Here is a 43,091-nt window from a genome sequence, read left to right on the forward strand (position 1 = left end):
AAGAACCAATAGATTGGGCTATTTTATACCAAACACTTCTATAAAATAGTCTAAAAATGTAAGGCTATTTTTTTTCAAGATTTTATAAAAAAATCATTTCATAGCTGGGCTACGTAATTATTTTTTTGTGAAATATTTGGAGAAAAAGAGCTAGCAGATTGGGCAATTTTATATGAGTGTTTGGTATTATATGTATATTTGGTATAAATCTTACACTCCAAAAAAACCATTTACAATACCAACTTGATTAAATCCTCAAAAAAAACAAACTTTGATTGCTTGCTATTTTGTAGCTATGGCTGTTTATATTATATTTGCAAATCAAAATTAAAAAATCATGTTTAGTAATTTAAGCGAAAAATTAGATAAAGCCTTTCACGTATTGAAAGGACACGGAAAAATAACCGAAATCAACGTAGCCGAAACCCTCAAAGAAGTAAGAAGAGCCCTGCTGGATGCGGATGTTAATTTTAAAATAGCCAAAGATTTTACTACAAAAGTAAAAGACAAAGCCATTGGTCAAAACGTATTAACAACCCTACAACCAGGACAATTATTAGTCAAATTAGTCAAAGACGAATTGACAGAATTAATGGGTGGCGATGTAGCTGGTATCAACCTTTCGGGCAATCCTAGCATTATTTTGATGTCTGGATTACAAGGATCTGGTAAAACAACTTTTTCAGGAAAATTAGCCCATTACCTCAAAACCAAAAAACACAAAAAACCACTTTTAGTAGCTTGCGATATTTACAGACCCGCAGCTATCAACCAACTACACGTAGTGGGAAAACAAATAGATGTTGAAGTATATTCTGAAATTGGAAACCAAAACCCTGTAGAAATTTCGCAAAATGCTATTAAATATGCAAAAGAAAAAGGGTTCAACGTAGTCATTATAGATACCGCAGGCCGTTTAGCAGTTGATGAGGAAATGATGACCGAAATAGCCAATGTTCATCAAGCCATCAAACCAAATGAAACCTTGTTTGTGGTAGATTCCATGACGGGTCAAGATGCCGTAAACACCGCAAAAGCCTTTAACGACAGATTGAATTTTGACGGAGTTATTCTTACAAAATTAGATGGAGATACCCGTGGTGGTGCGGCTTTGTCTATCAAAACTGTTGTCAATAAACCCATCAAATTTATAGGAACAGGCGAAAAAATGGATGCCTTGGATGTATTTTATCCAGAACGTATGGCCGAACGTATCCTTGGAATGGGCGACGTGGTATCGTTAGTAGAAAGAGCACAAGAACAATTTAACGAAGAAGAAGCCCGTAAAATTCAGAAAAAAATTGCCAAAAACGAATTTGGTTTTGACGATTTTTTAACCCAAATTCAACAAGTGAAAAAAATGGGTAATATGAAAGATTTGATAGGCATGATACCAGGAGCATCAAAAGCCATGAAAGACATAGAAATTGAAGACGATGCCTTCAAACATATCGAAGCCATTATCCATTCCATGACACCAATCGAACGCAAAAAACCAGCCATAATTGATGTTAAAAGAAAAACAAGAATAGCAAAAGGATCGGGTCGCAAAATAGAAGAAGTAAATCAATTGATGAAACAATTTGACCAAATGAGCAAAATGATGAAAATGATGCAAGGACCAGGAGGCAAAAATTTAATGAAAATGATGGGCAACATGAAAGGCGGAGGAGCCATGCCAAGATAAATAATATAAACACAATGGTTGAAAAAGACTAATTAAATTTTTTTCAACCTTGTTTCATTTTAAACTAATAAAATACATACAAAACACTGACATGCTGTTTGAAGAGTATCAATATTTAGGCACAAAGCATACTTTATTGTCTTGGATTAATCAGTTTATTACTAAAATTATAAACGCTGCAATTGATGCCTTTGCTGGATCGCAATCTGTTGGGTATTTATTGAAACAACAAGGATGCAAAGTAATTACTAACGATTTTTTAAATTTTAATAATCAAATTGGTAAAGCTTTAATTGAGAACAAGTCCACCAAATTAGACAAAACAGATTTAGATATTCTTTTTCACCCTTCAAAAAACAAAAACGAATTTGAATTATTTGAAAGTACATTTACCAATGTATTTTTTTAAAAAGAGGAGGCACAATTTTTAGATAATTTCAGAGCAAATATTCCATTATTAGAAAATGAGTTGAAACAAGCGCTTGCTTTTACGGTTATCAATTGAAGCATGACCCGAAAAATTATCATGGCATTTTGGTCATACACAAGCTTTGGTTTATGCAAAGGACCCAGAAAGAATCAAACGTAATAGGAGTTTAATTAGACCCGTGAAAGAAATTTTTGAAAATTTACTTCCAAAATACATCGAAGAATTGGAAAAATTAATTTCAAAGTATAGAAATATAACAATTGAAGCAAAAACATATCAAACGGTAGAGGTGGAAAAGGAAGCATTTCGTTTCAAGTAATTATAAAGAATTAGTAAATAAAGGCCTTTAATTATTGGAACAAATTACATAAAAATGAAGAACTCGAAGCGTTTAGTAATGATAGTGTACGGATATTATATTTGTTACAAAATAACAAAATCAACACCAATAACAACAATTAAATAATAAATTTGAATCATTTATTTACATACTAAAACCTAAAATAACATGCAACTATTAGACGGGAAAAAAATATCAAACGACATCAAAAATGAAATCAAAGCCGAGGTTGATTTGATGAAAAAAAACAACGAAAAAGTGCCACATTTGGCAGCTATAATCGTAGGAAACGACGGAGCAAGTCTAACTTATGTGGGCAGCAAAGTAAAGGCTTGCGAAAAGGTGGGTTTTGACTCTACTTTGATCAACATGCCCAATACCACATCAGAAATTGAGTTGTTGAAAAAAATTAAGGAACTCAATCAAGACGATCATATTGATGGATTTATTGTACAACTGCCTTTGCCAGAACAAATTGACACTCAAAAAGTGCTTATGGCCATAGATCCTAGCAAAGATGTTGATGGTTTTCATCCTGAAAATTTCGGAAAAATGGCTTTAGATATGACTACATTTATTCCTGCCACACCATTTGGTATCATGGAATTGCTCGAAAGATATAAAGTAGAAACCAAAGGAAAGCACACCGTAGTTATTGGACGAAGCCATATTGTGGGCAGACCCATGAGTATTTTGATGGGACGAAAAGGTTTTCCTGGCAATTCGACTGTAACTTTGACTCATAGTTATACCAAAAATATCGAAGAAATTACCATTCAGGCAGACATTATTATTACGGCTTTGGGTGTTCCTAATTATCTGAAAGCCAATATGGTAAAAGATGGTGTTGTAGTAATAGACGTTGGCATTACAAGAGTTGAAGACCCCAATTCAGAAAAGGGATATGTTATTACAGGCGATGTAGATTTTGAAGAAGTAAGCAAAAAAGCTTCGTTTATTACCCCTGTACCAGGCGGTGTAGGCCCTATGACAATAGCCATGCTACTAAAAAACACGCTTTTGGCACGTGATTTAAGAAAGTTAGCCAAAAATTGAACTATATAAACCGCTAGAGTAAATATCAAAAAAACAGTTCATTGAAATAATAATGCAACTGTTTTTTTTATAGAAAATACATCACTATTAATATAAATTTCTTAATTTTACTTCATTTTTATAAGCTTTTTACTTTTTAATGATTTTGCTTTTTTTATTCTGATTTAAAAGGATTAAAACAAAGAATAAAGGAAAAAAGTAAAAAAACCTATGCCTTTTTTTACGGTACTATACAAACCAACTCCTATCAAGAAGCCAATTAATATAGCATTGGTAATTTGAGTAGATTTCATTTTTTTAAAAGCCTTTAGTAATTCAGCGTCATTTAATGCTGATAAATTATCCTCTTGCATCTGTCTATTTTATAATATTTGTAAATAAAAAAAGAATATTCGTAATATATATAAATCTAAAAAACCAATACTTTGTATAATCAAAGTATTGGTTTTTAATTTTTAACATGCTATAAAATTCAAAAATATTAACTTTCTAAACTATCTTTCATGTTTTGTATGTAAGCAGCTTTCTGAATTTTCATTCTATTGGTTACAGATGGTTTAATAAAAGCTTGACGTGCTCTTAATTGACGAACAGTTCCTGTTTTATCAAATTTTCTTTTGTAACGTTTCAACGCTCTATCTATATTTTCTCCGTCTTTAATTGGTATAATTAACATAATTTTGACACCTCCTCTCGTTAAGGTTGCAAAACTACAACTTTATTTCTAATAAAAAAAATAAATCTTTGATTAAGCAATTTAAAATATAATTATCGTATTTAGTAAGTAAAAAAAAACAATTTATAAATATAAAATGCTTTTTATAATAAAATAATAAAATTAATCTTATTTATTTAACACACTTACAACATAATAATTATTTTTTATTTTATAGTTGTTAATGTCAAAATACTGGCTTCATTACTTATTGTTTCAATAAATTTTTAGCTATAACCACTTTTTGAATTTCCGTAGTACCTTCGCCAATGGTACAAAGTTTTGCATCGCGATAAAATTTTTCGACAGGAAAATCTTTTGTATAACCATATCCGCCATGAATTTGAATGGCTTCAGAGGCTACTTTACAACAAACTTCGGAAGCATACATTTTGGCCATGGCCCCCATAGTGGTTACAGGTAAATGATTTTCTTTCAAATAAGCAGCCTTGTGTAATAACAATTCCGATGCTTCAATTTCTGTTGCCATGTCGGCCAATTTAAAAGAAATTCCTTGAAAATCCGAAATTGGTTTTCCAAATTGATGCCGCTCTTTTGAATATTTCAAAGCTGCTTCATAAGCACCTTTTGCTATTCCAAGTGATAGAGCACCAATAGAAATGCGGCCTCCATCAAGTATTTTCATAGCCTGAATAAACCCCTGCCCTACTTCGCCTAGCCTATTGGCATCTGGCACTTCACATTGGTCAAAAATCAGCTCGGCTGTTTCCGAGGCACGCATGCCTAGTTTATTTTCTTTTTTACCAGATGTAAACCCTTTCATGCCTTTTTCTAATACAAAAGCCGTCATTCCTTTGGAGTCGCCTTTCTCGCCCGTTCGGGCAATTACTACTGCAATATCACCAGAAATAGCATGGGTTATAAAATTTTTGGCTCCATTCAATATCCAATGATCGCCAGATTTGATGGCTGTCGTATTCATCCCTCCTGCATCAGACCCCGTGTTGTGTTCCGTGAGTCCCCACGCTCCAATACTTGCTCCTGAAGCCAAACTTGGTATCCATTTTTGCTTTTGTTCGTCGCTGCCAAATGTAAGGATATGATTGGTACACAACGAATTATGTGCCGCAACAGACAAACCTATTGAAGAATCGACTTTTGAAATTTCCTCAATAATTGTAATATATTCATGATAGCCTAAGCCAGAACCACCTAAAGATTCGGGTACCAATACGCCCATAAAACCCATTTCTCCTAATTTTTTAAACAAATCTAAAGGAAAAAACTGCAATTCGTCCCATTCCATCATAAAAGGACGGATGTTTTTTTCGGCAAAATCTTTAATAGATTGTGCAATCATTTGTTGTGTTTCGTTGTAACTAAAGTCCATATTGATGATAATTTTTTAGAATTCCAAATATACAGCAATTATTTTTAATTTATCAACAGAAATTCCATTTATTTTTGACAAATCGTCAATATTTTTAAAATCACCGTTCATGGTTCTATACTTCACGATGTCTTTTGATATGGAATAGTTGAAATATGGGAACTGTGATAATTCTTTTACAGATGCCATATTGATATTTATTTTAATGGCACTTGTTGTTGTAGTTATTTTAAATTGTTGTTTCATTTTTTGAACTACTTCAGGCGATATTCCCCAAATGTATGATAGTTGTTCCATAGATACAAAACAGCCAAATTTGGCTTTTTCATTCAAAATCCTATCTGAAATGGCATCTCCAATGCCGTAAACTTCCATCAAATCAGCCTTTGTAGCCCCATTCAAATCCTTGATTACAACATTTACATCCTTATTTTTGGAATATTTTGTTTGATCAAAGTTTTTTGATGTTGATTGATTTACCCAATCTGGAAATTTAAAATACGGTTTCATTTGGTTCAATACAGCATCCGAAACCTTTGTAACTTGCTGAAATTCTGCGGCTGAATTGACAAATTTGTTTTGTTTTCTAAAGGCAAATAGCCGATCTATTTCGGTAGTGGTCATGCCAAATTTGTATCCTTTATAATCTGTTAAAAAATTAGGATTAAACGGATAAATGATCACTTTGGTTTTAAAATCGGTACCTCCATTGGGTAAAGCTTCTAACTTGACAGAAAGCCAATGGGCATCTTGTGGTGGAGCGGGTTGAGTCCACCAAAAATGATAAGAAAAATACAATATCTGCAATAAAATAATCAACAAAAATAAGCCAAATAGCCCTTTTCGTTCACCGTTTGTAAAAACTAATAATTTTTGTACTTCTTGTGTATTCATACCTTTTATCTTACAAATCAAAAACAGAAGTTCGTTTGGCTTTTATCATATCTTTCAATTTGATCCAAAAAGCCAATGTCAAATACATTCCAAATCCAAGTCCAATGGTTACAAATGAAATGTAGATAAAAAACAACCGAACATTTGAAGCTCGCATACCTAATTTGTCTGCCAATCTGGAAGATACATGAAAACCATATCGTTCCAAGAAATATTTTAATTGATTGATCATTTTTATTTATTTTTTAATATTGTAGTCCCAATGGCACAATCCAAACATTTTTTTGACTCGCAATAGGCATTCTTCAATTGTAAAAGCGATTGTGACTCGAAAGCATTTTGAGCATCGATACCAAAGGATTTGAACTTGGTTATTTTTGCATTTTTTTCGGGTGAAATTTGCATCAATAACCCAATCAATTTTTCAGAAATTTCTTTGCCAATGCTTTTAAAATAGGCAAACTGAATAGGTACTAAAGTATTGATTATCAACAAATCTATGAATGATTTGGTTAAACTTTTATTTTTGAAAACACTTGACTTGTCAAATTGATAATGTGTTTTCCAATAGTCAGAAACCGACACTTGAAACAACTCATAAATCGTTTCTAAATCTAAAGTATCAATTATTTTTGAAAACAAATTTTGTTGTTTGTGATATACATTTGCCCATTGAGATATTCTAATTGTAGGGAAATTATCTGGTCTGTGTTTAAAAAATTGTAATGGAGCCACTATTTGTTGTTCTAATTGGTATTTGTGAAGCAAATAAAAATATCGAAATTTCATATCTTTAAAATATACATCTTCTTTATCAGCATCTAATAGTCCGGAAGTTCCAAACAACAAAGCCTCAATATTTTCTACTTCAAACGACTCTTTTCTTATAATCTGAAAAGGTATTGCTTGTGCCATCTGTTGAAAAGTGTCACCGTTTGTATTGAGTCCAAAATTTTTGGCCAACATGTGAAACAAGACCGTCTCCCAGTCGTTATTCCATTTAGTTGCTAGCTCTAAAATGGGTTTTGATTTGCGTTCCAAGCGTTCATAAAACAAGCGTTCGAGCCAATTTTTAAACATAAATTCATCAATATGTTGCAAATGATTTTCGCAAAAAATCCAAGTTTTAGGCGAAATCAAAGCCTGGTATTGATGTATTAAATCTGAAGAAACATAATTTTTAAGTTCCAAAACAGGTATTTCTGAGTTGTCTTTACGGTATATTTCGGTATCGTGTTCCCAAACAACATGTAGGATTATATTTTGATAAACTTCATTATCTTCATGATGATGCACATACCAATCCGATGATTTAAGATGTATTTCAATGTTGCCTGCCCATTTTTGCTGCCCTATAATCATTTGGGCATTAAAAAAATCAGGGCCAGCCAATTGCAAATACTGACCAACATTTACAATAACAACCTCCTCTCCAGTAGTAGTTTGGAGATGGGTAAAATTAAATTTCTTAAACTTCCATATATAATGTAAAAAGTCTTCTTTCATCAAAACAATAATAGGAAGTGCAATTTATAAAATATTTTTTATACAAAAAAATATTTTATAAAATAAAAAACAGCTGTTAGTTTTACATAAAAAACACACAGCTGTTAATTTTAAATAAATAAAATATTATTTTATTGATGCTATCAAATCAGATTTTGTAATAATATGATGGTTACCATTAGCTAAATCTACTAAAACCGCTTGATTTTCTTTATTAAAAAGTTTTGAAACCTCTTCAAGAGTTGTAGTCAATGTTACAATCGGGTAAGGTTTGCCCATAATATCTTTGATGGGTTTATCGGCCACATTTTTATCTAAAATAAAACTCTGAAACAAATCAGATTCATCAATTGAACCTACAAATCCGGTAGTGTCTATAACAGGAATTTGTGAAATTTTGTGCTTTCGCATTCTATCAATAGCATGCGAAACGAGCTCTTCTGTACGAGCAATTACTAGTGGCGATTGGATATTGTTTTTGATAATATCGGCAGCTTTTGAAACGTCTTCGTCCAAAAATCCCCGTTCTCTCATCCAATCGTCATTAAACATTTTGCCAACATATCGGCTGCCACTATCATGAAAAAGAACAACTACTACGTCGTTGGGTTTAAAATGTTCCTTTAATTGTAAAACCCCTTTGATGGCAGAACCAGCAGAATTACCTACAAATATACCTTCTTCCAATGATATTTTTCTTGTATAAACGGCTGCATCTTTATCCGTTACTTTTGTAAATCCATCAATCAATGAAAAATCGACATTTTTTGGCAAAATATCTTCTCCAATACCTTCTGTTATGTAAGAATAAATTTCATTTTCGTCAAAAATTCCTGTTTCGTGGTATTTTTTAAATACAGATCCATACGTATCTACTCCCCAAATTTTGATATTTGGATTTTTTTCTTTTAAATATTTGGCCACCCCCGAAATGGTGCCGCCCGTACCTACACCAACCACAAAGTGTGTAATTTTTCCATTGGTTTGTTCCCATATTTCAGGGCCTGTTTGTTCATAATGAGCTAGTGCATTTGATGGATTGTCGTATTGATTGACATACCAAGAGTTAGGAATTTCAGTTCCCAAACGTTTGGATACAGAATAATATGATCGGGGGTCTGTGGGTTCTACATCTGTAGGGCAAACAATTACCTTTGCACCAACTGCTCTAAGAATATCCACTTTTTCTTTAGACTGTTTGTCTGTAATTACACAAATTAATTTATACCCTTTTACAATAGCTGCCAATGCCAATCCCATGCCAGTATTGCCCGATGTGCCTTCAATTATTGTACCTCCAGGTCGAAGTCGGCCGTCGGCTTCGGCATCTTCAACCATTTTTACGGCCATTCTATCTTTTATGGAATTTCCTGGATTAAATGTTTCCACTTTTGCCAATACAAGTGCGTCTATGTCTTTGGTAATTTTGTTTAACCGCACTAGTGGAGTATTGCCAATGGTTTCGAGTATGTTTTTTGCGTAGTTCATTTTATATTTTTTATATTAAAAAAAGTAACTTTTTATTGAAAGAAATTCCATACTAATCCAAATCGTACCATAAAATCACGGTAAGGATAGTTTGGAGCTGTTAGATAATTGTAACCAGAAAAACTAGCATTAAAATGTTCGGCTATCAAAAATATTCTGGTTTGCCTGATACGGCCATTGATAAAAAAATCTAAATTTGGATAGCCTCCAATTTTTGTTTGTTTTTGTACAAAAAACTCAGACACAACAGGGTTGTAATCGTTGGCATAGTATTTTGAAAAATAATTAACGGTAACTCCTGTTTGCAAAAACAAAGCTTTTTTGAAATAATAATCTGAAAAATACAAAGAATTTCTTGTGATTATTGAAGGTAAATTTAAAATTTTCTGATCTTGATTCACTTCCTGAAACATAATGGTATTGTCCAAAGCCCATTTTTTGTATTTCAATTCACGGCTTAATTTTAAAGAATAATATTGGATGGTGCCTTGAAATTGTTTTGGCGATATAATTTGAGAACTAATGCTATCGTTGCTAAAATACAAATGATCGTTCAAAATACTGGCTTGCATTTGGGCATCAACCCATTTTGTTTTTGCCAAAAGGCTTATATTTTTGGTTTTTTCATTTTGAAATTGATTTGACCAATTGTATCTCAAATAACTACTTTGAAATAAATTATAAGTATTATCAGGTATTTTATTCGTATTCTGAATTTTTACAGCCAAATAATTTTGATCTTTTAGTTGATATTGTAATTGCCCTTCTGTATTAGAAGTCCTTTGTTGCGACAAATCGTTAGAAAACTTAAAGTAGCCACTCCATTGGTTTTTTTGGTAGGAATATTGCCCGCCAATACTGTTGATTTTATGTTTTAAAACGCTGCTAATTGTATTTCCATTAATTATAAGGATTTTATTATAATATGAATTATCTCTGAAATCATCAATAAACACATTTATTTTACCTATTTTATTTGATTCAAATACTAATCCAACTTGGTTGTACAGTTTATTATAATTGGTATCGTCGTTGATATTGTGAGACAAATAAGAAGTCCCAAATCGATTGACACTGCTGTTTCCAATAGTACTAGGGACTGTAACCTGATTGTAATTGTAAAATTTATTTTCGTAATTGACTTGATGATGCAATGCTAATGTAATATCTTTTTGATTTACCAAATTGAATGTATGGTCTAGAAAAAATCTTTTGCCTTTCAAAATTGTTTTGGCATTGGTTAGATAGACATTAAGTCGGGCTCTGTTTTTGAAATCATCACTTCCAGATGTAAAATCGGTAAGTGTTGTTATACCGCCATTTTCGCCATTCGTAAAATCCTGTCCCGTAAAATGAGCATGGGCCACATAGCGGTTATTTTTGGTTTTATAACTTGTTGTAAATACAAAATTCCCCGTACTAGATAGCTGATTGATGTATTTGCCCAAAGACCGTAAACCCTTGAAACCAACAGAAAAATTGAGCCTTTCGGAAGTATTTATGGCTATCAACGCCTCTACCGTTTGACCTTGTTCCATCACGGTTTTAAAATACAAATCAGTGAGTGGGGTAGCAACAGAATAGTATTTGACCTTTTGAGCGGATACAAAATTAAATTGTTTAGCATTAAACCCTATTTCTGGCAATACAGATGTGGGTGCCGCATTGAATGTGAGTGAATTATAAGTTTGTCCTTCGTTTGCAAATGGCAATAATCCGAAAATATCTTTTCTTAAAAAATTAAATTTATACAAACTTTTAATTGTCAATGACGTGTCTAAATAAGTAGTGTCTTTTTGAAGGGAAATTATTCTATATTGATCTATTTTGGCCTTTGGCTTATCTTTATCATGATTGATTATCAATGATTTACGACTACCAGAAGGGGATTTTTCATTTAAATCTGTTTGGGAAAAAATCCAAATTGGAAATAATAAAAAAACGATGATTAAGATTTTTTTCATTTAAAATTTATAAAATTATTGCGTCAAAAGTACTATTTTTCAAATGGAGCTTTGTTAAACAAATGTTATTTTGTGTCTTGAAAATTATTCTCCTTTTAACTTATAAGTCATCGAATAGCTATTCCGCAAGATATTAAAAAAGCAAAGATAAAGGATTCGATAGATATTATAAAAAAAACACCCTAATAAATTAGAGTGTTTTTTTTTGGTTTTGATGAATATTGTTTAATTTTTGATTAATTTTTGATTAATTTTTGAGAAAAATTAAAATCGTTCCCCGAAATTTTCAATACATATACTCCTGATTGAAAAGCGCTTAAATTTATGGTTTTTTCGTTATTAAAATCTTCATTAATTTGATTTAAAATTACCCTTCCGTTAATATCAACTATTTGAATATTGATTTTACCTACAAATTTAGGGATTTTCAAATTATAAATACCATTTGATGGATTAGGATAAACCTCAAAAAGTTTGCTATCAAAAGTATTGTTGGACAAACTAGTGGTTGTAATTTGAAAATTGTCGATAATTACACCGTCTTCCTCCACCGCTGGATCGGATTGAAAAACAAATCTAAATACTATATTAGTATTGGCAGCTAAAGCATTCAAGTTATAACTGTATTCTTTTTTTGTACCGTTTGTTGTGCTTCCATTTGCTAAATTGGCTTCACCTGTCCATTCGCCACCAACACAATTATCACATAACGCATTGCTGTTGTACCAATTGGCATCATTTACAGTTCCAAGCAAGTTCCATGTGGTGCCATTTGTTGAATATTCCATATATAAAATATCAAATTCGTTTTCCAAATCAAAAGCCATATCAAACTTTAAAATTGGATTTGACATTTGACTCAAATCATAGCAATGAGATACCAAATACGATTTGGTTTCAGCTGGATAAGTACCCGTTAATGATGTGGCATATACTTGAGAACCCGCAATGGTATTGGTAAGTGTTGTTTTAGAAGAAGTTCCACGTTGCCACAATACTCCCGAAGTACCATCGTTGTAGGCTATAAGATTGTCTGAAGCCGCTTCAAAAGTATTGATACTATTGGTTGCTGCTGCCGTATTTTTGAAAAAAGGTATTGCAATAGTGTTATTCGCTACATTCAAATCTCCTGTAAGATTTCCTGTAATATTTAATACATGTGCACCATAAGGAACGGCACTCAAATTAATTGAAATTGGCACCGAACTTGCTGTACAAGCAGCCATATTTCCTGTCCAAGAAACATTAGTATTCGTACCGCCATCAATATTGTAGGCTAAAGTGGTTGCATTAATGTTATTCAACCCGTGGTTTTCTATTGGAACTGTAATAGCAAACGTTGTATTACTACAGCTTAAAGTTGTGGTAGTAGTAGGTTTTTTTACGGCTAAATCTGTAGTATAACTTACATAACTTGAGCCAACATTAACAGAAAACCAAGCATTAGTAACCGATTCAGCTTCGGCACTTGTTGCACAATACAATTCGTTTACTACATTAAGTGTTGCTTCTCGAACATCAAAATAGGTAGCATTGGGTGTCAAATAATCTCTTTCTGCAAAATAAGCAATCTTGGCTGCTTTTTGAATACCAATTCCTGTTACCGAATAAGTATCAGGTATAGGAGCATTATTAGTGCCAGAGCCACCTGCTGACAAAATATAAAACCATCTGTTCAACACTCCACTATTGGTATGTACCCCACAATGATCGTTATTAGAATTTGGCGAACAAGTGCCTTCATCGGCAGTTTCAACCCAATTGGTCCCCATAAAAGTATCTGGATCCCCTTTAGACAAAGGATTGTTCATCGATCTAAAGCCACCGCCACCAAGATCTTCGCCAACTTGCCAAACTGCAACTACGGGAGTTCCAGTAAACGACCCTGTGCGACCAAAATGCTCAATGCAAGCCCCCCATATATCAGAATATCCTTCGTTTATTGCTCCAGATTGATTTTGATAAGCCAAATTTGCTGTATGTGTACAAACTGCATGTCCAATTTCATGACCACATACATCAATAGTTGTAAGTGGTTTTGCATTGCCATCGCCATACGTCATAAAAGATCCATTCCAAAAAGCGTTGTTATAATTGGTTGTAGATTGTCTGTAATGCACATAACTTTTTATTTGAGCATTATTGTTGTCAAAACTATTTCTATTAAAAATTGTTTTCCAAAAATCATAAGTCATTGCTGCACCCCAATGGGCATCCAAAGCCGCATTGTCCCAAAAGGTATTAGCATGTTCTGCGGTAGTCCAATTATTATCATTATCTTTAAAATGAACATTTTGATACGTTCCTGCCAAACGTTCACAATTGTAGGTTACAATACCATTGCCCCGTGTTGCATCAGCTAAAACATATTTATTTAAACTAGCATTAAAAGTAGTTTCAATAGATCTTGTACCGCTGTATTTTGTATTTGCAGTTCCTAAAATTAAATTGCTCATTTGATTGATTTCTGTAACTTCATTTTCAATCTTCTTTATAGTATTGGCATGTTTAATAATAGGGTTTTTATATAAAATATTCCCGTTATGAGCATCAATATATACCTCTTCTCGAGCAATTGGGTCGATGGAATAGAGGTCAAATTTGTAAGCTAGCCTTACTTCATTTTGCAATACTAATGGAAAAATGAGTAACTCCCCTTTCGGTTTTGAGTAAGCAACCAAATTGGCCTGTTCAGCATCTTCCCATAAGTATTTTTTAGCTTTTTGATTTTTTAAAACCAAATCAAAAGCTTCAATAGCTGTCAAAGTTGGAACAAGGTTCAATTGTTTTGGGTTATACAATTCACCATTTATCATAGACACAAATCCTTTAGAATTGATATGTGTGATTACTGTACCAAACTCTACTTTTAGATTTTGGTAAAACTGTTGTTTTCGTTGATGTACTGTTCCTTTGTCATCTTTATTTTCTTGTATCGATTTAAAATGCCCTTTTTTGTCCAAATCATAAAGTTGCATAAATCTACTTTCTGCCTCTCGAACTGTTGTATTTTGATCAAATTTTAAACTTTTTTGATACGTTTTATCAGGCACATACTTTGTATTTTGAGCAAAACTCAAAGTGGAACAAAGTATCATAATAATACATAAGGTACTTTTTTGAAATTTCATAAATAAGTGGTTTTTAAATTTTTTATTAAGAATGTTTTAGTTTTTTAGGTAAATTGGGATTTTATAATTTGAAACAAATATATAAAAAAACACTCAAAAAGTAGAGTGTTTTTAAAAATTTTAATTAGTTAAATTTTAAATCAATTTTTTATAATTTTAGTAGCATAATTTATTTTTTCTCCCATGATTTTCAATATATAAATACCTGATTGTAAGCTACTAATGTTCAATTCTTTTTCATTATTAAAATCTTCAGTGGTGTTCAAAACTATTCTACCATTAATATCTACTACTTGAGTAGTAATTTTTCCGACAAAATTATTTATTCTCAAATTGTAAACTCCATTTGATGGGTTAGGATACACTTCAAATAACGAATTTTGATCAAAATTTGTTGTTCCTAAGGTACAATTAGGTCCTGCAGGAGGTGTAGTAAAATCAGCTACTTGGTCGTTACCTACATTAGTATCGCCAGCACTAGCATTGACACCTAACCCTCTTCGTGCAAAAACTTCCCAAATCATACAATAATCTACTCCACCAGTGATGGCTTGATCTGCTGCAATTATTGCATTTCTTGAATCGACAAATGACGGACTACATGGTTGCAATTTTAAAGCATCCAAAACAATTCTCATCAATTTATTATTACCGCCAGTACCCGTATATTTATTGTCATTATATCCATATTTGTTAATATATGCCCATGTCAAATCCCATAATACTGTTGTCCAAACAGAACCAGTTCCATGAATTTCTGTCTGTTCTAGACCATTCGTGTCCATATATTGATAACTATTGGTTGTGTTATAAGTCATTGGATTAACAGTCATATCTGTTGTATAAGGATAATCTCTAATTCCATCACCCGTTACAGGTTCTGAATAAACAAATGTTCCTATTCCGTGAGGTGTTGTACTAACATCACCTGGTTTTAATTGAAGCATTAAGGCAAACCAATCAGACCAACCTTCTCCAGCCTGATCTGTATTTTGGAGGCAACTTGAATTGTTTTTTCCACCAGTTAAACGTGTTGAAATGCCATGCCCATACTCATGTGCTATAACACCATTATCAAAATCACCATCTGTATTTACAAAAGGGGTGTAATTAGCTGGTAATTGCAGTTTTACGTTTACAGTACCTAAAGCCATTTTTGCAAAAATTAAATCACCAACTGCTTTGGTTACTGCAATAGCTGGAATAGTAATTGTAGCATCGGCGCCAGACATTCCAATTGGGTACGTTGCATCAACATTATCAACAATAATAACGGCAATGGCACCTGCATTTTGAGCATTCTTCACTTTTTCAGTAAAAGCACAAGGTGTTCCTCCGTTTGCTGCAGATGTAGAACGTCTAATGATGGCAATATGTCCATTAATGGCGGCAGCATTTACAGCAGCTCCACAGCCATCTGCATTATCTGTTTGACCCACATCTGGGGTACCATCATCATATTTTACGAGATCCGATTGTATAAAATTTGGTGCCAACGGCAAATCCACATGTCCAGGCGAAAACGAGTTTTGCTTAGCATAATAGTCTCCTGCAATTACACTTGGTGCTGTTACAATTAATGGTTTCAATTGTGGTGCAACAGACCATAAGAACATTTGCATTCTTGGTTTTTGTCCATCTATTGGAGTAGAAAAATTTGCATTGTTTAAAGATGGTGTCGGTGTTATGGTCGAGCCATCTTGAGCATCTCCATACACAAAATCAGCAGATCCTGTTGCTCCTGTATAATTAGTTTGTTGAAAATTGCCACTCGCTTCATCAAAACCGTAGTGTTGCCAAACATCATGAGATATATTATTCATATAAAATAAGTTTGTACAAGCTGCTTTTACTGAATTGTTGGCCGCAACGCTGGTACCAGAATATGGAAAATCAAATACCAAAGAGGCTCCTCCGTCTGGACTATATCCATTTGCGGTAATGGTTGTAGAACCAACAGTTGGGTTAGTACCACTATAATCTGTTCGAGCCCAAACGTTGTTGCCTCGTGTAATAGTATATTTCAATGAAGCAGTGGTACCTGCTAATGTATTGGTATCATGCCAACCTTTTGGCGAAGCTGTTGCATCCTCTGGATTGGTAACCAATTGAAATGGTGAATGAGATGGACTTTCGTAATTAAAAGGGATTACTCTATATGACCCACCCAAAACATTAGTAGCGTTTAAAATGCTATTATTTTTTTTATGAAAATTCAAATCAAAAGGATTTTTTTCAATTGAACTTTCGTGGCATGAATTTGTTTTGTCAAAATGACAAGAAATTACAATATCATTTTTCTCTAAAACCTGACCATTTGTAGCGTCTATTCTAACGCTCCAACCATGGTCGTGTTTTGGTGTATAAAATGTAAAATCCCAAGCCAATTTTAAATTCTGCTTGGTTTGTTGAAAAACCAAATTGGCCAATACGGGTTCCTCAATACCTATGCCGTTTGAAAGAGTTGCCTTATGATTGGAACCAGACTCTAAAACAAGAAATGGTTCGTGGTTTGTAATCCCCGCATCAATATAAGCTTTGTTCAATGCTGTTTGCATGGAAATAAGTGGTGTAGTAGTATTGATTTTTTCTGAAACATGAGAAACAAATCTATTGCCTACATAAATAACATCGCCATTTTTAATAGCAAAATTAGACAAACCTCTAAAAATTTCAATACCTTGATAGCGTTGTAATACATAGTAAATATCTACATTAGAAGCTGTTGAATTTGAAGTACTTTCAACAACCCAATCAGATACATCAGCTTTTGTAAGATCGAATTTTTGATGGTTTTCGTTTAAATAAGATTGAATTTTTTCAGTATTTGACTGAGCAAAACTTAAAAACGAACTTAAAACAAACAATAACGTAATTTTTTTCATTTTTATTTTTTTTGGGTTAGTTAATAGTAAAAATAGTATTTTTCAACAACTATATAAATTATTGTTACAAATATAATTATATTTTTTAAATTACTTAAAAAAAACTTAAAAAAAAAAGACCTTCAATAATTGAAGGTCTTTTTGGTAGAACCAATTCACTATTACTGTAAATAAAAAGGAGTTTTTGAATTTACAGTGAATAAATCACTTTGTAATACTGTTGGTACGTTTGTTGAATTTGAAGAATATTCACTTGTTGGATATATTAAACGATTTGGTCGCTTCGTCTGAGAAACACCCTGTGGTACTGGAAATTTAGGGTAACCTGTACGTAGATGATCAAAATAAGGTTCAATACCTGTCCATTGCGATAATGCTAACCATTTCTGAGTCATAATTGCATTAATTTTATCAGTACTTCCAGACCATCCTAAGCCTTGTTTTGAATTAGTAGTTGCAATATAAGATGCTGCATTCAAAGCAGATAATGTAAAGTCACCAAATCCAGTACTATAAAAATTAAAAGAAGCTGTAATACCTTGATTAAACAGTGTTTGAGCATTGCCTGCTATATAACCTCTTTGAACAGCTTCTGCTTGAAGGAAATACGATTCAGCTGCTAACATAGCATAAGCATTTCTACCTGTTCCATTTGCATACCAATCACTTGTAGCAGCACCCCAATATCCATGTACAAAATTATGTAACCTAGATTTTGCAACTGAAGTTTCTGTTCCTTGTATAGCACCAGAAACAACACCACCAACTAATGAAAACATTCTTGGACGTCTAGGATCTACTACTCCTGTTGTAACTAAATCAGTTGAAGAAAGTGTACCGTTTAATACTTTTGCAATAAAATCACCAGCTGCATTTGCTCTATTTGATGAAGTCCAAGCAGTTTGTGCTACATTCGTACCATATACTCTAAATAACGGATTAGATTGAGCAGAAGTTGCACCTGTAAAACCTGGATTAAATGTTACATCTGAATCAATAAAATTCAACTCTAAAGCTGCAAATCTAGAATTTCTCAGAGCTATTAAAGTTGCATCTGTTGTATTTGAAAGTTTTAACAACATTCTTAATTCTATTGTATTGGCATATTTAATCCATTTATTCATATCACCATTAAACACAATATCTTCTCCTTGAGGAACAATTGCATCTGCGGTAGCATTATTTATCTGTGTTCTAGCATTATCTAATAATAATAATAAATTTTTAAAGATTACTTTATCATCATCATAAGCTGGTTGACTAATTGCCGTATTAAAAGCTTGAGAATATGGAGCATCACCATACAAGTTAATTATTTTCTCCATTCCTTGAACTTTCATTATTTTAGCTATAGCTACATGATTAGAAAAATTAGGATAAGCATTTTCAACATCAATAATATCTTGCATATTATCTGTATAAAGATATGTATCTTCCCATAAAAAGTCATAAGAACCAGAAGTATAATTAAAATTATATGCAACATCTGATGATGTAAAACCTGAATTCAATCCATACGTATAACTCATTTTGTTACCGTACGAATTCATTGAAATGACCTCCGTATTAAGTAAATTCAATTGAGCAGCAGCTAATCGTTGTGCTGGATTAATTTTATCAATCAAAGGATTGTTTGAAAAATCCTTATTAGGTTGATCTAAATAATTTTCGCAAGAAAAAAGTGTAGTTACTGCAATTAATGATAAAAATATTTTTTTCATATTGTTCTGTTTTATATTTTATTAAAATCCCACATTTAATGCAAAACCAAATGTTCTTGTAGATGGATATTGTGCTACTTGTGAAAATCCTGAAGCAGCGGCGTTTGTGTTAGCAGCACTTGTTGCTCTTTTTGCAGCATTGGTAGTTGTTGCATCATAAACGCTAGATGCTTCTGGATCAGTATAACCCTTATTATTACTAGCTAAAATAATAATCGGATTTCTAGCATTTATACTAAATTTTAAACTAGTTAAGCCTAACTTTTCAGTATATTTAGCTGGTAATGAATAACTTAATGAAACTTCTCTTAATTTAAAAGCAGTTGCATCTACAACGTTATGAGCACCTAACCCAGCCAATGTATTAGCATAAGCAATACTTCCGTTTGAACCATAACCAGAAGCCGTATATACTGTAGTATTTGGTTGTCCTGTAGTAGAAAGAACAGAATTTGGATATATAAAACCTTGATTTCTATCATAATCTGCAGTTTCCTCTAAATGTCCAGACCATGTCATATTATATATAGTTTCAGAAAATAATTTACCTCCTTTTCTATAATCCATAGTAAATGATAAACCAAAACCTTTATAATTAAAATTATTTGTTAATCCCAATGTATAATCTGGTGTTACTTTACCCAAATTTTGTTGAACTGGATTAACTGAAGGTAATCCTGTTGTAGCATTTATAATTACTCTTCCTTGGTCGTCTCTTAACCAATCTGATCCTTGTAAGAAAGGAAAAGGTTGTCCTACTGTAGCAACAATTGCACCATTTATATTTGAATTTGCTGCATCGTTTACATTATACAAAGTAACCGTTTTATTAGAACCTTCTAAACTTACTACTTCATTCCTGTATGTTGAAAAATTTACACTTGTTGTCCAATTAAAATTATCTCTTTTAAAAGGTGCGAAGGTTAAACTCGCTTCCAATCCTTTTGTTGCTATACTACCAACATTGGCTAATTTAGTTAGATTTCCTGTTGATGAAGATGTAGATACACTACTTATGGCATTTTTTGTATCCGTTTTAAATGCTGCAAAATCTAATGTAACTTTATCATCAAACATCCCTAAAACAAATCCTGCTTCTATTGTTTTATAGTATTCAGGTTTAATATTTGGATCTACATATGAATATTGATCATTAAATGAATTACCGGTGTTTGCATAAGGAAATCCTGTACCTAATGAACCATAATTTAAAACTCTATAATTTGAAACTGCTTGTGTATTTCCGACACTTGTATAGTTAGCAAAAATTTTCAAATAACTTATTTTTGTTGATGTTAAATCTTTCCATTTTGTTGGCATAAAAGAAACTCCCGCAGAAGGGTAAAAATAATCTCTATTTCCTGGTAATAATTGAGAAACATGTTCATATCTACCCGTCAAATTAAAAAATAAATAATCTTTAAATGAAAAATCTAAATTAGCAAATTCAGCAGTTGAAGTATATTCTGAAACAGAGTTCACCAAACTACTAGGCGAATCTGGACTCAAAACGTTTTGAATATGATACCATCCTGGTATATCTAAATTTTGTCCCCCTTGAGATATAGTATTTGAAGTGTTTTTTATCATATTATGACCTATCAAACCACTAAATGATAAATTCTCTGCTAAATCATATTTTAAATCTAACATTAAATCGCCATAAAAATTTCGTGAATTTTGAACGAATTGATAAAAACTTGATACTTGCCCTATAGAACCAACACCTTCTGGTATAGTTTCAATGAGTTCATTTTGATAAGAAATTTGTTTATTTATTGTATTTCTAATTCCAGCATTATATTTTAATGTTAAATTTTTATTAACCTTAAATGATATATTTGCTGCTGTATTATAAAAATCTATATTTTCTTCTAATCTATTATTATCCCTTCTCCAAAATGGATTATTATAATATACTGTCCAACCTGCTTGACCGTCACCATTATCAAATAATCCTATTGGAATATTAGCAGCACCTTGTTGTAATTCCAAAAGTGTTGTTCCTGCATTAGATTGATTAGTTTTAGATGTTCTATAATTAAATTGTCCATCTACTGACCATCTTTTGCCACTTACACCACCTTTAAATAAAAAATTACTTCTTTTAAAATTGTCTCCTTTAACAACAAAATCTCTCAATTGATTATCAGCACTAAAATTAGCATAAGCATTTTCAGACCCCATTCTAATTGTAACTCCATTTTGTATAATACTCCCAGATTTATAGAATTGTTTCAAATTGTCTTTAATTCCAGTATATGGTGCTTGAATATATGTACCATTTGGTTGAAGTAATCCGACTGGTCTTATTGAACCATCAAACAATTCTCCCCATCCGCCATTTTCAACTTGATCCCATGCACCACTCCATCCTTGACCATATTTTAATTGTTTTTTAGGGACAAAAGAAATTGTTTCAAAATCAACTGCAGAATTATATTCAACTGAAACTTTTTCTCCCTTTATGGCTTTCTTTGTTGTTACAACTATTACTCCTCCAACACCTAATTCTCCATAAATTGCAGCACCTTGTGCACCCTTTATAACATTCACGCTTTCTATCATCGAAGGAGGCATTGAAGCAAAATTTTGTGCATTTGAAGGTACACCATCAATTATAATTAAAGCATCGCCAGAAGTCGAAAATGATATTGGTGTTCTTAATTTAACGGTGGTATTACCATTAACTCCATTAGATACATTATTAATTTGTAAACCCGCAACTTTTCCAGTCAAACTTCTTATTGCATTTGGATTAGCTGCAGCTCCCATTTCTTTAGCTGAAATTACAGTAAATGAATTTGTTACTTCATCTTTCTTTTTCTTAATACCTAATGATCCTGTTACTACAACAGTCTCTAATTCCTTACCAGAGGCTAATTTTACATTATAATTGTTTGAAGCACCAACTTTAACAGTTGAATTGTTCATTCCAACATAAGAAAAAACTAAAACATCGCCTTGTTTGACTTTAATAGTATATTTCCCATCTAAATCTGTTTGTGTGCTGTTTTTAGTTCCTTGAACTACAACATTTGCACCAGGTAATGTACCCGTAGCATCAGACACTACACCCGTAACAGTTTTCTCTTGTGCAAACGAAAACTGCATTGCCAACGCTAACAATAGCGTATAAATCCATTTGAATTTTGATCTCATACTTTTTTTATTTGAGTTAGTATTATGCAAACTTCTTAATTATTTCTTAATTAACCAAATATTAACACTCTTTTTTGTGTTTTTTTGAAATAATATTTTTTTATAAGGTTATAGTTTTTAATAATTGTTTAAAATTTATTATCTATTTTTGCCAAATATTCTATTTTCCAATGCTCAAATCCCATTATTACTCCATAATACTTGAAGCTGGCACAGATGAAGCTGGAAGGGGGTGCTTGGCTGGGCCTGTTACGGCTGCCGCAGTGATTAATCCCAATATATCTTTGGATATTGAGGCTGATTTGGATACAACTTATTGGTCTAAAATGAATGATTCCAAACAAATGTCGGAAAAAAATCGATTTTTTTTGAGACCTATTATCGAAAAACTGGCTGTTGCTCATGCAGTTACTCATATTGAACCAAACATTATTGACGAAATCAATATTTTGAACGCTTCTTTATTGGCCATGAGAACTTGTATAGACAAATTAGAGCCACAACCTATATATATTATAGTAGATGGCAATAGGCCTTTAATCAAAAGTCCCATGGATGAAAATGGCATGAGACACTATAACAACATTCCTTTTTCGAGTATTATAAAAGGTGATGCAAACTATTTGAGTATTGCTGCGGCTTCTATTTTGGCCAAAACTTATCGTGATGATTATATGAATGTGATACACGAAGAATATCCGATGTATCATTGGGATAAAAACAAAGGATACCCAACAAAAGACCACCGAGAAGCCATAGCCAAATATGGTTTATCGCCCTATCATCGAAAAAGTTTTAAATTAAAATCCGACAACGCCATACAATTGGGTTTAGATTTTCAATAATATATAGGTGTAATAGTAAATTTATAATTGTAATTTTTCTGCAAAATAATCACAAAAATCTTTCATTGTAGCCGCCATTTTTTCGTCGCCAGTAGCACGTTGAAAGGTGTCGGACATAGCCACAAGAGTTTGATGAAAAAACATTTTCATTTCGTCCACTGGCATATCTTTTGTCCAAAGGTCTATTCGCAACGACTCTTTTGCCTTACTATCCCAAATAGATAGCATGATAGCTTTTGACTCTTCCATAGAAACACCGCCGTCTCGGGCTGTCCAAAACAATTTTTCGGGTACTCTGTTTTCGTCTAAATCAATTAAAAATTTTATTTCGGAAGTATTTGAATCGTTCATTATTTTTTGGGTTTATATTTAGATTTTTCAAAAATAGCTTTGGCATCCATTGCCATGACGTCAGTTAGTTTGGTATCGTTATTTTCCATATAAGACCTTACGATTTGCCAGCCTATCCAAGCACCTACACTACCAGGCGATTCGTTGTCTATTTCTAAATAAAATTTAGAAAATGGGGCAGGATTTACAAATCGAGGGGCCAATTTTGGATCGGTGTCATATAATAAATTATTGTCTATAAAAAACCGCCAAATATAGTTTTCGTTTTCCAAACACCAATTGATTTGTTCTTTTTTATATCCCATTTTGTCTTCGTCTGTCATATTGGGCAAAAATTTGTCTTTCATATACAATATTTTTCCAGCATATATCATATAGGATAGCAAATCTTTGTTGGATGGTGGTGCTATTTTTTGAATGGCAAAATTCTCAACTAAATCGGCAGGAATGCGCTGTGGTTCAAAATTTTGTTTGATATAATCAGGAAATTCATTTTGGTAAAAGCGATGGTCTTTGCCTAAATACAATTCAAGCGGAACAAGTATAATACTATCCGCATATATTGTTTTAAAATTGTAATCCATTTCAGAAATAAGTGTAATTACTTTTGGATTTTGCGATTTAGGATAATAATATTTTATATGTTGTACTACATTTTCAATATCCGATTGCAATTTATCTGTATTGGGATATTTTTTTTGCACTTCCTTATAAAGTTCTTGCCAAAGTGGATTTGTCATTTTATTAGTCCAAACGGTATCAGGATTTCCGGCTGGGAAAAAATAAGGAAATTCAAGTTTTAATTTAGTCAAATTTGAGGGTTTTGATTCAAAAAATAATTTATCAAAACGAGTAATCTTAATGTTTACAACCGTTTTTTCAATGTCTTTTTCGTCTTTTGATTTATGATTACATGAATTAAGAAATAATGCCAATGCAATTAAAAAAAATATTTTTTTCATTATTTTAAATAAAAATTTGTTTTATTAATTTATTTTTTTGTTAATTTGTACTATAATTAATTTTCTTTTTAATACTAATCAATATAATTATGTATCAAAAAGTCTTTTTGCCTTAAAAAAGTTATTGTCTGAACAGAACTTTTATATATAAAATAAGCTTTGTAATCCTATATTAAGGAAGCTGATAAACAAATGATTATTTTTGCAAATATACAAAGCGAATTTTTAAAAAATAAAACATTATGACAAAAAAGAGTAAATTAAATATTGAATTAGTCAATAAAAATATAGTAGCATGGTTGAAAGACTATGCAACGAATGCAAAAATGAACGGATTTGTAGTTGGCATTTCGGGTGGTATTGATTCTGCCGTTACCTCTACATTATGTGCACAAACAGGATTGGAAGTATTGTGTGTAGAAATGCCCATCCACCAAGACCCCAACCAGGTGAGTAGAGGCAAAAAACATATTGACGATTTAAAAAATAGGTTTTCAAATGTTTCCTCAAAGTTGGCAGATTTGACACCCGTTTTTGAAACATTTAAAAATCAAGTGCATCAAGAAGTGGCCGATGACAAACAACAATTAGCATTAGCCAATTCAAGATCTAGGTTAAGAATGACAACTTTGTATTATTATGCAGGTATCTATGGATTATTGGTTGCTGGTACGGGCAACAAAGTTGAAGATTTTGGTGTTGGCTTTTTTACAAAATATGGAGATGGTGGTGTGGATTTAAGTCCGATTGCCGATTTAATGAAATCAGACGTTTACGAATTGGCATCATATTTAGGAATCGATGAAAAAATACAAAAAGCAGCCCCAACAGATGGCCTTTTTGGAGACGAAAGAACCGATGAGCAACAGCTTGGAGCTACTTATGAGGAACTTGAGTGGGCTATGTTGTTCATTGAAAACAATAATAATAAAGAAATACTCACAGAAAGAGAACAAAAAGTTTTGGAAATTTATAAGAAATTAAATACTACTAACAAACATAAAATGAGAGAAATTCCCGTTTTTAGACTTTAATCGTTTTTTTTTAACTTTTTAACGATAAAAATTTGTTTAGTAATATTTTATTATTTACATTTGTAATCAAATTCTACTTATTAATAATTAAATGATAATACTATGATTAAAGTTTGTATTGCCGACAATTTTCCTATAGTGCATTATGCAACTAAGGCGTATTTTAAAGACAGCATTGATGTTACTTTGGTAGCCAATGTTAATTCATTTGCAGAAGCAAAAGCTGCAATAACACAATTCGATTACAATGTACTTGTAATTGATTTGAACATTCATGATTTGTCAAGTATTTTGGAAATCAAAGCTATGTTGAAAGACGATCCACAAATTAAAGTGGTTATCTACAGTGCTCTTTCAGAAAACATGTATGCTCCAAATGCTTTGAAAATTGGTGTTAAAGGGTATGTTTCAAAAACAGAGCCTATCGAAAAATTAAGAAATGCAATTATCAGAGTGGCTCAAGGGGAAATCTTCGTTAGCGATGATATCCTTGAAACGATTGAAACTAATGCAAAAACTCCAAAAAGCGAAAGATTATTCAAAAAATTATCAACTCGCGAAATAGAAGTTTTACGTTATTTCAGTGCAGGTAAGAAAAACAAAGAGATTGCTCAAATTCTAGACCTTAACGAAAAAACTATTGGTACATACAAATTGCGTTTGTTGCAAAAATTAGATGTTACCAATTTAGTTGATTTGGTACACAAAGCTAAAGATTTAAAAATAGTTTAATTACTTGTTCGCATTCTTCCAATGCGGCGAGTTATGGTAACTTTTAGCTTATTATATTCATTAATCATAGATAAAATTTCGGTTTTGTCTATGATTTTTGGATTTAATACCTCTTGTATTAATTCTGTATTAACCTGTGTTATCAAGTGTTCTCTGTATGCAATTATAGTATCTGTAACTAATCTTTGCAAAACTTCTTCATTGTGCTTGTCTTTTACTACAACTTGTTTTTTGTCAAACCAGCCATGTAACTGGTATTTTTCATCGTCCATTAACAAATCTGTTAATACTTGCGAATATGCTGGCTGAACCGTGTGTATATAATTTTTTGAATCCAATTGTTCATTTCTAAGATAAATCCCAACCAAATCTTCATAAATTCCTCTGAAAATATCATTTGAAAAGGCTACTTCATCTTCCTGAAGGTTCATATAAATGATTTCAAATATTTTGTTTTCAATTTTTTCGACTATCCATTTTTCTTTTCCTGTTTCGTCAATTTTTAAAAAAACATTGTCGTATTCAATTTTTTCATTTCCATAAAGCAATAATATCCCTATAATAGATTTTTCTAACTGATGCAATAAATCAACTTTGGATTCTTGTACCACTGGAGTGGCTTTTTGAACTTCAAATGTTTTGGTGTTTTTGATTTGTTTTTTTTGATCATCTGATAGGTTTTTTTGAAACATTTGTGCCAAAGTATTTTGCAATACTTGTTCAGAAATATCCATAATTCTAGAACACTCTTGGATATAAATTTCTCGTTGGATACGATCTGGTATTTTAGAAATACTAACGACCATATCCCTAATCAAATCCGCCTTTTTGATGGGGTCGTTTTGTGCTTCATCCATCAATAACGAAGCTTTAAATTGAATGAAATCTTTTGCGTTTTTTTCTAAATAAGAAGTTAAAACGTCATAAGTATTTTTTTTTGCAAAACTATCTGGATCTTCTCCATCAGGAAAAGTACATACTTTGACATTCATACCTTCTTCTAAAATCAGGTCGATACCTCTAATCGAGGCCCTTAATCCAGCAGCATCACCATCAAAAAGTACCGTAATATTTTTGGTTAAACGGTTAATTAATCGGATTTGATCGGGTGTTAATGCCGTACCCGATGAGGCTACAACATTTTCAATACCCGATTGATGAAATTGAATAACATCTGTATATCCTTCGACTAAATAACAATTATTTTGCTTAGAAATGGCTTGTTTTGCCTGAAAAATACCATACAAAACTTTTGATTTATGATATATTTCGCTTTCTGGTGAGTTTAAATATTTGGCAGCTTTTTTGTCATTTGTCAAAATTCTACCGCCAAAACCTAATGTTCTGCCCGACATACTTTCTATAGGAAACATGACTCTGCCTTTAAATCTATCAAAAGGTCTGTCGTCTTTTGGAATGGATAGGCCTGTGCTAATCAAAAAGTCCAATTTGTAGCCTTGTCCTAGAGCTTCTTTAGTAAAGGCATCCCAAGTTTCGGGAGAATACCCAAGATTAAATTTTTTGATGGTTTCGAGTGTAAAACCCCTTTCTTTGAAATAAGTTAAACCAATTGCCTTACCTTCTTCGAGGTTTAATAATGTATTTTGAAAATATTTTTTTGCAAATTCAGATACTAAATACATACTTTCTTTAGCGTCAAATTTCATTTTATCATCGTCCGATTGTACGGTTTCTTCCAATTCGATATTGTACTTTTTGGCTAAATACCTGATGGCTTCTGGATATGTAAAATGTTCGTGTTCCATCAAAAAGGTGACAGCATTGCCCCCTTTGCCTGAACTAAAATCTTTCCAAATTTGTTTGACTGGCGACACCATAAAAGATGGCGAACGTTCGTCTGAAAAAGGGCTCAATCCTTTTAAATTGGAACCAGCCCGTTTTAAATTTACGAAATCGCCAATTACCTCCTCTATTCGAGCAGTTTCAAACACGGTTTCTATTGATGATTTTGAAATCATATTTTTTTTTTTAGGACTAAATTCTATTTTAATTTGGCATTTTATAGGGATAGCATTGGAAATCCTTTTAGCCCCCCCCCAGCCCCCAAAAGGGGTGTTGTCTTGCACGAATATAGTTTCTGAATGTGGTAATCAAAAAAGATTTTTTCACAATATTATATGTCTTTTGGAGTTCAATGAACGTTGTTTGAAACGGATAGCTCGAGCCTTGTGGTAACACCCAAAAGATGTTTAGCCTATTTGCTTTTTTAATTAGAATTTAGCCGATTTTAGTATTAGATTAGTCCTGCTCTTTTCAAAAGAGCTTCGGGTTTTGGTTCTTGTCCTCTAAATTTTTTGTACAAGTCCATTGGATGCTGCGTTCCACCCTGCGAAAGTACATGATCTTTAAATAATTGTGCTATTTTTGGATTAAAAATACCATTTTCTTTAAAAAATTCAAACGCATCGGCATCTAAAACCTCTGCCCATTTGTAGCTATAATAACCCGAGGAATAGCCTCCTTGAAAAATGTGTGAAAAAGACACGCTCATGCAGTTTTCATCTACATCTGGATAAAATGTTAATGGATCAAATACTGTTTTTTCAAATGCTTTAATATCTTGAATTTTGGACGGATCATTGGCATGAAAAGCCATGTCCAACAATCCAAAACTTAACTGACGCATGGTGGCCAATCCTTGTTGAAAACTGGCACTTTCTTTAATTTTTTCGATATATTCTTGAGGAATCACTTCGCCTGATTGATAATGTTTTGCAAATAGGCTTAAAGCTTCTGGTTCATAGCACCAATTCTCCATGATTTGACTAGGCAATTCTACAAAATCCCAATATACAGATGTTCCAGACAAGCTCGGATAGGTGGTATTGGCTAAAATACCATGTAATCCATGTCCAAATTCATGAAAAAGAGTCGTTACCTCGTTGAAAGTCAGCAATGACGGTTTGGTATCGGTAGGTTTTGTAAAATTGCAAACATTTGAAATGTGAGGTCTTTCGTTGAAATGGTTTTGAATCATTTGACTTTTAAAAGAAGTCATCCAAGCACCATTTCGTTTGCCTTTTCTTGGGAAAAAATCTGCATAAAATAAAGCTACAAAATTGTCATTTTGATCGACAACTTTATAAGTAATTACATCTTGATGGTATTTTTCTATATCGAATATTTCTACAAATTGTATTCCGTATAATTTTTGGGCAATGGTAAATGCACCTTGTAAAACATTATCGAGCTTGAAATAAGGTTTCAACATTTCGTCGTCTAATTGAAATAATTTTTGTTTCAATTTTTCAGAATAATAAGCACCATCCCATTTTTCGAGGGTTTGAATACCGTCTAATTCCAAAGCAAATTGAGATAATGCTTCAAACTCTTTTTGGGCAGCAGGTTTTGCTTTTAGTACCAAATCATTAAGAAAAGTAATGACTGTATTAGGATTTTTAGCCATTCTTTCTTCCAAAACAAAATCAGCATGTGATTGATACCCTAATAATTGGGCCCTTTCAAAACGTAAATTGGCAATTTGTAACGTAATTTTTTGATTATCAAATGGGTTGTTTTGAAAAGCTTTTTGGCCTGCTGCAATCGTAATTTCTTTTCGCAACTGTCTATTTTCAGAATAGGTTACAAATGGAATATAACTTGGATGGTCTAATGTAAAGACCCATCCCACAACATTTTTTGCTTTTGCTTCAGCCTGGGCTGCTTCGATTACTCCTTCGGGCAAGCCTTTTAAATCCTCGACATTTGTAATATGCAGCATATAATTGTTGGTTTCCGCCAATACATTTTCGCCAAAAGTCAATTTCAATGAAGCCAATTGAGTATCAATTTCACGTAGTTTTGATTTTTGATCTTCGTTTAACAAAGCTCCATTTCTTACAAAATTTTTGTATTTGCTATTCAAAAGTGTCAGTTGCTCTGAATTTAGGTTTAATTGATTGATTTGGCTGTAAACGGTTTTGATTTTTTCAAACAATTGTACATTTAAAGTGATATCATTACTAAACGCTGTTAATAAAGGTGCTATTTCTTGGGCCAATTGTTGCAAGGCATCGGACGTTTCTGCTGCATTAAGGTTGAAAAAAAGACTTGAAATACGTTCTAATTTGGCACCCGAAAATTCCAATGCTTCTATCGTATTCTGAAAACTAGGGCTTTCATTTTGATTCAAAATTGCCTCTATTTCGGCTTTTGCTTCCTCAATAGCTTGTAAAAACAACGGTTTAAAGTCGTCAATTGCTATTTTAGAAAATGGAGTACTGTCAAATTTAGTTTGATATGGAAAAGTTATTGGCGTCATTTTCATTTTTTTTATTATTTTTCAAAAAAAAGTCATTAAATTGTTGTTTAATAGATAAAACTTTTTATATTTGTACCGAATTATTTTATTTATTATTTTTTTTTAAATTAATTTTGAAATTATTTTTTTTACACCCAAATAAAAGATATTTTAATTTCATTATTAATAGATTTTCAGGAAGTCCCTAATTAATTTTAGGGACTTTTTTTATTTTAAACTTTTTGATGCCTTTATTACGGATTCTTTTAATGTTTCTTTGTACAAAATTATTTTATCTAAAACTCTATTATTTTGACTTCCAATAATTTGTGCGGCTAAAATGCCCGCATTTTTTGCACCATTAAGTGCTACGGTAGCCACAGGAACACCGCCTGGCATTTGCAAAATGGATAAAACAGAATCCCATCCATCGATAGAATTGCTAGATTTTACGGGTACTCCGATTACGGGCAACGGACTCATGGAGGCGACCATCCCTGGCAAATGTGCTGCACCACCAGCCCCTGCAATAATGACAGAAATGCCTCTTGTATGTGCGTTTTTACTGAAATCAAATAATTTTTCGGGCGTTCGGTGTGCCGAAACAATGTCGACTTCCGTTTCGATTCCAAATTCTTTTAAAATGTCGATGGCGTCTTGCATTACGGGCATATCCGAGATGCTTCCCATGATGATGGCTATTTTCATATCAGCCCCCTATCCCAAGCCCCCCATCCCCCGAAGGAGGAGTAGCTACACTGGGAAATCCTACTAGGGGTGAGTAGGGTTTTTAATGGTTTTAATTTTATGGAACAATGTTCCAAATATCAATATTGAATTCTTCTTGAATGGCTCTTAAATAGGAATACGTTTTTTTTATTTTTTACTTTCTTTTGAAAGTAAAACAATTAAATCATTGGTATCAACCTCATTGGTTTGGCAAAATATTTTTCTCCTGAATAAATTGTCCTATTTTCAAAATCTTTATGAAAAAAGTTGGTAACAAAAACAACAAGGCTAAAAAATGACTACCCTTGTTATTTTTAGTTATATTCTAATTAGTACAGCAAATTAGATGAAGCCTGTTTTGGGGATTCCTACAAGGGTCGGGCTATCCGTTTCAAACTTTTTTGACACCCATTCAGAAGCTGTATTTGTGCAATACTCCTTCCCTTTTTTTGTGTAATGTCATTAGGTTAAGTATTATTTTGTCATTTCGACCAAAGGGAGAAACGTTAGTTCAGCGAAGCTAAATCACATAACTAGAACAACTAATGCGATTCCTCCTTCGTCGGTATGACAAAACAGTGTCTATATTACTTAATGACATTGCCACTTTGGGGGCAAGGGACTTCTAAAGAATTTCCACTACTATCCCTAACGCAAAATGCTGTTAATAATTAGAATATAACCTTATTGTTTTAATACTCTCTGTTGTTGAAAAAGCTTATTAATTCGTCAAAATCCAAATCGTATAATTGCATTTGCCGTTTCTTTTCTTTCAATTTGGCTTTTATGGCTTTGGTAAATCCATTTTTTAATTTATATTTTTTTAATAATTGTAGTGTTATTTCAGCATTTTCTTCTAATTTAATATTAAATTTCTTGATTTTGTTTAAAATTGTTTGTTCTTTTATCGCATAAAAATTTTGATAATAAAAAGACGTGTCTTCATAATTGTTTTTAATTTTCCAATTTTCAACTTCCAAAAGATTGATTTTTTCGTTTAATTGTTTGATAATATTTTTTTGATTTTTTTCATTTAATGTCAACCCCACTGTATTTTCTGGGTCAATCATGATCCAAAGTGATAAAATTTCATAATAATCTCTGTTTTCCCAAGCTGTGGTTAAGCTTTTCATCAAACTTTCTTTTGCTAGTTTATCTTCATCAGACTTGCATAAATCAGGATGCACTATTTTGGCTAATTTTTTATACAATTTTTGAAAATCAATATCTGTTTTTTCAACCTTTTCCTGTGCTGCTTGTTGGGTTTCAAAAGCGGCTTTTTCTTTTATTTTTTCGTAAATTTTTTGTTTAAATTCTGGCGAATTAAAGTCATTACAATCAAAATCATCTGGATCCACATCTAAACCCATTTGTTCCATCATCATTTCGAAAGCTATTCTATTAAGGTCTTCGTTTTCTTGTTCTTGATTTATCAATAATTGTTGAAAAAATACCGTAGTTTTTTCTCTTAATTTATCAGAAACACCACCAAAATTTTCTATAAAACTCAAATCATTTTGAATAATTTCTAATACTATTTCCATTTCATCTTCAGAAAAAAGATCTTCTGATGTGTTATCAATTAAAAACTCAATATGTTGTTCCTTGATTGCTAAAAAAGTGGTTACTTTATCTTTTGCAACATCATTAAAAAGGTTTTTTAAATAGATAATTTTATCCAATAATTTTTCATTATCTGCTTTTAATTTTTCTATTTTGAGACTTTTTTTGGCAATGTCTTCCATTTTTTTGTTCTTCTTTTCGCCTTCAGATTGCTTCAGAATAATTTGAATTTTATCAGTCATGTTATTGGGTTTATGAATTGAAATATGATTTTACAAAAATAATAATTAAATGTTTAACCCCACTATTACAAATTCAAAATATCTTCGGCTACTATATTTGGAAGTGTAACTTTGAGCAACGGCTGTTGTTGCATAGCCCGTTTGATGGCAAAAATAGCCCCTTCGTTTCTGGCCCAGTTTCTACGAGCAATGCCGTTGTTTACATCCCAAAAAAGCATGTTTTCTAGTTTACGGGAAGCTTCGGGAGTACCGTCGAGCAACATACCAAAGCCCCCATTGATAACTTCGCCCCATCCTACTCCACCACCATTGTGTATAGACACCCATGTGGCCCCTCTAAAGCTGTCGCCAATAACGTTTTGAATGGCCATGTCGGCGGTATAACGAGAGCCATCGTAAATATTTGAGGTTTCTCTGTAAGGCGAATCTGTACCAGATACATCATGGTGATCCCTCCCCAAAACAATATAACCAATGTCGCCACGAGCAATAGCTTGGTTAAATGCTTCGGCTATTTTTATACGACCTTCGGCATCGGCATAAAGGATTCTGGCCTGTGAACCAACAACCAATTTGTTGTTGCTTGCTCCTTTAATCCATTGGATGTTATCGGCCATTTGCTGTTGGATTTCTTGGGGTGCATTGGCCATCATGCTTTCCAAAACCTGACAGGCAATAGCATCTGTTTTGTCTAAATCAGAAGGGTCGCCCGAGGTACAAACCCATCTGAAAGGGCCAAAACCATAGTCAAAACACATGGGCCCCATAATGTCCTGCACATAGCTAGGGTATTTAAAATCTATATTATTGTGTGCCATTACGTTGGCTCCTGCTCTGGAGGCTTCGAGCAAAAAGGCGTTTCCATAATCAAAAAAATAAGTTCCTTTTGCAGTATGTTTGTTTATAGCTTCGGCATGACGGCAAAGAGAAAGTTGTACGGCTTGTTTGAACTTTTCGGGTTCGTTGGCCATCATTTCGTTGGCCTCTTCAAAAGAAATTCCTACGGGATAATAGCCTCCTGCCCAAGGGTTGTGCAACGATGTTTGGTCGGAACCTAAATCGATAGGTATATTTTCTGCATCTAATTTTTCCCAAACTTCTACCACATTTCCAAGGTAAGCAATAGAAACCGATTCGTGGTTTTGTAAAGCCAATCGAACCCGAACTACGAGCTGGTCCAAATCGGAAATTATTTCGTTTATCCAACCTTGAGTATGCCTAATGTTGGTAATTTTTGGATTTACCTCGGCACAAATGGTAACACAGCCCGCAATATTTCCAGCTTTTGGTTGTGCTCCAGACATGCCGCCAAGTCCAGAGGTTACAAATAAACCGCCTTTTGGTGATTTTTTAATTTTTCTGAAACCATTTAAAACCGTAATTGTGGTGCCATGTACTATGCCTTGAGGGCCAATGTACATATAACTTCCCGCTGTCATTTGACCATATTGCGACACACCTAGAGCATTCATTCGTTCCCAATCGTCTGGTTTTGAGTAGTTTGGAATTACCATCCCGTTTGTAACCACAACCCGTGGAGCATCAATATGCGATGGGAAAAGTCCCATTGGATGCCCCGAATACATGACAAGCGTTTGTTGGTCTGTCATTTCAGATAGGTATTGCATAGTAAGCAAATACTGAGCCCAATTTTGAAAAACAGCTCCATTGCCACCATAAGTAATCAACTCGTGGGGGTGTTGGGCAACGGCATTATCCAAATTGTTTTGAATCATTAGCATAATGGCCTTTGCTTGAAGAGATTGACCTGGATATTCTGAAATTGGTCGGGCATACATTGGATAATCTGGTCGAAAACGGTACATATATATCCGTCCAAATTGATCTAATTCGGCCTTAAATTCGGGTAATAACTCGGCATGATGTTGGGCATCAAAATAACGAAGGGCATTGCGAAGAGCCAACTTTTTTTCTTGATCAGTTAAAATGTCTTTCCTTTTTGGAGCATGGTTGATAGTTGCATCAAAAGGTTTTGGATTGGGCAAACTAGAAGGAATACCTTGTTTGATATGGTCTTGAAAATTCATAACAAAATGTTTATTTTTTGTTTCAAATATAAACATTTTTTTTTATTTTAAATTTTTTAACAAAAGGCTTTTTGAAAAAATTAACTATTAGGGATAGCCAGGTATAAAAATGTCTGATTAATAAAACGACTAACTCACAAAATTTTGTTAAGGATTAAACTTCTTAAACTATTGATTGTCCTATGTCTATAAATTTTAATTAATACTTAAATAATGAAAAAAATCGTTTTATTAGCAATGATCCTTGTTGGGACAACAGGTTTTGCACAAGAAAGAAAACACCGACCAGAAAAAGGTGATATGGAGCAAATGTCTCCTGAAGAAAGAGACGAAATGCGGTTGAAAAGGCTAACAAAAGACTTGAATTTGGACACCAAACAACAAGACCAAGTAAGGCAATTGATGGCAGAGCAAGGCAAAAAAAGAGCGGCAATGATGGACGAAAGAGCCAAAATAATGGAAGCCAAAAAAGCCGAAAGAAAAGCCATGAGAGACCAAATGCAAGCAGAAAGAGATGCCGCAGACCAACAATTGAAAACTATTTTGAACGCAGACCAATGGGCCAAATTTGAAAAAATAAAAGCTGAAAGAAAAGACAAAAGAGAAGCTTTTAAAGCCGAAAAACGAGACCGTGGTCACGAAAAAAAAGAAGCCATGATGGAGAAATAAAAAATAAATTTTGATTTTAATGAAATATTTTTTAATTTTGATTAATTATTTCACTAAAAAAATATATTATGAAAAAAATAATAGCTGCTTTTACATTATTTATGGCTTTTTCGATGGGGGCTTTTGCACAAGAAAACAAAGCCACCAACGAACAATTAGCTAAAAATCAAGCCGTTACGATGGTAAAGTTTTTGAATTTGGACGAAAACAGAATTGAAGAGTTCAAAAATTTGTTTTTAATGAAAGAAGAGTTGATGAACAATCCAGAAGCTTCAGACGATCGTAAAAACATTATGAGCCAAGTGGTTGCTGCAAAAATTCAGGCTTCGATAAATGGCAAACAATTAGAAAAATTAGTTGCCAACACAGCCTTGTACAACCAACTTGTGGGTACTGATAAATTGAAATCTAAAAAATAATTTGGTGTCGTAACACCGCAATTTTTACTGATGTCTTTGTCAAAGTGTAGCACTTTGACAAAGATTTTTTTTTATACCAAACGGCATTAACTTCCCAATTCTAATTGATTTTTTACTAAATTGAAATAATCGGCTTTATTTTGAACAAGCTGTTGGTGGTTGCCTATTTCTGCAATTTCTCCATTTTTGAGTACTATAATTTGGTCGGCATTTTTAACGGTGCTTAAACGATGGGCAATTATTAGAACGGTTTTTCCTTTAAAAAACTGTTGCAAATTATCGTGTATGATTTTTTCGTTTTCGGCATCAAGTGCCGATGTGGCTTCGTCAAAAAAGATGTAATGTGGGTTTTTATAAACCGCTCTTGCAATAAGAATCCTTTGCTTTTGACCGCCTGAAATGCCGTTGCCCGATGCTCCAATTTTGGTATTATAACCCAATGGTAATGTGTTTATAAAACCTTCAATATTGGCTATTTTTACAGCGTTTAGTAGTTTTTCTTTATTGATGTTTTCATCGCCTGTGGCAATATTTCTTTCGATTGTATCAGAGAAAATGAAACCGTCTTGCATGACTACACCACAATTTTTACGCAAACTTTTGGGCGAAATGTGGTTGATGTTTTCGGAATTAAAAAACAATTCTCCTTGTGTGGGCTCATAAAATTTTAACAGTAATTTCATTAATGTTGTTTTTCCGCTTCCGCTTGCCCCAACTATTGCGGTTATTTTTCCATCGGGAATTGTGAAATTAATATCTTTTAGTACAAATGGAGATTTTGGCCCTTCGTATTGAAAGGACAAATTTTGGAAATCTATTCCATTTTGACTGGTTGAATTAATTTTTGATAAGGGAACTAATTTTTCATTTTCTTCGTCTTCATGATTTTGTACCTCTGACAATCTTTCTAAACTTAATTTTGCATCTTGAAAAGAATAGAAAAAAGTTGTTATGCTATTTAGTGGAGAAATCATTTGCCCTAAAATAAATGAAATTGCCATAAGTTCGCCTAATGTCATTTTTCCTTTAATTACGCAGGTAGCTGCTATATAGGTTACAATTATGTTTTTGATTTGATTTATTATTTCAAAACCACCTATTTGAAATTGATATAATTTAAGTACACGAGTATTTATTTTTAATAATTTATCTTGAATTTTTTGCCACTCTTTATTTTTATAATCTTGAAATTGGTTAAGTTTCATTTCGGTTACACCATTTATAATTTCGTAAATAGCACTTTGATTTTCACTTTTTAATTGAAATTTATAAAAATCAAGTATGCTTCTTTTTTTTAGAAAATAAACGGACCAAAAAACAGCTACACTCGTTAAAAATAGATAGATGAATAAGATTGTGTAGTTATAATACCCTAAAATAATAAAAAAGATACAAAAAGAAATAATTGAAAAAATGGTAACCAAACTTTGTGAGGTTAAAAAACTTTCAATTCGTTCATTATCTTGGATTCTTTGTATAAAATCTCCTATTATTTTTGTGTCAAAAAACTTGATAGGTAATTGTAATAATTTTTTTAAGAAGTCGGAAATTATAGTAATGCTTATTTTTGTCCCAACTTGTAATACTATCCAGTTTCTAATTATTTCAACTGTCATTGAACCCAAAAACAAACTAATTTGTGAGAAAAGAATTAATTGAATGATTGATAAGTTTTTATTTGTAACCCCCTTATCTATTAAATTTTGAGTTAAGAATGGAAAAGCTATGTTTATTAAATTACCAAATAGTAAACATAAAAACATCCATAAAAATTGTTTTTTATGTTGTATTAATAAATCAGATAAATATTTAATATTTATTTTTTTTTCTATTGGCGGAGATAATTTGTAAAAAATATCTGTTGGATTAAGAAATAATGCAACACCTTTATTATCATCACTTATCCAATTACTCAAAAAATCAACTTCTTTAAAATAAAGAAAACCATAGGATGGGTCTGCAATTTTAAACATGAAGTCTTTTTTAAATAAAGACATCTTGTTTTTTTTATTTTTCTTTGACCCTTTTATTTTTTCTAAAACTACAAAATGATTTTGTCTCCAATGTAATATGCAAGGTCTTGGTAAATCTAATAGTTGTTCTAAATTTATCTTGGTTGTAATTGTTTCAAATCCTATGTTTTGAGCGGCCTCGCTAATACCTAATAAAGAAACGCCCTCTCTTGTTAGAAAGGATTGTTCTCTTAAATATTTTAATGTATAGTTTTTACCATACTTATTTGCAATCATTGCTAAACAAGCTGGGCCACAATCCATAATATTATATTGAGGAATAAATTTCATCTAATTTATCATTACTTTTATTGAGTCGGATGTTTTTTTTAATTTTTCAATAATTGTTTGATTTAAAAGATTGTTATTGTTTTGGTAATTTATTTCAATTTTACCAGACTCTAATTTTACAAATGTTGTATCGTTTTTTGTTTCCAAATCACTAATTTTTTTCCAGACAAATTTTCCATTTGAATTAGTAAAATTCATTCCAATTTCAGATTTCAGATAATTCAATATTTCTATGGTTTTTGATTTATCAAATGTCGAAGTATAATTATAACTTTCAGAAGATTTAGTATTGCTTTGGGTAATTGTTTTCGATTGTGCAAGACCAAAATTTGATACCACAGACATAAGTATTATAAATATATATTTTTTCATTTTTTATTAAATTTTAGATATTTTAAATGATGTTAATTGCTCTTTTGTCATAAAGGAGCGATAAAAAGTATAGACCAGCTTCAATAGGCCAATCTTGAGTTAATACTTTTAATAACTCATTCACACTTTCCTCTTTATTTTGATTTAATTTTTCTATTATCGTTATTAACTCATTATGATATTTAATTTTAACTTTATATCCTCTTGCAAAAATAATAAGCTCTTCCTCCATTTTTTCATAATAGGTTTTAAAAGGATATGGTGTAATAACCTTCTTGTTTTCTAATACCTCATATTGATCTACATCATATTTCATTTTATCTTTTAATGATATAGGAATATTTGACCAGCCGCCATTACTAATAATTGCCCATTTATACTGTTTATGTAGATGTTTCATTAACTCCATAAATGATAATTTCTTTAAATTTTCATCTAAATTAATAACAGATTCAATATCATTAAAAGATGTGTCAATTGAAGTATTTTTATCAGGATTTAATATTTCTTTATCATCATTTAAATATTGTAAATGAATTGTGTCTAATATTCTTGAAGTAAATGTTTTTTTTGTTGGATTATTAAACCAAATAGTTAAACCCACAGACAACTCGTCAGAAAAACCAATATGATATTTGTTCCAAGGCATAAAATATAAATCTCCTGTTTCAAAAGGATATTCATCTGCGAAAGGTAAAAGAGGTTCTATGTCTTTATTGTTGTCTTTTTTGCCTGTCAGTTCTTTGTATTTCTCTTCTTCCCAGTTATACATTATTTTCGGGCCAGGACCTAAATGAAAATGAATAACATTGTCGCCTCTTGTATCTTGATGGATTCCTAAAGGTGTCCAGCCGTAGTTGCCTATTAGAATATGTGCACTTAAACCAGTTAGAGGAATTCCAACTTTGTCTAATAATGGTTGGATTTTTAATAAAATATCGTGAGCCATTTTTTCTGAAAACTTTTCAGTTCTATTAAGTATCATACCGAATTTTTGATGAGCAAAAATTCGTTTAGTATAATCTTCAATAGTTTCATTTTCGGTTGGTGGTGTTTCAAAAAGTTTTGACATATATGTATTATCTTGCTCTTTACCGTCAAGATAAACTCTAAAACCATATTGGTTGGTTTTGTGAGTATAAATTTCTTGCAAAATTTTGATGATTTCACCATTTAATAAACTTACATCGTCTTTTGAAATTACGTCTTTAAAGACGTTTGTTTTTGTGAAGTTTTCACTCTCTTCTAAAAAATATTCCCACCAAGCAGTGGAGAATGATTTTATTTCTTGTGTTATATTTTTATTTTCCATTAAAATATAGTTTATATTTTGTTTTTGATTAAAAAGCCGTGAGCAAAACACTCACGGCTAATTTTACTACTCTCCTGAAGAAGTGATGATTGAAACAGAAACCGTTACTTTTACTTCAACAGTAGTTGTAACAACTTTGTCAGCCATACCTCCTAAAATCTCTGCAGATTCTAGCGGTGATAAAGTGCTAACATTCAAAAAATCTTTTGCATTGAATTTTTTATTTTCCATGTTTTCATTTTTTTATGGGTTAAACAATTGGTAAACTTTTAACGACACCAGAAATTTTACTTACTATTTTTATACCCTCGTTGGTCTTTTGCTTGCAAGCTATTTTTTTAATCTATTTTTCTCTTCTTCGTTGCTTCCCTCTATTTGAGTAGTTTTAATATCTTTATTGCCCAATTTATAAACTACAGATATTCTTAAAAATCGTATATCTTCATAGTTTCTATAAATAATTGGATAATTATTGGTTATAGATGTTTGGGTAATTATACTGGTCTTTAAAATGTCGTTTCCTATAATTGCTAAGCTCCATTTTTTATTTAAAAACAAAAATTTTAAGGACGCATCAAGCTGACTGTATGCGGATATTTTATCGACTCCTGAAACTCCTTTAAAATTATAGGAGTAGTTTAATGCAAACAAAACTGTTTTTTCTTTATTGAAAATAAAATTATTGTTTGTAGTTAGATTATAATTAACACCTGTTATATTTGAATTTATATAAGAAACAGATGATTTTGAATTGGAATAAAAAATATCAAAACTATTATAACTTTGAAACCATTCTTTATGACTAATTGTGTACGATTCTGAAAGACCAAAATTTTCCGAGTTTAAGTAATTTAAAATAATATTGGCTTGTATACCATCTAATGGGTTAATGAAAATAATCCCTCCTGTACCATTTGAAATTTTAGAATAATATAATCTATTATTCCAATTACTTTTATAAGTGTAATTAATTTCTAAATTATTGCTGTAACTAGGTTGTAAAAAAGGGTTTCCTTCAGAATATTGATATTTGTTATTATAAATCCTAAAAGGATTTAGGAATTCAAAATAAGGTCTATCTAATCGTTTGCCATAGCTGAATGACAATGAATTGTTTTCATTCGGTGCGTAAGACAAATAGAATGTTGGAAATAATTTTGAATAATTATTTTTGTTTGTTTGGTTTAATGTAATGGAGTTACCCTCTGTTTGTGTAGTTTCTAATCGTAAACCTAATTGACTTTCCCATTTTTCTCCTAGCTTTTTACTTCCCGAAATATATAAAGCTTCCGTGTTTTCTTTATAAACAAATTTATTACTTTGTAATGGGTCAAATACTTGATTTCCTGTTGTGAGATTATAAAGTGCTAAATCAGTATTGTTTTTTGTAAATGAAATTTTGCCACCAAAAGTTAAGTCTATAAATTTAGTTGGGAAATCAACATCAATTTTTGCTGAATAATTTGTTATATTTTGTTCTGAAATATTATTTGCAGAATAGTATGAGTTTGGTATTATCGTTTGGTTTTGGTAGAGGTTATTTGAACTAAATATTCGGTCTTGGTTATCATCAAATACTAAATAGTTAAAATTTGTTGAAATTTTTCTGCCAATTGTATCAAGTTTGTATATTGTATAAATATCAACGGCATTAATATTATTTTTTATTTTATTCTCTGCACTGCTGATAATTAATGAGTCAATAGTGCTTAACGAATTATTTTTTATTGTTGAAAAATCTTTTTCTTTGTTATTCTTGTTATTATTACTTCCTATATATTGAAGTCCGATATTAAATTTTTCTGAAAATTTATAATTAACCCCCAATCTTCCTCTAACTATATCATAATAATTTCTGTTCGTGTTTTCTTCTTGCCAAGTTTGACTAGGGTAAAAAAATGTTGTGTTATATGTTGGGCTTATAGAACCGTTTGTTATACCTAAATCTGAACTAATGGATATTTTCTTTTTATCATAATTAAATCCTCCACCAACACTTCCTGCGGGGTAGGTTGTTTGCGTGTAAGTACCTCTCATATTAGCACTCCAACTATCTTTTTTTGCTTTTTTTAATTTAATATTAATCAGTCCTCCATTTCCTTTAGCTTCATATTTTGCTGGAGGGGTTGTAATAACTTCAATGGCTTTTATATTATCCGAGGGTATTGTTTTCAAGAAATTTATCAAATCATCACCAGCAAGTTGAATTATTTTATCATCAATCATAACAGCTAAATTATTTTTACCAATCATACTAATTGCATCATTTTGAACTCTAATATTTGGAGTAGACTTTAGAGCATCAATAGCATCGCCGCCAGAGGCTGAAATGCTGTTTTCGACATTGAAAACTAGCCTATCTACTTTGCGTTCGATGAGTTTCTTTTTGGAGTTTACAACTACTTCTTGCAGTTGTTGTGGGGTGTCATTTAGGATAATAATGCCTAAATTAACGTCTTGAGAGGCATTTATTGTTTGTTCTTTCAGTACTTTGCCCAGATGTTTTATCAACAAAGTATATGTGCCTTTGGGTGTTGTGAGGCTAAAGTTGCCCTTGCTGTCTGACAAATCGCTATGGGTTATATGGGCTTGATTGTTTTGCAGTTGCACTTCTAATAACTCAAGAGGTTGGTTTTGTGAGTCTGTTATTTGTCCACTGATTTTTACTTGTGCCAAAACTCCAAATGGTAATACAAATAGCCATAAAAAAATTGTGAATTTAGTCATTTTTTACTTTTTTAATTTATTCTGGTATATTATATAGCATATAATACGTTTTTTTAAAACATCACATCTTCATAATGCGAAATATTCTGTTATATGTATATCTTTGTACTTCTGATTCATTATTTAATTACAAACTTAAAACAAAAAAATATACAAACCAAATATTTTTCTCTATTTTTTTTTTTTTTTTTT

At 32.0% G+C, this 43,091-nt stretch carries 32 protein-coding genes; 8 read left to right on the plus strand and 24 right to left on the minus strand.

The features are described 5' to 3' along the window. Positions 1-337 precede the first annotated feature (337 nt). The 3 genes from ffh (at position 338) to B0A58_RS02240 (ending at position 3,513) form a co-directional block, all read left to right on the plus strand. Positions 338-1,687, plus strand: coding sequence for a signal recognition particle protein (ffh, locus tag B0A58_RS02230; protein WP_014084812.1), 1,350 nt, complete (start codon positions 338-340; stop codon positions 1,685-1,687). 91 nt (positions 1,688-1,778) lie between these two features. Continuing rightward, positions 1,779-2,096: a DNA adenine methylase gene (locus B0A58_RS16745; protein WP_243389430.1), complete on the plus strand. Its 318-nt coding sequence runs from the start codon at positions 1,779-1,781 to the stop codon at positions 2,094-2,096. A 529-nt stretch (positions 2,097-2,625) separates the two neighbouring features. Continuing rightward, positions 2,626-3,513: a bifunctional 5,10-methylenetetrahydrofolate dehydrogenase/5,10-methenyltetrahydrofolate cyclohydrolase gene (locus B0A58_RS02240; protein ID WP_089079703.1), complete on the plus strand. Its 888-nt coding sequence runs from the start codon at positions 2,626-2,628 to the stop codon at positions 3,511-3,513. 173 nt (positions 3,514-3,686) lie between these two features. Here the strand turns inward: B0A58_RS02240 and B0A58_RS02245 are convergent, their stop codons facing one another. The 12 genes from B0A58_RS02245 to B0A58_RS02300 all read right to left on the minus strand — a co-directional run bounded on the left by B0A58_RS02245 (position 3,687) and on the right by B0A58_RS02300 (position 22,330). Further along, positions 3,687-3,866: a hypothetical protein gene (locus tag B0A58_RS02245; RefSeq protein WP_243389431.1), complete on the minus strand. Its 180-nt coding sequence runs from the start codon at positions 3,864-3,866 to the stop codon at positions 3,687-3,689. A 128-nt stretch (positions 3,867-3,994) separates the two neighbouring features. Next, positions 3,995-4,189: a 30S ribosomal protein S21 gene (gene rpsU, locus B0A58_RS02250; RefSeq protein ID WP_014084815.1), complete on the minus strand. Its 195-nt coding sequence runs from the start codon at positions 4,187-4,189 to the stop codon at positions 3,995-3,997. 247 nt (positions 4,190-4,436) lie between these two features. Further along, the gene (locus B0A58_RS02255; protein ID WP_089079704.1) at positions 4,437-5,579 is read right to left on the minus strand and encodes an acyl-CoA dehydrogenase family protein; all 1,143 of its coding nucleotides are present in this window, start codon (positions 5,577-5,579) and stop codon (positions 4,437-4,439) included. A gap of 15 nt (positions 5,580-5,594) precedes the next feature. Next, a complete protein-coding gene (locus B0A58_RS02260) occupies positions 5,595-6,473 on the minus strand; it encodes a ComEA family DNA-binding protein (protein ID WP_089079705.1) in 879 nt (292 codons plus the stop codon). Positions 6,474-6,483: 10 nt separating this feature from the next. Next, positions 6,484-6,705 carry a hypothetical protein gene (locus tag B0A58_RS02265; RefSeq protein ID WP_014084818.1) on the minus strand — a complete coding sequence of 74 codons (222 nt, stop codon included), beginning with the start codon at positions 6,703-6,705 and terminating at the stop codon, positions 6,484-6,486. 2 nt (positions 6,706-6,707) lie between these two features. Further along, positions 6,708-7,979 (minus strand): DUF2851 family protein, encoded by a 1,272-nt coding sequence (locus B0A58_RS02270; RefSeq protein ID WP_089079706.1) that lies wholly within the window; start codon positions 7,977-7,979, stop codon positions 6,708-6,710. 126 nt (positions 7,980-8,105) lie between these two features. Then, entirely contained in the window at positions 8,106-9,467 is a 1,362-nt protein-coding gene (locus tag B0A58_RS02275; RefSeq protein ID WP_089079707.1) for a pyridoxal-phosphate dependent enzyme, read from the minus strand. A gap of 32 nt (positions 9,468-9,499) precedes the next feature. Continuing rightward, on the minus strand, positions 9,500-11,431 hold the full coding sequence (locus tag B0A58_RS02280) for a putative porin (protein ID WP_089079708.1): 1,932 nt from the start codon (positions 11,429-11,431) through the stop codon (positions 9,500-9,502). Positions 11,432-11,667: 236 nt separating this feature from the next. After that, positions 11,668-14,562 carry a M4 family metallopeptidase gene (locus B0A58_RS02285; RefSeq protein ID WP_089079709.1) on the minus strand — a complete coding sequence of 965 codons (2,895 nt, stop codon included), beginning with the start codon at positions 14,560-14,562 and terminating at the stop codon, positions 11,668-11,670. 140 nt (positions 14,563-14,702) lie between these two features. Continuing rightward, a complete protein-coding gene (locus tag B0A58_RS02290; protein ID WP_089079710.1) occupies positions 14,703-17,447 on the minus strand; it encodes a T9SS-dependent M36 family metallopeptidase in 2,745 nt (914 codons plus the stop codon). Between the two features lie 161 nt (positions 17,448-17,608). After that, complete coding sequence (locus tag B0A58_RS02295) at positions 17,609-19,168, minus strand: SusD/RagB family nutrient-binding outer membrane lipoprotein (RefSeq protein WP_089079711.1); 1,560 nt, start codon at positions 19,166-19,168, stop codon at positions 17,609-17,611. A gap of 21 nt (positions 19,169-19,189) precedes the next feature. Continuing rightward, positions 19,190-22,330, minus strand: coding sequence for a SusC/RagA family TonB-linked outer membrane protein (locus B0A58_RS02300; RefSeq protein WP_089079712.1), 3,141 nt, complete (start codon positions 22,328-22,330; stop codon positions 19,190-19,192). A 170-nt stretch (positions 22,331-22,500) separates the two neighbouring features. Here B0A58_RS02300 and B0A58_RS02305 point away from each other — a divergent pair, with 170 nt between their 5' ends. Then, on the plus strand, positions 22,501-23,175 hold the full coding sequence (locus tag B0A58_RS02305) for a ribonuclease HII (RefSeq protein WP_089079713.1): 675 nt from the start codon (positions 22,501-22,503) through the stop codon (positions 23,173-23,175). Positions 23,176-23,196: 21 nt separating this feature from the next. Here B0A58_RS02305 and gldC read toward each other — a convergent pair whose 3' ends face one another. Together gldC and gldB are read right to left on the minus strand one after the other, a co-directional pair. Then, entirely contained in the window at positions 23,197-23,526 is a 330-nt protein-coding gene (gene gldC / locus B0A58_RS02310) for a gliding motility protein GldC (protein WP_089079714.1), read from the minus strand. Next, on the minus strand, positions 23,526-24,488 hold the full coding sequence (gene gldB / locus B0A58_RS02315) for a gliding motility lipoprotein GldB (protein ID WP_014084828.1): 963 nt from the start codon (positions 24,486-24,488) through the stop codon (positions 23,526-23,528). The genes gldC and gldB overlap by 1 nt, the downstream gene beginning before the upstream one ends. Positions 24,489-24,730: 242 nt before the next feature. On the opposite strand from gldB, the gene nadE reads away from it, so the two are divergent. Together nadE and B0A58_RS02325 are read left to right on the plus strand one after the other, a co-directional pair. Beyond that, positions 24,731-25,522: an NAD(+) synthase gene (gene nadE / locus B0A58_RS02320; RefSeq protein ID WP_089079715.1), complete on the plus strand. Its 792-nt coding sequence runs from the start codon at positions 24,731-24,733 to the stop codon at positions 25,520-25,522. A gap of 102 nt (positions 25,523-25,624) precedes the next feature. Next, positions 25,625-26,254 carry a LuxR C-terminal-related transcriptional regulator gene (locus tag B0A58_RS02325; protein ID WP_014084830.1) on the plus strand — a complete coding sequence of 210 codons (630 nt, stop codon included), beginning with the start codon at positions 25,625-25,627 and terminating at the stop codon, positions 26,252-26,254. Here the strand turns inward: B0A58_RS02325 and dnaG are convergent. The 5 genes from dnaG to B0A58_RS02355 all read right to left on the minus strand — a co-directional run bounded on the left by dnaG (position 26,251) and on the right by B0A58_RS02355 (position 35,097). Continuing rightward, positions 26,251-28,233, minus strand: a complete 1,983-nt coding sequence (dnaG, locus tag B0A58_RS02330; RefSeq protein WP_089079724.1) for a DNA primase — start codon at positions 28,231-28,233, stop codon at positions 26,251-26,253. The genes B0A58_RS02325 and dnaG overlap by 4 nt on opposite strands. A 275-nt stretch (positions 28,234-28,508) precedes the next feature. Then, positions 28,509-30,536 carry a M3 family metallopeptidase gene (locus B0A58_RS02335; protein ID WP_089079716.1) on the minus strand — a complete coding sequence of 676 codons (2,028 nt, stop codon included), beginning with the start codon at positions 30,534-30,536 and terminating at the stop codon, positions 28,509-28,511. A 207-nt stretch (positions 30,537-30,743) separates the two neighbouring features. Next, entirely contained in the window at positions 30,744-31,223 is a 480-nt protein-coding gene (purE, locus tag B0A58_RS02345; RefSeq protein ID WP_014084833.1) for a 5-(carboxyamino)imidazole ribonucleotide mutase, read from the minus strand. 713 nt (positions 31,224-31,936) lie between these two features. Beyond that, positions 31,937-33,049 (minus strand): hypothetical protein, encoded by a 1,113-nt coding sequence (locus B0A58_RS02350; RefSeq protein WP_089079718.1) that lies wholly within the window; start codon positions 33,047-33,049, stop codon positions 31,937-31,939. 65 nt (positions 33,050-33,114) lie between these two features. Then, entirely contained in the window at positions 33,115-35,097 is a 1,983-nt protein-coding gene (locus B0A58_RS02355; RefSeq protein WP_089079725.1) for a urocanate hydratase, read from the minus strand. A 213-nt stretch (positions 35,098-35,310) separates the two neighbouring features. Here B0A58_RS02355 and B0A58_RS02360 point away from each other — a divergent pair, with 213 nt between their 5' ends. Then, positions 35,311-35,766, plus strand: coding sequence for a hypothetical protein (locus B0A58_RS02360; RefSeq protein WP_089079719.1), 456 nt, complete (start codon positions 35,311-35,313; stop codon positions 35,764-35,766). Positions 35,767-35,834: 68 nt separating this feature from the next. After that, on the plus strand, positions 35,835-36,185 hold the full coding sequence (locus tag B0A58_RS02365) for a hypothetical protein (RefSeq protein WP_014084837.1): 351 nt from the start codon (positions 35,835-35,837) through the stop codon (positions 36,183-36,185). An 86-nt stretch (positions 36,186-36,271) separates the two neighbouring features. Here B0A58_RS02365 and B0A58_RS02370 read toward each other — a convergent pair whose 3' ends face one another. The 5 genes from B0A58_RS02370 to B0A58_RS02385 all read right to left on the minus strand — a co-directional run bounded on the left by B0A58_RS02370 (position 36,272) and on the right by B0A58_RS02385 (position 42,899). Further along, entirely contained in the window at positions 36,272-38,488 is a 2,217-nt protein-coding gene (locus tag B0A58_RS02370) for a peptidase domain-containing ABC transporter (protein ID WP_089079720.1), read from the minus strand. Beyond that, positions 38,489-38,860, minus strand: a complete 372-nt coding sequence (locus B0A58_RS02375) for a hypothetical protein (protein ID WP_133063056.1) — start codon at positions 38,858-38,860, stop codon at positions 38,489-38,491. It abuts the gene before it with no gap. Between the two features lie 22 nt (positions 38,861-38,882). Next, on the minus strand, positions 38,883-40,172 hold the full coding sequence (locus tag B0A58_RS02380; RefSeq protein WP_089079722.1) for a hypothetical protein: 1,290 nt from the start codon (positions 40,170-40,172) through the stop codon (positions 38,883-38,885). 66 nt (positions 40,173-40,238) lie between these two features. Beyond that, positions 40,239-40,403, minus strand: coding sequence for a hypothetical protein (locus B0A58_RS16355; RefSeq protein WP_165766278.1), 165 nt, complete (start codon positions 40,401-40,403; stop codon positions 40,239-40,241). A gap of 99 nt (positions 40,404-40,502) precedes the next feature. Then, the gene (locus B0A58_RS02385; protein ID WP_089079723.1) at positions 40,503-42,899 is read right to left on the minus strand and encodes an outer membrane beta-barrel family protein; all 2,397 of its coding nucleotides are present in this window, start codon (positions 42,897-42,899) and stop codon (positions 40,503-40,505) included. Positions 42,900-43,091 lie beyond the last annotated feature (192 nt).

The sequence above is a fragment of the Flavobacterium branchiophilum NBRC 15030 = ATCC 35035 genome (assembly GCF_002217205.1).
Taxonomy (GTDB): domain Bacteria; phylum Bacteroidota; class Bacteroidia; order Flavobacteriales; family Flavobacteriaceae; genus Flavobacterium; species Flavobacterium branchiophilum.

What these genes read in the sequence shown, in the direction of transcription:
- ffh (WP_014084812.1), top strand. Translation starts at nt 338, where the DNA reads ATGTTTAGTAATTTAAGCGAAAAATTAGATAAAGCCTTTCACGTATTG.
- B0A58_RS16745 (WP_243389430.1), top strand. Translation starts at nt 1,779, where the DNA reads ATGCTGTTTGAAGAGTATCAATATTTAGGCACAAAGCATACTTTATTG.
- B0A58_RS02240 (WP_089079703.1), top strand. Translation starts at nt 2,626, where the DNA reads ATGCAACTATTAGACGGGAAAAAAATATCAAACGACATCAAAAATGAA.
- B0A58_RS02245 (WP_243389431.1), bottom strand. Translation starts at nt 3,866, where the DNA reads ATGCAAGAGGATAATTTATCAGCATTAAATGACGCTGAATTACTAAAG.
- rpsU (WP_014084815.1), bottom strand. Translation starts at nt 4,189, where the DNA reads ATGTTAATTATACCAATTAAAGACGGAGAAAATATAGATAGAGCGTTG.
- B0A58_RS02255 (WP_089079704.1), bottom strand. Translation starts at nt 5,579, where the DNA reads ATGGACTTTAGTTACAACGAAACACAACAAATGATTGCACAATCTATT.
- B0A58_RS02260 (WP_089079705.1), bottom strand. Translation starts at nt 6,473, where the DNA reads ATGAATACACAAGAAGTACAAAAATTATTAGTTTTTACAAACGGTGAA.
- B0A58_RS02265 (WP_014084818.1), bottom strand. Translation starts at nt 6,705, where the DNA reads ATGATCAATCAATTAAAATATTTCTTGGAACGATATGGTTTTCATGTA.
- B0A58_RS02270 (WP_089079706.1), bottom strand. Translation starts at nt 7,979, where the DNA reads ATGAAAGAAGACTTTTTACATTATATATGGAAGTTTAAGAAATTTAAT.
- B0A58_RS02275 (WP_089079707.1), bottom strand. Translation starts at nt 9,467, where the DNA reads ATGAACTACGCAAAAAACATACTCGAAACCATTGGCAATACTCCACTA.
- B0A58_RS02280 (WP_089079708.1), bottom strand. Translation starts at nt 11,431, where the DNA reads ATGAAAAAAATCTTAATCATCGTTTTTTTATTATTTCCAATTTGGATT.
- B0A58_RS02285 (WP_089079709.1), bottom strand. Translation starts at nt 14,562, where the DNA reads ATGAAATTTCAAAAAAGTACCTTATGTATTATTATGATACTTTGTTCC.
- B0A58_RS02290 (WP_089079710.1), bottom strand. Translation starts at nt 17,447, where the DNA reads ATGAAAAAAATTACGTTATTGTTTGTTTTAAGTTCGTTTTTAAGTTTT.
- B0A58_RS02295 (WP_089079711.1), bottom strand. Translation starts at nt 19,168, where the DNA reads ATGAAAAAAATATTTTTATCATTAATTGCAGTAACTACACTTTTTTCT.
- B0A58_RS02300 (WP_089079712.1), bottom strand. Translation starts at nt 22,330, where the DNA reads ATGAGATCAAAATTCAAATGGATTTATACGCTATTGTTAGCGTTGGCA.
- B0A58_RS02305 (WP_089079713.1), top strand. Translation starts at nt 22,501, where the DNA reads ATGCTCAAATCCCATTATTACTCCATAATACTTGAAGCTGGCACAGAT.
- gldC (WP_089079714.1), bottom strand. Translation starts at nt 23,526, where the DNA reads ATGAACGATTCAAATACTTCCGAAATAAAATTTTTAATTGATTTAGAC.
- gldB (WP_014084828.1), bottom strand. Translation starts at nt 24,488, where the DNA reads ATGAAAAAAATATTTTTTTTAATTGCATTGGCATTATTTCTTAATTCA.
- nadE (WP_089079715.1), top strand. Translation starts at nt 24,731, where the DNA reads ATGACAAAAAAGAGTAAATTAAATATTGAATTAGTCAATAAAAATATA.
- B0A58_RS02325 (WP_014084830.1), top strand. Translation starts at nt 25,625, where the DNA reads ATGATTAAAGTTTGTATTGCCGACAATTTTCCTATAGTGCATTATGCA.
- dnaG (WP_089079724.1), bottom strand. Translation starts at nt 28,233, where the DNA reads ATGATTTCAAAATCATCAATAGAAACCGTGTTTGAAACTGCTCGAATA.
- B0A58_RS02335 (WP_089079716.1), bottom strand. Translation starts at nt 30,536, where the DNA reads ATGACGCCAATAACTTTTCCATATCAAACTAAATTTGACAGTACTCCA.
- purE (WP_014084833.1), bottom strand. Translation starts at nt 31,223, where the DNA reads ATGAAAATAGCCATCATCATGGGAAGCATCTCGGATATGCCCGTAATG.
- B0A58_RS02350 (WP_089079718.1), bottom strand. Translation starts at nt 33,049, where the DNA reads ATGACTGATAAAATTCAAATTATTCTGAAGCAATCTGAAGGCGAAAAG.
- B0A58_RS02355 (WP_089079725.1), bottom strand. Translation starts at nt 35,097, where the DNA reads ATGAATTTTCAAGACCATATCAAACAAGGTATTCCTTCTAGTTTGCCC.
- B0A58_RS02360 (WP_089079719.1), top strand. Translation starts at nt 35,311, where the DNA reads ATGAAAAAAATCGTTTTATTAGCAATGATCCTTGTTGGGACAACAGGT.
- B0A58_RS02365 (WP_014084837.1), top strand. Translation starts at nt 35,835, where the DNA reads ATGAAAAAAATAATAGCTGCTTTTACATTATTTATGGCTTTTTCGATG.
- B0A58_RS02370 (WP_089079720.1), bottom strand. Translation starts at nt 38,488, where the DNA reads ATGAAATTTATTCCTCAATATAATATTATGGATTGTGGCCCAGCTTGT.
- B0A58_RS02375 (WP_133063056.1), bottom strand. Translation starts at nt 38,860, where the DNA reads ATGAAAAAATATATATTTATAATACTTATGTCTGTGGTATCAAATTTT.
- B0A58_RS02380 (WP_089079722.1), bottom strand. Translation starts at nt 40,172, where the DNA reads ATGGAAAATAAAAATATAACACAAGAAATAAAATCATTCTCCACTGCT.
- B0A58_RS16355 (WP_165766278.1), bottom strand. Translation starts at nt 40,403, where the DNA reads ATGGAAAATAAAAAATTCAATGCAAAAGATTTTTTGAATGTTAGCACT.
- B0A58_RS02385 (WP_089079723.1), bottom strand. Translation starts at nt 42,899, where the DNA reads ATGACTAAATTCACAATTTTTTTATGGCTATTTGTATTACCATTTGGA.